We start from the raw sequence: 55,417 nt of genomic DNA on the forward strand, positions 1-55,417 counted from the left end.
AAATGACCTGCGCGAGGCGCGACGGCTTTTCTACGTCGGGTTCACGCGGGCGCGTCACGAGGTCCATCTTCTCTACGGAAAGAATACCCAGTCGCGGTTCGTGAGCGAGGTTGAGGAGCGGCTGGCAAATGAAGCGGAATGACGCATGCCGCTCACACTCATAGCTTCATGAACGGATGACAGGTTTCAGGATCGCGCCAGCGCCCTTCAAACGACCGAGATTGGGGCGCAAAGGGGTCGTCACCCGTCTTAATTCTGCTCGCCGCCCGCCCCCTCACCTCACCTCCCGGCTCACCACCTCGCCCTCGATCACCACGCCAATCGTGTGGCTCGTATATTCGAACGGGTCGCCGTCAAACAGTGCCACGTCGCCGTCCTTGCCCACTTCCAGCGAACCGATGCGCTCCTCCATGCCGATGATGCGGGCGGCGTCTATCGTGATGCTCGCCAGCGCGTCTTCGGGTGACAGGTCGTTCGCCACGGCGAAGCCTGCTTCCCACAACACCACGCGCACCTTGGGCACATAGGCCTCGTATCCCGATTGCAGCGCGAAGGGGATGCCTGCCTCGGCCAGCACGGCGGCGGTGGTGAAGGCGGCGTTTTGCAGCTCGCCTTCATTGCGCGCCATGGTCGGGTGGAGGATGACCGAACCGCCCCAGTCGCGCAGCTCGTCCAGCATCATATGCGCGTCCGCCGCACCGTCGAGGATCACGGTGATGCCGAACTCCTCGGCCAGCCGCAGCGCGCTTTGCATATCCTGCATCCGGTTGGCGGTGATGAGCAGCGGGACCTCGCCCTCGATCACGCGGATAAACGCCTCGTTGACGAGATCGCGGCTGCGGTCTTCATCGTCCATGCTCGCCTGCGCGCCGATCAGCGCCTGCCGGATCATCGCCATCTGCCGCCCGCGCGTGCCGGGCGTGCCCTCGCGGTCGAGCGCCCAAGCGCCGAGATTGGCGGCGATCATCGTGCCGTCTTCCACCAGCGCGGCCTCGACCGTGTTGCCGCGCGTCTTCACCACCATGGTTTGCCCGCTCACCAGCGCGCCGGGGCTGTGGCCGGTGTGGACGGTGGTGATGCCGAGCTCGCGCAGCCAGGTCACGAGCCGGTCATGCGGGTTGTAAGCGTCGATAGCGCGCAAATGCGGCTGCACGGGGGAGCTGTCGTCCAGCTGGTCCTGATCTTCGGACTGGTTGAGATAGCCGGTGAGGCCAACGGTCGAATGCGCGTCCACCAGTCCGGGCGTGACGACGGGCGCGGTGAGCACTTCCATGCCTTGCGGAATGGGCGTGCTGGCGGCGGGGCCGACCGCAGTGATGCGCCCGTCCTCGATCACGACGACGCCATCGGTGATGACGCCTTGCGGGCCCATCGTCCACACCTGCCCTCCACGCACGGCAACATCCTGCGCGGCGGCGGTTCCGGTGAAGGCGGCGAGCGCGAGGCCGGCGGCGAGTGCTTTGGCGAAAATGCTCATCGTGCGGCCTCCTGCATACGTGCCTCGCCTTCGAGGACATGGGTGTTCATCTGCGGATTGCCCGCGCCAAAGCCGCCGGTGGCATGGAGCAGATCGTCGGGATTATCACGGTCGAACAGCAATTCGCCCATCACCCACGTCTCCTCGATATCGGTGTAGACGCTCAAGGGGTCGCCGGTCAGGATCAGGAAATCGGCATATTTGCCGGGTTCAAGGCTGCCGACGCGGTCTTCGAGGCCCAATTGCACCGCGCCGTTGATGGTGAGCGCGCGCAAGGCGCCGTCGCGGCTCATCCCCCCGCGCACCGCAAGTCCTGCGTGGCGGAACATGAGGCGGCTGTCGATCACATTGTCGTCCGAATGCAGCGAGATGAACACGCCCGCCGCCTCCAGCTGGCCGGCGGTGGTGATGTCGGCATTGGCGGCTTCCAGCTTGCCGCCGGGGCTATCGACCAGAATGGCCGAGACGGGCACGCCCGCCGCGGCGATTTCCTGTGCGATCTGGCCGCTTTCGATCCCGTGTTGGAGCAGCATCCGGAAACCGAATTCGTCGCGCAGGCGGATCGCGGTCATGATGTCGTCGGTGCGGTGCGAGTGGAAATGGACGAGCCGCTCGCCCGAGAGGATTTCGCACATCGCTTCCATGCCGATATCGCGGGGGGAGCGTTCGCCCGCACAGTATTCCTGCGCCTCGACAAAGTGGCTGCGCACCATCGCCGCGCTGCGGGCGCGGGTGCTGGGGAAGGCAGGGTTCTCGCGGATGGGATTGGTGCCATTGGCCATTTTCATCCCGCCCATCATGTCGCCATCATCGTCGAGGAAGGCGAGATCGCGGATATTATAGCCGTCGCGCAGGTGCATATAGAAGGTCTGCCCGCCCATCAGATGGCCCGATCCGGGCATGACATTGGCGGTGGTCACCCCGCCCGAACGCGCCCGCGCAATCGAGCTGTCGCGCACATTGATCGCGTCAAGCGCACGCACATCGGGCTGGATCGCGGCGGAGCTGTCTGCGCCCGAAACCTCGCCAATATGCGAGTGGGTGTCGACAATGCCGGGCATGATGACCATGCCGGTGGCATCGCGCACATCCGCGCCTGCCGGGATGGCCGTCTCCGCCCCGCCAACCGCGACAATCCGGCCATTGTGGATCACCAGCGTGCCGCCTTCGATCGTGCCGAGACCGCTATCGGTGCCCATCGTGTGGATGGTCGCGCCGGTAAAGGCGATGGGCTGCTCCTGCGCGGCCGCCGGACTGGCGCAAAGCGCAATCACAGCCGCCGAGGCCGCAAGCGCGGGCTTGATGAATGGCATGGGGATGTCCTCTCCTGTTTGGCGGCGAGACTAGCGGGGCGCGGTGGCTTTGCAAGGTTCGATCACCGTCATTGCGAGTGGAGCGGGCGGCGCCAGCCTGCTATCGCCTCCGCCATGCCCATCGCCATCACCAGCAGCTTTGCCTTCCACCTCGAACGGGCGACCGATTGTCTGCTGCAATTCCAGGTGGCCGATTTGCCCGAGCAGCGGATTGTCGCCAGCGAGACGATGCTCACCAAAACGCTGCATCTTGCCACGGTGCCGGCGCAGGATGCGATTGGCGAGCGGCTTTGGGTGCGGGCGGCAGGGGATTTCCGCGTCGATTATTCCGCGACGGTGGAGGTGCAGCGCAAAGCCGCCGATATTGCCGCGCTCGCCGCGCGCGATCCGCATGATTTGCCGGGCGAGGTGGTCGAATATCTGTTCGATTCGCGCTACTGTCAGGCAGACAAGTTGCAAAACTTCGTCGCCGAGCATTTTGGCCAGCATTCGGGCGGCGCGAAAATCGCCGCGATGCGGACGTGGATTGCGGACAATTTCACTTATGATCCCGCTGCCTCCGATGCTTCCACCACGGCGGTGGACAGCTTTGCCCTGCGGCGGGGGGTGTGCCGCGATTATGCCCATGTGCTGATCGCCTTCGCCCGCGCTTCCACTATCCCCGCGCGCTATGTCAGCTGCTACGCCCCCGGCGTCGCCCCGCCCGATTTCCACGCGCTGGCCGAAATCTATCTCGACGATCCTGCCATGCCCGGCAGCGGCGCGTGGCATATGGTCGATGCGACCGGCATGGCCGACCCCGCCAACACCGCGATTATCGGCATCGGGCGCGATGCCGGCGATGTCAGTTTCCTGACCACATTCGGCCTCTGCCGCTTTGACAATTGCCGCGTCAGCGTGGTGGAAAGCGGCTGAGCACACGCATCCGGCAGTATCAAAGCGCGGGCATTCCTATGCGCTGCGCATTTATGTTGCTTTGCTGGTAAGGGATGCGCAGAAATTTGCGCGATGCATAAGGGAGTTTGACCGCGTCCATGGAAACCAAGGCTGAAACGCTCATCCTGTTCGGCGCGACCGGCGATCTGTCGCAGCGTATGCTGCTGCCTTCGCTCTGCGCGCTCGACGCCGAGGGGCTGCTGGCCGATGATCTGCGGATTGTCGGCACCGCGCGCTCGGATCTGGACGATGGTTCCTTCCGCAATTTTGCCCGCGCCGCGATCGAAAAATTCCTGCCCGATCACCGGCGGGGTTCGATGGCGCGGTTCCTCAACCGCCTGCATTACAGCCCGCTCGATGTAACCACGCCTGAAGGGTATGAGGAGCTGGCGAAGAAGGCCGGAAGCGACCGCGAGATTGCCATCTTCCTCTCCACCGCGCCCAGCCTGTTCAAGCCGACGATTGCGGGTCTTGCCGCGCACGGACTCGCGGACAACAATTCGCGCATCTGCCTCGAAAAGCCGCTCGGCACCGATCTGCAATCCTCCTGCGCCATCAATGATGCGGTGGCGGGCGCCTTCCCCGAAAACCATATTTTCCGCATCGACCATTATCTGGGCAAGGAGACGGTGCAGAACCTTATCGCGCTGCGCTTTGCCAATGCCTTTTTCGAGCCGCTTTGGAATTCGCAGCATATCGAACACGTGCAGATCACTGTCGGCGAGACGGTGGGGCTGGAAGGGCGCGCGGACTTTTACGAAAGCGCGGGCGCTTTGCGCGACATGGTGCAGAACCATATGCTGCAATTGCTCGCGCTGCTGGCGATGGAGCCGCCCAGCAGCTTCGATGCCAATTGCGTTCGCGACGAAAAGGTGAAGGTGCTTCGCGCGCTGCGCAAGGTCTCTCCCGATGAAAGCGTTACCGGCCAGTATCGCAAGGGCGCGGTCGAAGGCCAGCCGGTGGCAGGTTATGACGAGGAGCTGGGCCGCGAAAGCGATGTCGAGACCTTTGTCGCGCTGAAAGCCCATATCGACAATTGGCGCTGGCAGGGCGTGCCCTTCTACCTGCGCACCGGCAAGCGGATGCCCGAGCGGGTGACCGAGATCGTGGTGCAGTTCCGCTGCGTGCCGCACTCGATCTTCCCCGGCGCGAAGCTGAAGCAGAACCGCATGGTGATCGGCATCCAGCCCGAAGAGAACATCACCCTGTCGATGATGGCCAAGGTGCCCGGCATCGAGCAGGAGGGCATGGTACTGCGGCAAATGCCGCTCGACATCAAAATGCCCGATGCCTTCACCGGCAAATTCAAGCGGATCGCTTACGAACGGTTGCTGCTCGACCTGATCGAAGGCCGCCAGACGCTGTTCGTGCGGCGCGACGAGGTGGAGGCGCAATGGCGCTGGATCGATTCCATCCGCGCCACCTGGGCCGAAGAAGGCCGCATCCCCAAAACCTATGCCGCCGGTAGCTGGGGGCCGAGCAAGGCCATCGCGCTGGCAGAACGCGACGGAGTAAGCTGGCATGACTAATCTCCACCCCACTATCGCCCGCGTAACCGACCGGATTATCGCAAAGTCGAAGGCCAGCCGGACGGCCTATCTCGACCTCATCCAGCGGGAGGCGGATAACCGGCCCGATCGCAGCCAGGTCAGCTGTTCCAACCTTGCCCATGCTTTTGCGGGGGCGCTGGAGGATCAGGAAGCGCTCAAGACCAATGCCGGGCCGAATATCGGCATCGTCACCAGCTACAACGATATGCTGAGCGCGCATCAGCCCTATGGCCGCTATCCCGACCGGCTGAAAATCTACGCCCGCGAAGTCGGCGCAACCGCACAGGTCGCGGGCGGCACGCCTGCCATGTGCGACGGGGTGACGCAGGGCGAGACGGGAATGGAGCTGTCGCTTTTCAGCCGCGATGCGATTGCCATGGCGACGGGCGTCGCGCTCTCCCACGCCATGTATGACGGGATGCTGCTGCTCGGTATTTGCGACAAGATCGTGCCCGGCCTGCTGATCGGCGCGCTGCGCTTCGGCCATCTGCCCGGCATTTTCGTCCCCAGCGGCCCGATGCCGAGCGGCATTTCCAACAGCCAGAAGCAGAAGACCCGCCAGCTTTATGCCGAGGGCAAGGCGACGCGGCAGGAACTGCTCGAAAGCGAGCTTGGCAGTTATCATTCGCCCGGCACCTGCACCTTCTTCGGCACCGCCAATTCCAACCAGATGATGATGGAAATGATGGGGCTGCATATTCCGGGTGCAGCCTTTATCCAGCCGGGCACGCAGCTGCGGCAGGCGCTGGATCGCGCCGCTGTCCACCGCATTACGCAAATGACGCAGGACGGGAACGATTATCGTCCGCTTGGCCATTGCGTCGATGAAAAGGCGATTGTGAACGCGATGGTCGGCCTGCTGGCGACCGGCGGCAGCACCAATCACGCGATCCACATTCCCGCCTTCGCCCGCGCGGCAGGCGTTCAGGTCGACTGGACGGATCTGTCCGAACTTTCGAGCGCGGTGCCGCTGCTGGCGCGGGTCTATCCCAACGGCTCGGGCGACACCAACCACTTCCACGCAGCGGGCGGCATGGGCTATGTCATCCGCGAACTGGTGGGCGCAGGGCTCGCGCATGGCGATGTGCTCGGTGTCGGCCAGCAGCGCGGCATGGGCGAATATGCGCAGGAGCCGGGCTTGGACGAAGACCGCCTTGTGTGGCGCGATGTCGGGCCTTCGGGTGACGAGACGATGCTGCGGCCCGCCAGCGATCCGTTCCAACCCGATGGCGGGATGAAGCTCGTCACCGGCAATCTCGGCCGCGCCTGTTTCAAATCTTCCGCCGTCGCGCGCGAACGCTGGACGGTCGAAGCGCCGTGCCGCGTGTTCCAGACGCAGCATGATGTGGTGAAAGCCTTCAAGGCGGGCGAGCTGGACCGCGATGTCGTGGTCGTGGTGCGGTTCCAAGGGCCGAAGGCGAACGGAATGCCCGAACTCCACAGCCTGACCCCGCCGCTCGCGGTGTTGCAGGATCGCGGCTACCGCGTCGCGCTGGTCACCGATGGCCGGATGTCGGGCGCGAGCGGCAAAGTGCCCGCTGCGATCCACTGCTCGCCCGAGGCCTTGGGCGGCGGCCCGCTTAGCCTGTTGCAGGATGGCGATATCGTGAAGGTCTGCGCGGAGACCGGCGAACTTTCCACCAGCGCCGACCTGTCGAGCCGCACCCCCGCGCCCGATCCGGCGCCCGAAATGGGCACAGGCCGCGAACTGTTCACGATGTTCCGGATGCTGGCGGACGAAGCCGAAAAGGGCGGCAGCGCCATGCTGGCGAGCGCGGGGCTGTGATGGTTCTGGATAACGCGAAGACGCGGAATGAGGGAGACATCGCTTCCGCGCCAAAGGCGCAATGTGGTTTCGCGCAGAGAGCGCAGAGAACACAGAGATGCTGTACTTCTCGCTCGCCTCTGAACCCTCTGCGTCCTCTGCGCGAAAAAATCTATGCGCCTCCGGCGCGCATTGCTTTCGCAGTAACTCCCCATCTCCGCGTGATTGCCCGAAGGAGCAATGTATGACCCAGATCGTCGCAGTCGATATCGGCGGCACCCATGCCCGCTTTTCCATCGCCACACGCGATGATGCGGGCGCGATTACACTGGATGAACCGATCACCATCCACACCGTCGATCACGCCAGTTTCCAGACCGCGTGGGAAGATTACGCAGCACGCAAGGGCGGCACCTTGCCGCCGCGCGTTGCGATGGCGATTGCCGGGCCGGTGGGCGGTGAGGTTATCCGCTTCACCAACAATCCGTGGATCATCCGCCCCGCGCTGATCCCCGAAAAGCTGGGCTGCGAGAGCTACACGATCGTCAACGATTTCGAAGCGGTGGCCCATGCTGTCGCCCGCGCGCCGGAAGAACAGTTCCTGCATCTCGCCGGGCCGGACCAGCCACTCGCGCCGACCGGTCGCCTGTCGGTGCTCGGCCCCGGCACCGGCCTCGGCGTCGCGCATCTGTACCGCGAACCCGACGGTTCCTACCGCGTGTCGGCAACCGAGGGCGGGCATATCGACTTCGCCCCGCTCGATTCGGTGGAGGACGCGATCCTTGCCCGCTTGCGCAAGCGGCACACCCGCGTGTCGGTGGAACGGGTCGTGTCCGGCCCCGCGATTGTCGATATCCACGCGACGCTTGCAGCGCTCGAAGGCCGGGCGATTACCGAACAGACCGATATCGCCATCTGGACAGCGGCGATGGACGGCTCTGACAGCCTCGCCGCCGCGGCGATGGATCGCTTCTGCCTCTCGCTGGGCGCGGTGGCGGGCGATATCGCGCTGGCACAAGGCGGCTTTGGCGGCGTGGTGGTGGCGGGCGGCCTCGGCTACCGGCTGCGCGAGCATCTGCCGCATTCGGGCTTTGCCGAACGCTTCCGCGCCAAGGGGCGCTTCGAAGGCCTGATGGCTGCGATCCCGGTCAAACTCATCACCCATCCGCAGCCCGGCCTGTTCGGCGCGGCGGCAGCCTATTTCCAGAACCACGGAGCATCCTAATGAGCGACACCATCCCCTACGAATCCGGCGAAATCGAGCGGATCATGAAGTTGGGCCCGGTCGTGCCGGTGCTGGTGGTGGACGATATCGGCAAGGCACGCGAAACGGCAGAGGCGCTGGTGGAAGGCGGGCTGAAAGTGCTCGAAGTCACGCTGCGCACGACCCACGCGCTCGATGCGATCAAGCGGATGAACCTCGTTCCCGGCGCCATCGTCGGTGCAGGCACGGTAACGGGGGTCGAAACGTTGCAGCAGGCGCTCGATGCGGGCAGCGAATTCATCGTTTCCCCCGGCCTCACAACGAAGCTCGGCGAAGCGGCACTGAAGGCAGGCGTCCCCCTGCTTCCCGGCGTCGCCAATTCGGGCGACATCATGCGCGGCATGGAATTGGGGCTGGAGCATTTCAAATTCTTCCCTGCCATGGCCGCTGGCGGCATTCCCGCGCTGAAGGCGCTGTGCGGCCCGTTCAACAAGGCGAAATTCTGCCCCACCGGCGGCATTTCCGCGTCGAACGCGCCCGACTGGCTCGCCATGACGCAAGTGCTGTGCGTCGGCGGCAGCTGGGTTGCTCCCGCTGGTGCCTTACCCGAGGAGATCGTGGCGCTGGCCCGTGAAGCGAGCGGCCTGGGTCAAGGGCATACGGGCCAATGACCAGCGTCGCCGCGCTGACCGCCCGCCTGCAAGAACTGCACACCCGTACCGAGGAAACGCCCAACTTCAATCCGGTGTTCCAGCTGGCGCATGATACCAGCCGCCAGCTCGAAAGCGGGGAGCTGTCGCTCGATGATATCGAGGCGGCGATTGCCGAGCTGGAGGTCGACGCCTTGCAAGCCCGCGCGGACCGTCTGGCGGCAATGGTCGCCCCGCTCGATGCGGCAGGCAATGCCGAGGCGCTGGCGGCGGATCTTGCGGGCGACGATTTCGACGCTTTTGCCGCGCGCTGGGCCAGCCCCTGCCTGCACGCGGTCTTCACGGCGCACCCGACTTTCCTGCTGACGCCCGACCAGTCCGCAGCCGTCGCCGATGCCGCGTCAAACGGCAGCGCCATCGACTCCGCGGTCGTCAATAGCGAGCGTCCGCAGGTGACGCTGCAATATGAGCACGAACGCGCGATGCAGGCGATTGCCCATGCACAGGATGCGCGCAACGCCATCGTGCGGCAGGTGCTCGCTCATGCGCAGGCGATCTGGCCCGACCGCTGGCATGAAGCCAATCCACTGCCCTTCCGCTTTGCCAGCTGGGTCGGCTACGACATGGATGGCCGCACGGACATCACCTGGTCGAACTCGATCGGCTTCCGCTTGTCGGAAAAAGCGCAGCACCTCGAAAGCTATCTGGCGGAGCTGGAGGCGATTGACGCAGACCATCCGCTCCTCGGCGAATTGCGTCCCGCCGCCGCCTATGCCCGCGAACGGGCGAGCGATTTCGCCGCCGACCTCTCCGATCCCGCCGCGCTTTCGGTCGCCGCCAACCGCCTGACCGCCGCCGATCCGCGAAAGCTGCTCTCGCTTTCCCGCTATATCGACGCGCTGGAGGCCGAGGCGAAGGCAACCGATGATGCGGCCCGCGCCGTTAGCCTCAAAACACTCGCCGCCGCGATGCGCGCGGACGGGCTGGGAATGGGCTGGATCCATTTCCGCGTAAACGCCAAGCAGATGCACAATGCGATCCGCCGCCGGATCGACCCCGAAGGCAATCTCGACCTCGCCAGCAAGGGCGCGGTCAGCCATCTGCGCCGCGCAATTGCCGAGGTAAAACCGCGCAAGAGCAATTTCGGCGCGCTGGCGATAGAGGCCAGCTCCGCCATCCGCCAGTTCCTCGCCATGGCGCAAATCCTTGCCCATATCGACGCCGACGCGCCGATAAGGATGCTGATCGCCGAATGCGAGGAACCCGCTACCGTCCTCGCCGCGCTGTATTTCGCCAAGCTGTTCGGGATCGAGGACAAGGTCGATGTCTCGCCCCTGTTCGAAACCGAAAGCGCGCTCGAACATGGCGGGCGCTTTCTAGACGAGTTGCTCGCCGAGGACGTTTACAAAGACTACGCGAAGAAGCGCGGCCGCGTATGTATCCAGACGGGCTTCTCCGATGCGGGGCGCTTTGTCGGCCAAGTCCCCGCCAGCCTCGCCATCGAACGCCTCCAGGGTCGCTTGGCGCAGGCGATGGACGATAACGGCCTCACCGATGTCGCCGCACTGATATTCAACACGCATGGCGAAAGCATGGGCCGCGGCGCGCACCCGACCAAAATGGCCGACCGGCTCGACTGGGCGCTCTCGCCCTGGGCCAAGCGCCGCTTTGCCCGTGCCGGCATCACGCTGGAGCCCGAAGTCAGCTTCCAGGGCGGCGATGGCTATCTGTGGTTTGCCACCCCCGAACTCGCGCGCGCCACGCTCACCCGCATCGCTTGCCTGCGCCCGAGCGAGACCGACACCGATGCGCCGGTCGATACCTTCTATCGCCGCACCGATCTCAGCCTCGATTTCTACCGCGCGATCAAGGATCACCAGCGCGAGCATCTCGAAAGCCGGACCTACAGCCGCGCGATTACCGCATTCGGGCTGGGCCTGCTCAATTCGACCGGCAGCCGCGTCAGCCGCCGCCAGAGCGACCTTTCCGCCGACCGCGATATGAGCCTGCGGCAAATCCGCGCCATTCCGCACAATTCCATCCTGCAACAGCTCGGCTATCCGGTGAATGTCATCGCCGGGATCGGCCATGCCGCCGATGGCAATTACGAGGAAATCGCCGCGCTGCTCAATGAAAGCCCGCGCGGGCGCGAGCTGATCCGGCTGGTGCGCGCCGCCAATGCGCTCGCCAGCGTGAAGACGGTGGCCGCCTATGGCGAGCTTTTCAACTCCGCCTATTGGGCCAGCCGCCCCTATCGCGGCACCGAACAGCACCTCTCCGACGCCTGCGAGGCGCTGAGCGAATATCTGGTGAAGGATGACCGCATCGGCACCTTCCGCCGCCTCGCCAGCCGTCTGCGCGTCGATGCGATGAAGCTGCACCGTTTGCTCGAACACATCCCCAACGAGGCGCCGCTCGAAGGGCGCGAGGACAAGCGGCGGATGATCGGCGTGCTCCAGGCGCTGCGCCTCACGCTGATGCAGGCGATGTTTATCCGCGCGGTCAGCGTGCCGGTGTTCAGCCGCGCCAATGATGTGAGCCGGGAAGACGTGCTGGAGATGATCTTCACCCTGCGCGTGGACGAGGCGCTCGCGCAGCTGCGCCGCGCCTATCCGACCAGCTTCCCGCGCATCGACCGGTTTGACCTGACCGAGCCGACCGATTGGCCCGATGGCGCGGATGAAGGCTATGAGGCGATCAACCGCGACTTCATCGATCCCATCGAACGCGCGCATAAGCTCTCGCTGCGTATCACCACCGCAATCGCCAATATATTTGGCGCGCACGGGTAACCCTGCTAACGGCTCCGCCGATTAGCCCACCGGCAGGGATATCGGGTTTGCGCACACTGGGACATTACTGGGAATTCGCCGTGTTGCGGAACCTGCGCGTTGTGCGGGCGAAAGCGCAGGGCGTGGCGATGCACGCGCTGGAGAAGCGCGGCCTGCTAAAATCGCGCGCGCGCACCAGCGTGTATGGCGTAAAGCTGGCGGCGAATTACGGCGACAAGACGTTCCGATATTGCCTCTACGGCACTTACGGCACGCATCTTTCCAGCGTGTTGGAGGTGCAGGATACGCCCTTCGTCTTCGTCGATGTTGGCGCGAACCAGGGCCTGTTCTCCGCCATCGCAGCGACCAATCCCGCTTGCCAGGCGATCATCGCCTTCGAACCGGTGCCCGCTACCCACGCGCTATTGTCCGAAAACCTCGCTTTGAACGGAGCGAACGGCCGCGCCACACCGCTGATGGCGGCGCTATCCGACAACGAAGGCGAGCTGAGCATCGGCTATCAGGACGGGCATAGCGGCGTCGCCTCGCTCACCGCGCAACGGCGCGATGCATTGAACAGCCGCCTCACCATCCGCACGGTAACGGTCGCTGCGCTCGATGCAGTGCTGCCGCCCGACCTGCCGATCATCGTCAAGATCGATGTCGAAGGGCACGAGGAAACGGTGATCGCGCAATTGCTGCGATCCGCCCATGCCGACCGGATCGCGGCGGTGTTTTACGAGGCGGACGAGCGGTGGTCGGACGCTGCCGCGATGCGCGCGCGGCTGGAAGCGGCGGGTTTTGCCAGCTTCACCAAGCTCGGCATTCGGCGGCATTACGACATGCTGGCGCAAAGATAGCTGTCGGTTACTTTGCACCACCCAGCCGTCTCGCCTTGGGACGCGCGCCGATTGCATTGTGGGATTGGCAAGGATTGCGCGGTATATTCCCGCGCATGGCTAACGGCACCAAATGGTTCATCGCATTCGCACTCGGCATGGTCGCGCTGATCGGCGGGGTGACGTTTTTCGGCAATCCCTTCGCAGCAGCCCCTTCGCAGGCGGCGCTGTTGACAACCGAAGACGCCGCGCCCGCTGGCGCAACCGTCGCCGACCAGTCCGAACACGCCGACGACCAGTATTACGGCAACGATCCTGCCACTGCCGAGGAGCGCGCAGCTTACGAGGCGGCGGCGGAAAACCACCGCGCTGTCTCTTTCGACGAGAACGATCCCTTCGTGATCCGCCGAGTGCTGCCGATCGACGGGCCGATCCGTTACGGCGAATGGTATTGGGACGATGAAGGCGTGCCCGATGGCCCGCTGGTGATGACGGTGGATTTGCAGGCGCGCGTCATCAGCGTGTTCCGTGGCGGGTATGAAATCGGCGCGGCGGCGGCGCTGCTCGGCACCGAGGCGCACCCGACGCCCACCGGCGTGTTCCCGATCCTGACCAAGGAGCGGCACAACGTCTCCGAGAAATACAACAACGCGCCGATGCCGTGGACCTTGCGCCTGACCTGGGACGGCATCGCCATCCACGGCGGCAGCGAAGTCGAACTGGGCTATGCCAGCCACGGCTGCATCGGCGTGCCCGACGAATTCGTCTCCCGCCTGTTCGACATTGCCGAACTGGGCGATGTGGTGATTATTACGGATGGCGTGCGGACGGGCGTTGGTGGATCGCTGAATTACAGCGTGAATTGACGGTTATCCCCTCCTCTTCAGAGGAGGGGCAGCGAGACTTGGCGTTGCGCAGCAATGCCTAGTCGCAGCGGGGTGGTGCCTGCGGCACCAGCGCAACCTTGCGGTCGCGCAACCACCCCCAACCCCTCCTTTGAAAAGGAGGGGCAGTATCCTAACCCGTCCGCCGGGGCGGTTCGGGGCGGAAGACCCATTCATCGCCTTCTACGCTCGCCAAAACCCCGGCGAGATTGCCCTTGCCACCAGCCCTTAACGTCTCAATGAGCGAAATAAGCTCCGATCCACGCGGCTCACTGCCGAAATTTTGAAAAACTGCCTTCAGCAGGCGCAACTCCATTTCACTGCCTACATTCGGCTTCATCGTGTAGCTGCGCTGATCGAAAGCATCGTCATGATGAAGCGTGACACGCTCGTGCCACAAATGCCAAGCGTAAGCTTGGAGCGCCTCTTCCGCATCCGCGAGACAAGATGCCGAATGTGTAAGAGCGAGCGGGTCGATCCAGTCCGCCTCAGCCAAGGATTTGCGCAAACGCGCCCTGTCGTACCGGTCGTGTTTGTTGCTCGGGTCGTTTGCCACCTCAATGCCACCAGCAGCAATTACAGACAGCAATTCTTCGCGGCGAAATCGCAATAGAGGCCTGATTACCTCGATCGGCAGCCAATACTCGTTGAAACTGTCTTCACGAATTCCAGCGAGACCCGAAAGGCCGCTCCCGCGATTCAACCGCATCAGAAGAGTTTCCGCTTGATCGTCCGCGTGGTGTGCCGTCGCGATCACCTTGATACTGCGGCCCTCGGCCCACTCGCCAAGCGCCATATACCTGCCCATCCGCGCGGCAGTCTGGAGATTGCCGGGTCTGATGATAGTGGTTGAAAGCACCTCGCACGGCACACCGCGCTCCGCACACGCCGCCACAACCAGTGCGCATTCGTCTTTCGCTTCGGGGCGCAGGCCGTGATCGACCGTGGCGACTTCGAACCCGCCGGGGATCGCTTCCTGCGCCAGCAGCAGCATCGCCATCGAATCCGGCCCGCCGCTCACCGCGAGGCCGATTTTCCCGCCGCTCGGATTCAGCCGCTCGAGCGCGGCCGCAAAACGCGCGACGAGCGCCGGATCAATTGCAGGTGACGCGGCCACGCAGCGTATCGTATTGGCTCTGCAAACGCCCGATTGCCAGCGCCGGATAGGTGTCCCCGAATTCGGCGAGCGCGATGCAGGCGCGGTTGGTATCGTTGATCGCGATCATCGCTTCGGTGAGATAAAGCAGGCTGTCGCCCGCGCGCTCGCCGCCCGGATCGTTCTGGTAATTGGCGAAGAAGTAGGACGCCGCCGCGCTGGGCTGCCCGTCATCGAGGAAGGCGCGGCCCAGCAGATTGCGCCCGCGCGACACCAGCCGGTGATTGGGGTGCAAATCGAGGAAGCGCGCCAGCTGCTGCTGCGCCTCGGGATAGAAACCCGCTTCCCACAGGCGGAAGCCATAGGTGTATTCGTCATCGCCCGCGTCGGCCGTTGCCGGTTTGACGATGGCCTGCACCGCCGCCACCCGCTCCGGCGAAGGACGGGGCGTGGTCGTTGCAGGGGTGGGCGTCGGCGTTGGAGCAGGTACCGGAATGACACCGGTCGGACGCGTTGCGGGAGTGGGTGCAGGAGTCGGCGCGGGCGTCGCGCCTGCGAGGCTGGGCAAGGGAGCCGGAGTAGCCGTGGCCGCAGTCGCCTGCCCCGCTTCCAGCCGGATCACCCGCTCCTCCATCCTCGCCAGCGCGTTCTGGTTGACCTCGGTCGCCGCGGTCAGCCGCGCGAGCTGCGATTCGATGGCATCGAGCCGCGCCAACACATCGGTGATCGCGGAGGAGGATACGCCCGTGCCCGTTCCGGTGCCGGTTCCGGTGGGCCGCGTCTCGGGCGTGATTTCGGGCTCGAAAAACCGCTCGTCCCCGCCGGGAAACACCGCGCGTTGCAGCGCGCTGATCTGGCGTTCGATCCGGTCGATGCGGGGATCGGCCTGCGCCGCCGCAGGCATCGCTACCAGCATCAGGCCTGCGCCCAGCACGCCTGCAATGGCCTTTGGTGCGCCAAGCGCGCTCATCCGTGTCATCGCCGAAGATCCTCCATATCGGGCCAAATTGCTACCGGCAGCCACGCTGCCACAGTCAAGCAAGATAGAGGATTAACCACGGCGGGAAACAGGCAATCGCGCGTATTCCCCGCAAATTCCGGTCAGTTCGTGGCGGGTGCAGCCTCGCTTGGCGCAGCGTCGCGCGCCAGCAGAGCTTCGGCCGAAATCGGTTCGGCCTCCAGCGTCTGCATTACGTCAGACAGCTTGGGCACGCTCTGCCCGCCAACCGTGATGGCAAGCAGATCGGGCCGCGCGGTGGTGATCGTCGGCGCCTCGGCATCGGCGGGGATGGTGTAGCTTTCGCCTTCCTGCAAAATCTGTTCGGACAGCACGCGGCCCTGCGCAGCAGAGAAGCGCACCCACGCCTCGCCCTCGGCAGTCACCACGACCGCACCGCTGGCATCGGGAGCAGCAGCTTGGGCATCACCCGGCGCCTCTGCGCCATCCGCGACCACCGCTGCCTCTTCCTCGTCCGCAAGCAGCGAGGGCAATTCGGCAGCGGGCGAGAACAGCACCCGCGCGGCAAAGAACAGCCCCACCAGCAGCAGCACAACTGCAAACACCGAGAACCAGACCAGCTTGCTGCCCGGCGCGCGCGAGGGATCCCCCGGTTCGAACGTTGTGCCGGCACCTGTCGTCCGGCTTTGCCCGATGCCCCCCGCATCCAGTTCTGCCCGGACCATCGCAACCACATCGTTCTGGTCGAGCCCCACCGCCTTTGCCAGTGTTCGCGAGAAGCCCACGGCATAAGTGCGGCCGGGCAATTCCGCGAAATTGCCGTCCTCGATATGTTCGATATGGCGCGACGAGATACGCGTTTCGGCAGCGATCTGTTCGCGCGTCAGCCCCTTGGCCTCGCGCGCCGCACGCAATTGTGCGCCAATGCCCTGCGGCACGGCTTCGGCAGTAGTATCAGTATCCAGCGGCGTCTCTTCGGACATATGCGCTCCAGCTTGGGGGATGCTGGCTCGGCGGTGCGAACCCTTGGTTAATAGCAAAACGGTGATGGCGGGCGAGAGTCAAGCGATAGTACGCGATGTTACATCTTGGGGCGCATTTCGGCCATTTTCGCAAAGCGCCCTAATCGATCTCGATACCCTTCTCGCGCGCCCATTCCTGCATCGTCTGACGCATATTTTCCGGCGGGTTGAGCAACCAGCCGCGCATCGCCTGGCCGATTTCCTTGGTATCGACCTTGCGCACCAGTTCCTTGATTTGCCCGACAGCGGCAGGCGTGATCGACAGGCGACGGATGCCGAGGCCGATCAGCGCCAGCGCCTCCAGCCGCCGACCGCCCATTTCCCCGCACACGCCGAGGCTCACCGGTGTGCCGGCGCAGGTCTTTACCACCCGGTCAAGAAAGCGCAGGATCGACGGGCTGAGCCAGTCATAGCGTTCCGCCAGCGCCGGATTGGCGCGGTCAGCGGCGAACAGGAATTGCGTCAGATCATTGGTGCCGATGGACACAAAGGAAATGCGCGGCAGCAGCAGATCGAGCGTTTCCGCCAGCGACGGCACTTCCAGCATCACGCCGTAATTGATCGCGGTGGGCAGCTGGTGCTTCCTCGCCTTCAGCCATTCGCGCTGGGCTTCGAACACGGCCTTGGCAGCATCAAACTCCCACGGTTCGGACACCATCGGGAACATGACGTTCAGTTCGCGCCCTGCCGCGCCATCAAGCAGCGCGCGCGCCTGCGTTTTCATCAGCCCTTCGCGTTCCAGCGCGAGGCGCAATGCGCGCCAGCCCATCGCGGGGTTCTCGTCTTCCTGCGCGGTGGTGTTGGAAAGATAGGGCAGCGATTTGTCGCCGCCGATATCGACCGTGCGGAAAATCACCTTCTTGCCCTTCGCGCCTTCGAGCACGTCGCGGTAAAGCCGTTCCTGCCGCTCGCGCTGCGGCAGGGTGGCGGAAACGAGAAACTGGAACTCGGTGCGATAAAGACCGATCCCGTCGGCCCCCGTCATCGCCAGCATCGCCACATCGTCGCGCAGGCCGGCATTCATCATCACTTCGATCCGCTCGCCATCGCGGGTGAAGGGCTCGACATCGCGCAGCTTGGCGTAAGCGGCCTTCTTCTCGCGGCTCTGCGCGAAGCGGGCTTCGAAGGCGGAGAGCACGCCTTGCCCGGGGCGCAGCGTGACCGTCGCCTTGTCGCCATCGACCAGCACGGTATCGCCTTCACGCACCTGACCCCGCAGGTTGCGGAGGCGGCCGACCACCGGAATGCCCATCGCCCGCGCCACGATGACGACGTGCGCTGTGAGCGAGCCTTCTTCCAGCACCACGCCTTTCAAGCGGCGCTTGTCATATTCGAGCAGTTCCGCCGGGCCGAGGTTCTTGGCGACGAGGATCGTGTCTTTCGACAGGCCCTTCTGCGCCGCTGTTCCCAGCTGGCCGGAAACGATGCGGATCAGCCGGTTCGCGAGATCCTCCAGATCGTGCATCCGGTCTTGCAGCAGCGGATCGGAAATCTCGCGCATCCGCATCCGCGTGCGTTGCTGCACGCGCTCGATCGCGGCTTCGGCGGTGAGGCCGGAATCGATCGCTTCGTTGATGCGGCGGCTCCAGCCTTCATCGTAGGCGAACATCTTATAGGTTTCGAGCACCTGCACGTGTTCGCCGCCCATGCCGAACTCGGCCTGGCTGGTCATCGCGTCGATCTGTTCGCGCATCCGGTCAAACGCGAGATAGACGCGCTGGCGCTCGGCCTCGGTATCCTCGGCCACGGTCTGCTCGATCTGCACGCGCGGCTGGTGGAACACGGCTTCACCGATGGCGAGGCCTTTGACCAGCTGCATCCCCTCGCTCACCAGCTGGCCGGTGACCATCTCTGCAGTGCCGCCCAGCGTCTCGCCATCGACCAGCCCGGCATTGTTGATGAGTTCGGCCAGCACCATGGCCACCGTCTGCAAGGCCTCGATCTCGACCTCTTCATAGCGGCGCGGCTCGACGTGCTGGACGGTCAGCACCCCGATCGCGCGCTCGCGCCGGACGATGGGAACGCCGGCGAAGGAATGGAACTTCTCTTCGCCGGTTTCGGGGCGGTACTGGAATTCGGGATGGGTCGCGGCCTGATCGAGGTTCAGCGTTTCGATATTCTGCGCGATGGTGCCGGTCAGCCCCTCGCCCACGCCCAGCCGGGTGACGTGCACCGCCGCCTGGTTCAGCCCGCGCGTGGCGAACAGTTCCAGCATCCTGTCGCGCAGCAGGTAGATCGAGCAGACTTCACTATCGAGCGCGTCGCCGATCACGTCGACCACCTGGTTCAGCTTGGCCTGCGCGTGGGTACGCGCCGCCATCACTTCGTGCAGCGTGGTGAGGATCGAACGGGCGGCAGAGGCGGCAGACATTATCTACCGCCTAAACCACCAATCGTTTCTGGTAAATTGCCCTGGCACTGCCAGTGCATATTTTCCCGGATCAATGATGCGCGATTTCTTCCTTGATGCGCAGCTTTTGCTTCTTGAGCAGCTGGATTTTCGCGGCATCCGGGGCGGGACGGGACATTTCTTCCTTCAGTCGGCTTTCCAGACCCTGGTGTTTGGCCTGTAGTGCGCTGACGTGCGAAGATTCCATAGGTTCGTCTCCTTTGCCGTACAGGGCGGACCATCCGCCCTTTGGGGGGAACGGCCACGCAGGCATGACGACCGGCGAGGCCGCGTGCTGCGGACGACTCGCCAGGCGGCGAGCGCCGCAGAGTTGTCATCAAACCATAATATTCTTAATTGTCCAATGCCGCTGTCGATGAATCGCCCTTAACCTTCGCCATCCTGCGAACGGGCAAACGGGTAGCGGGGGCGAAGAGGGAATTGCACGCGTGACCGAAGACGAAATGCGCAAGCGGCTCGCCGCGCTCAAGACCGAGCACCGCGATCTCGATGTCGCCATCGCCGCGCTGGAGGCAACCGGCGGGCCGGACCAGTTGCAGGTCGCACGGTTGAAGAAGCGCAAGCTCGCGCTGCGTGACCAGATGATGCTCATCGAAGATTATCTGACGCCCGACATTATCGCCTGACGCGCCCCGCCCCTGCTGCACTGCAAATCGTCTTGCTCTGAAACAGTCCACAATTGGTGCGGACAAGTGTCCTTAACGCTCTGGCCTGCGCGCGCGCCGGGGAGTAGCCCTTGGTGCGAGAGGAACGTCATTCACGTATAACTGCGCCCTTATGTCACTGCCTGCCAACATCACCGCCGCGATTGTCGATGCCCTGTATGAGGACGCGCTTGCCCTGAGCGAGGAGGCGCGCGCGGTGTTTGACGAGCAGTATCAGGCGCCGAGCCGGTTCCAGCCGGAACCGGAACTCCGCATCGCCATGTCGTGCGAGGCCTTGCGCACGACGACGCGGCTGATGCACGCGCTGGCGTGGCTGCTGAACCAGAAGGCCTATTTGAATGGCGAGATGAGCGAGTTCCAGCTGCGCCGCCATGGCCGCCTGCCCCCCGCCGAACCCGCGAGCGATCCCGGGCAATTGGCGCTGCTCGATCCGCGCACCCGCGACCTGATCGACCGCAGCCGCGCTTTCTACGCCCGCGTCGCCCGCATCGACACCGCGTGGCGCAAACATTTCGCCATGCAGCCCGCCGCGATCCACCGTTTGAGAGACCGGCTGGGGCAAGCCTACGCGGTGCATTAGTTGGGAGTGAGTAGGCAGTAGGCAGTAGGCAGTAGTGGCTTTCACCCACAACCGTTCGTGCTGAGCCTGTCGAAGCACGCTGGCAAATTATCAGATGTCCGACTGCCCTGAGCCTGTCGGAAGCGCAGCTGGCCAAAGGCCTACGGCTGCACTTCCGACAGGCTCAGGACGAACGGCTTTCTGATCCTACTACCTACTACCTACTGCCTACCGCCTACTACCTACTGCCTACTGCCTACTCACTACTGCCTCAAAACAGCCCCTACCGCCGCGTCCCACCGCCGCAAGCGCTCTTCGCGCTCGCTTGCAGCCATTCCCGGCACAAACGCTTGCGCCTTGCCCGTCATCGCTGCGGCGGCATCCTGCAAAGAGCCGTGCCAGCCGCAGCCGACACTTGCTAGCATCGCTGCGCCCAGCGCGGTCGTCTCGACGAAATCGGGGCGGATCACGGTCACGCCGAGCAGATCGGCAATGTCCTGCGCCATCCAGCTGTTCGCGGCCATGCCGCCATCGATCTTGAGCGCGGTAGGCCGCGCCCCGTCAGCGGCAAAGGCTTTCGCAAGATCATAGGTCTGGTGCGCCATCGCTTCCAAGGCAGCGCGGGCGATATGCGCGCGGCCGGTGTCAAAGCCCAGCCCGCTGATACTGCCGCGCGCCTCGGGCTGCCAATGCGGTGCGCCAAGCCCGGAGAGAGCGGGCACGATCACCACGCCGCCATTGTCGGGGATCGAGCGCGCCAGCTCCTCCGACTGCGCCGCGTCGTCAAGCAAGCCCAGCGTATCGCGCAGATATTTGATAAGGCTGCCCGCCACAAACACCGCGCCTTCCACCGCGTAATGCCGCTCACCGTTTAGCTGGTAGAGCACTGTGCCCAGCAATCGATGCTGCGAAGAAGGCAGGTTCGTGCCGGTGTTCGACAAGACAAAAGCGCCGGTGCCATAGGTCGCCTTGGTCTCTCCGGGCGATAGACAGCCCTGCCCGATTGTTGCCGCCTGCTGGTCTCCCGCCATGCCGCAGATCGGGATCGGCGCGCCGAACAGGTCGGGATGCGTGGTGCCGAGCGCTCCGGCGCAATCGACGATTGCTGGCAAAGCGGATTGCGGCACGCCAATCAGCGCGCACAGATCATTGTCCCAGTCCGCGCCATCCAGCGCCATCAGCAGCGTGCGGCTGGCATTGCTGGCATCGGTGATATGCGTGTTGCCGCCGGTCAGTTTCCAGGTGAGCCAGCTTTCCACCGTCCCCAGCGCCAGCCGCCCGCCCTTTGCCGCCGCGGCCACGTCGGGCACATTATCGAGCAGCCAGCGCATTTTGGTGCCGGAGAAATAGGGATCGAGCAGCAGACCGGTTTTCGCCTGCACCGTTGCCTCATGCCCCGCCGCCTTCAACTCCGCACAAAATTCCGACGTGCGGCGATCCTGCCAGACGATCGCTTTGGCGAGCGGTTCGCCCCGTGCCTTGTCCCACGCCACCACGGTCTCGCGCTGGTTGGTGATGCCGATGGCGGCCACGTGCTCCGGCCCGCCCGCCTGCGCGACCATAGCGCGCGCGCAGGCCAGCGTCTTTTCCCAGATTTCGCCGGCATCATGCTCGACCCAGCCCGATTGCGGATAGAACTGCGTCAGCTCTTCCTGCGCCACACCGCGCAGGCTTCCATCCTGCGCAAACAGCATGGCGCGCGTGCTGGTGGTTCCCTCGTCAAGAACAAGGATCAACGGCTCGGTCATTGGCATTCCCCTCTTCGCCCGCCATATGGCCGAGATGGCAAGTCCAGAGCAAGACCCCAGAGACCCCGCGAGCTGGCCCACCGGCTTGTGCGAGCAGTTGGAGCCACTGGTGGCGCGCGTGCTTGCGCCCAATCCCTCGCCCTTCACCTATACCGGCACGCAGACCTATCTGGTGGGGACGGAGAGGCTCGCGGTGATCGATCCCGGCCCGGACGAGCCCGCGCATATCGACGCGCTGCTGGCGGGCATTGGCGGGCGCGAGGTCGTCGCCATCATGTGCACCCACACCCACCGCGACCATTCGCCCGCCGCCGCGCCGCTCGCCAAGGCCACCGGTGCGCCGGTAATCGGCTGCGCGTCATTGGTGATCGAGAGCAACGAGCCGCGCATGGATGCCGCCTTCGACCGCGACTATGCGCCCAACTGCGTACTGGAAGATGGCGAGGCAGTGGCAGGCCCGGACTGGACTTTGCGCGCCGTCGCCACGCCCGGGCACACTTCCAACCACCTCTGCTTTGCGCTCGAAGAAAGCGGCGCGCTGTTTACCGGCGATCATGTGATGGGCTGGTCGACCAGCGTGGTCGTTCCGCCCGATGGCGATATGGGCGATTACCTCGCCAGTCTGGCGCTGCTGTATGACCGGGCGGACAGCGTCTATTATCCGGCGCACGGCCCGGCGGTGGAGAAACCCCGCCAGCTGGTGCGCGGCATGATCGGCCACCGCCGCGCGCGCGAGCGGCAGATCGGCAAACTGCTGGGCGAGCAAGCGCAAGCCATCAGCGATCTGGTTCCGGTCATGTATAAGGGCGTGGACGAGCGCCTCTGGCCCGCTGCGGGCATGAGCGTGAAGGCGCATCTCATCGATATGGAACAGCGCGGGCTGGTCAGCCGTTCAGGGGATATATGGACAGCGATACACGAAACCGAACCGACAGCCTGATTGTGGAACCGCGCGCCGCCGGAACGCTGGCAGCGCGCCCGACGGGCATCACCCCATGGGTCGTCATCGCGCTGATGGCGGCCGCCTTGGCGTGGCTGGCATGGGAGAAATGGGGGCCGCAGGAACGGGGCGATATCGTCGCCACGTCGATGCTCGCCTTCGAAAAGCAGAATTCGCTTACTGTGTTTTCCAGCCGCTTTGATGTGGTGGCGGAAAGCACCTCCACCCCCAGCATCGGCCCCGTCGAGCTGGGCGTGCTCGAATCACGGCAGGCGATGATTGTGCCCGCGACGGTGGAATACCGGCTCGATCTGTCGGGCATGGATACGGGCGATTTCCGCTGGGACGAGGCCAGCCAAGTACTCGAAGTCGAGCTGCCCGAACTCACCGTCTCCACCCCTAATCTGAACGAGGCGCAGGCGCGCTTCTTCACCGATGGCGTATGGGTCAGCCGCGATGCATCTACACTGCTCATCCGCTCCAACTCGCAAATCGCCGAACGGCGCGCGCGCGAGTTTGCGAGCAACCCCGAAATCATGGGCCTCGCCCGAACCGCCGCGCGCGAGGCGGTGACACAGAACCTCGCCATTCCCTTGCAAGTTGCCGGCTTTGGCGATGTTACGGTGCGCGTGCGATTTGCCGATGAATAACCCCGTTTGGCAACAAGACTTGGAAAATCGCCACGAACGGGCATAGTCGCCGCCGGGGATCGCGCTGTTTGAGGGGGGAACGCACATGGCTTCATCGCCAGCACAGCAATTCGTCAAGGAAAACGGCTTCTACAGGCGCGTCGGCCTTGGGCTAGCGGGGTTTGCCATAGCCGCTTTCGCCATCGTCAACATCGGCGGATACACCAATATTTTCGCGATGCCGCGCGCCACCCATATTCACGCCTTTGTGATGGTTGCATGGGTCGCCTTGTTCGCGGTGCAGAACATTCTGGGGGCGGGCGCAAATATCGCCTTGCATCGCAAGCTCGGCTGGGCGGGGCTGGTATTGGCAACCGCCGTCGTCATCACCGGGCTCGGCACACAATTGGCGACCCTGTCGGCTGGGCGTGTGCCGCCGATCTTCGATCCGGGCTATTTCCTCGCGCTGGGATTTGTGAACATGACGCTGTTTGCCGCGTTCATCACGGCTGCGATCATCAATCGCAAGCGCACCGACTGGCACCGGCGGCTGATGCTGGGCAGTTTCGTCGTTTTCCTCGAACCCGTGCTGGGCCGCGCCATGCTGATTGTCACCTCGCTGGCCGGAATGGATAACAGCCCCGGCGCCACGCCGCCGCCGGTAGTCGTCGAAATGCTGCGCTTCGTGCCGCATCTGCTGATCGTCGGCGCGATTGTGCTGCGCGACCGCACCATTCGCGGAAGCGTGCATCCGGCGCTGTGGTGGGTGCTGGCGTCCGTGCTCGTCAGCTATGGCGCGACCAATCTCCTCGGCTATTCCGCACCGTTCCAGGAACTGGCGGCATCGCTGGTTCCATAACAACACGCGCAGAGAGCGGAACCCGCTCGCATCCTGCCCCGTTGTGATTATATGCTAGGCAAATCAAAATGAGACGGGGCCAGACATGACCAAACAGACCGCCATTCCCACAGGGATCGACCTGCGCGAAGAAATCGACCGCCTGCGCAAGGAGCGCAATGCGGTGATCCTTGCGCATTATTACCAGAAGCCCGAATTGCAGGATCTGGCCGATTTCGTCGGGGACTCGCTTGAACTTTCCAAAAAGGCGGCGGAGACGCAGGCCGATGTCATCGCCTTTTGCGGCGTCAAATTCATGGCCGAGACGGCGAAAATCCTCTCGCCCGAGAAGATCGTGGTGCTGCCCGACATGGATGCCGGATGTTCGCTGGAGGACTCCTGCCCGCCAGAGAAATTCGCCGCCTTCCGCGAACGCCATCCCGATCACATCGCGCTCACCTACATCAATTGCTCGACCGAGGTGAAGGCGCTGTCGGACATCATCGTCACCTCTTCCAGCGCGGAGACGATCCTGTCGCAAATTCCGGCAGACCAGAAGATCATTTTCGGGCCGGACCGGCACTTGGGCGGCTATCTCAACCGCAAATTCAACCGCGAAATGCTGCTTTGGCCGGGCGTGTGCATCGTGCACGAGGCGTTTAGCGAGCGCGAGCTTTTGAAGCTCAAAGCCGAGCATCCCGAAGCCCCCATCGCCGCGCACCCCGAATGTCCGCCGCACATTATCGACCACGCCGATTATGTCGGCTCGACCAGCGGCATTCTCAATTTCGCCAAGACCTTCGATGGCGACACGCTGATCGTCGCGACCGAGCCGCATATCATCCACCAGATGGAAAAGGCACTGCCGGAGAAAACCTTCCTTGGCGCACCGGGCGCAGACGGCAACTGCAACTGCAATATCTGCCCCTATATGGCGCTCAACAATCTGGAGAAGCTGTATCTGTGCCTGCGCGATCTGGAGCCACGCATCGAGATCGAGGAACAGCTGCGGCTCGACGCCAAGAAGAGCCTCGACAAGATGCTGGAGATGGCGGCGGGGACAATCGGCAAGGGTGATCTGGGGCGGGGTTGATGCTGCGCTTAGCTCTTGCGGCCTTGGCCTTCGCGCTTCCAGTGTCGGCTGCAGCGCAGGATCACACCTATGCCGTCGGACAAGTCTGGGAATACGAAGAAGCCCCCGGCGATGAGGGCTCGTTAATCAAGATCCAACAAATCGAGACAATCGGTCCGCCAGACGACCCCTTTCTCGTCTATCATATCTCAATCATCGGTCTTGATTTTTCCGACTTTGGTATCCCGGGCGAGGTGCAACATGTGCCCGTCTCTGTTGGTTCTCTGGACATGAGCGTGACACTGCAACACACTGGCGACGCAACGTTCCCGGATCATTCCGAAGGTGTTCGAATGTGGCGCGAAGCAAACGGCGGCGTATTTACAATCTCTCTCGCTGAGATCGTCGGCATCGTGAGAGAGCAAATCGGACCGCAAATGCAACGTCAGACGAAATCCATCAAATGACCACCAACCTCAAATTCGCACTGCGCCGCCTCACGGCCAATTACTGGTTCTACCCGGCGCTGTTTTCGCTCGGTGCGGCGGGGTTGGCGTTCGCTATGATCTATGTCGACCGCTCGGGGGCGGCTTCGGTGCTCAACGGGCTCGACTGGTTCACGCCCGCGCGGCCCAAGGGTGCGGCGGATATGTTGACGGTGATGGCGGGCAGCATGATCGGGGTGGCGGCGACCGTGTTCTCCATCACCATCGCGGCAGTCGCCTATGCCAGCGGCAATTACGGCCCGCGCCTGCTGACCAATTTCATGGAGGATCGCGGCAACCAGTTGAGCCTTGCCACCTTCATCGCCAGCTTCGTTTACGCGCTGATCGTACTGCGTGCGGTGCGGGCGGAGGATGAAACTCCTGCCGCCGCCGCTGCGACCGCGCTCCCCGGTTTCACCCCGCAGCTCTCGCTGCTGGTCGCCTACATCCTGATGGCGCTGTGCGTCGCGGTGCTCGTCTATTTCCTCAACCACATCCCCTCCTCGATCCGCATCAGCAAGGTGCTGGAGGACATTGGCGACCGGCTGCTCGGCGCGATTCGTGAAACCTATCCGGTGGAGGACGATCTGGGCGAAGCGCGCGAGCCTGTGGGCGGCACCGACGTGCTCTCCGAGGGCACCGGCTATGTGCAATTCATCGATTTCGAGGAATTGGAGAAATGCGCCCGCGCGCAGGGCTTTACCATTTCGCTGATGATCCGCACCGGCGATTTCGTTCACCGCGATTTGACGCTGATGCAGGTGGCGGGCGGTGATCCTGAGGATTTCGCGGACGGCTTGCGCGCCTGCTTCACGCTGGGTGCCAACCGCACGCCGAGCCAGGACCCGCAATTCCTGATCGACCAGCTGGTCGAAATCGGGCTGCGCGCGCTTTCGCCGGGGATCAACGATCCCTTCACCGCAATCACCGCCCTGCACTGGCTTGGCGCGGCGACGGCGGAAATCGGGCGGCGCGATTTGCACAAGGATATTTGCCGGAGCGATGCCGAGGATTGCCCCGTCATCCCGCGCGCCGATGACTTTTCGCATTATGTCGAGCGCGGCTTCGGCTCGATCCGCAGCGCTGTGGCGACCAGTCCCAACGCCGCGCGCATCATGCTCGAAGCGATCGAAAACGCCGCCTCGCCCATCCCCCACGCCAAGCGCAAGCAGGTGCTGCGCAAGGAAGGCGAGGCTTTGGTGGAGCAGGCACGGATCGCGCTGTCCGGCCCCGATCTCGAAAAGGTCGAAAGCCGCTACACCGAATTTGCCGCCAAATTCGACGCTAAGCCTGTGCGGGCGGCTTAGCATCAAGCACTTTCGGCTGCGCCATCCGCGCCAGTACAAGCGCGCTTCCGACCAGCGCAATGCCGAGGAAATCGAGCGGGACGAGCACTTCGCCAAAGCGCCACCAGCCAACCACCGCCGCGACCGCAGGCTGGGTGAGCAGGGCGATCCCGATAATCAGCGGCGAGAAGTGGCGCAGCGCGTAAACCAGCAATCCCTGCCCCACAATCTGGCTGGAGAAGGCCAGGATCACCACCGGCGTCCAGTCGGTCGGCATGATCGTCTCACCCAAAGCCAGCGCGGTGGCGAGCAGCACCAGCGCGCTCGTCATCCCCGCCCATGTGAGCACCGCCCAGCCGCCCATCACCTTGCGCGCATCCTGGGCGGTGAGGAGGTATCCGGCATAGAGCAACCCTGCGAGCAGGCAGAACAGATCGCCGATGAAATTGCTCTGCGATATCTCCAGCGAACGGCCGAGCAGGATCGCCGCGCCGGTCAGCGCGGCCAAGATCGCGGGCCATTCGCGACCATGCGGCAGGCGGCGCAGCGCGATGAAGGCCCAGCACATAAGCACAACGCTGCCTGCATTGCCGAACAAGACCGCGTTCGCCAGCCGCGTCTCGCCAATGCCGAGGTGCCAGCTGGCAATGTCGAAGCCGAAAAACACGCCCCCCGCCAGCGCGAGGCCGATTATGCGGGGGCTGTGGCCGCTAAGTGCTTGGCGGTTTGCCAGCGCGATCAGCGCCAGAAATGGCAGCGCCAGCGCCACCCGCCAGAATCCCGCCGCAACGGGCCCGGTATCCGCCAGCCGCACCAGCCAGGGGCCAAGCGCCAGCGCGGCATTGCCCGCCAGCAGCGCCAGCATGGGCAGGGCTTTTCCCCTATCTGTGTCATGCGCAGTCACCACGCCGCTCTAGCGCGTGTGCCGCCTTGGCTATAGAGCCGCCCACAAAACACTTGCGGAGAATGCGATGCCGATACGGTCGTGGTTGTTTGTGCCAGGGGATAGCGAGCGCAAGCTGGCGAAAGCACCCCATAGCGGCGCGGATGTGGTGATCGTCGATCTGGAAGATGCCGTCGCGCCCGACGCGAAAGAGGCCGCGCGCGGTCTCGCGTGTGAATGGCTAAGCGAACGCACTGCCGAAAGTAGCACCGCTGCGTCTCCGCAATACTGGGTGCGCATCAACCCGCTCGATACCCCGCTATGGCAGTTCGATGTCGAGGCGGTTCTGCCCGCCAAGCCCGCCGGGATTGTGGTGCCCAAGGCCGCCGGGCCGTTGCAATTGCAGCGACTGACGCAAATTCTCTACGAACTGGAGCCGCGCAACGGGATCGTGCCGGGTGCTACCAGAGTGTTGCCGCTGGTGAGCGAGACCGCGCAAGCCGCAAACGGCATTGCCGCCTATGGCCGACCCAAGAACCGGAGTGCACGGCTGCTGGGGCTGACCTGGGGCGCAGAGGACCTCTCCGCCGCCATCGGCGCGTCGCGCAAGCGCGATATGCACGGCCAGTGGACCGACCTTTTCCGCATGGTGCGCGCGCAGACCCTGCTGGCGGCACACGCGGCGGGGGTGGCTGCAATCGACACGCTGCACGCCGATTTCCGCGATATTGCCGGGCTGCGCCGCACCGCGCGCGACGGCTTTGCCGACGGTTTTGCCGGAATGCTGGCGATCCACCCGGCGCAGGTGCCGATCATCAACGAATGCTTCACCCCCACGTCCGAGCAGATCGCGGAAGCGCGGGCGATTGTCGAACTGTTCGAAAGCAATCCGGGTGTCGGTGCGTTGCAGCTGGACGGACGGATGGTCGACCAGCCGCATTTCGTGCAGGCGCAGAAGCTGCTGGCGAGTGTGGAGTAAGATTCTCCCCTCCCCTTGGGGAGGGGCTGGGGGTGGGGGTTCCACGCCAATTTGATTCCGAACCCCCATCCCAACCGTTGGCGCTGCGCGCCGTCTGCGACTCCCCCAAGGGGAAGGGCTTATTCGGTACCCTCACCCGCATCAGGCTCTGCAACTTCAGCATCGGGCACCGGCTCCACCGCCGGTTGCGAGGTCTGCGTGGGCGCTGGCGCGGCGCTCCCGGTCGCTGCACCCGCATCGCCGCTTGCCGGCTCGGGATCGGCTTGCGGCGCTTGTGATCGCACCTGGTCAAGCGGCAGCATCGCATCGCTGATCGTGCCTTCGAGCACTTCGCCGCTTTCTTCCGCCTCGCCCGTCTGCTCCGCGGGCGCGGTTTCGCCATTGCATCCGGCCAGCAGCAGCGCGGCAGGCAGCGCCAGCGAAACAATGGTGGCGGTTCTCGTCATGCTGCAAACCCTCTATGGCGTGTCGATCGCGGCGAGGAAATCGCCCGCGCGGGCGAGCAATGCCTCATCCCATGCCTCCGGCGCAACGGGTTTTCCCAAGGCTACCATGCTTGTCACGCCATATTCGGCAATGCCGCACGGCACGATACCCGAAAAATGCGCAAGGTCGGGCGAAAGGTTGACCGCGAAACCGTGCATCGTCACCCAGCGCCGCACACGCACGCCGATGGCGCCGATCTTTGCCTCCGCCCCGCTCGCATCGCGCGTCCAGATACCGATCCGTTCGGGCACGGCAAAGGCCTCCACGCCGAAATCGCCAAGCGTCGCGATCACCCAGTCTTCCAATGCATGGACAAAGCCGCGCACATCCTTCTGTCGCCGCGCGAGATCGAGCAGCACATAGCACACGCGCTGTCCCGGCCCGTGATAGGTGTAACGCCCGCCGCGCCCCGTCTCGACCACATCGAAACGCGGATCGACCAGTTCGGCCACATCCGCGCTGGTGCCTGCCGTGTAGACTGGCGGATGTTCGAGCAGCCAGACCAGTTCCGTCGCCTCGCCCGCCGCAATCGCGGTGTTGCGCGCCTCCTGTTCGGCCAGCGCCGTGCGATAGTCGGTCAGGCCGGAGGAACGCCGCCACTCTATGCCATCGGGCAGCAGCAGCGGGGGATCGGATAGCGGGGTCATCTTCGTCATGGGCCGATTAGCATTGCGTGGGCGGGGTCGCCGCGACTATCAGGGCCTATAGCCAATTTGCGAGGGAAAACCGAATGTCGAAATCGCTGGATCTGGGCAAGGCGTGGGAAAGCGCAGTCGCCATGCTGGGCGCGAACAAGGATGTGATCCTGATTGTCGCGGCGGTGTTCTTTTTCCTGCCCAACGCGATATCGGGCGTCGCCATCCCCGCACCGGCGGAAATCACTGCCATCATGGAGTCGGGCAATCCTGATCCGCAGGCGTTGACCAATGCGCTCTCGGCCTATCTCGGCGGCGTGTGGTGGATTTATGCGCTGGTAGCGGTGGTCTCGGGCATCGGCACGCTCAGCCTGCTCGCGCTGCTGACCAATAGCCGCCGCCCGACCGTGGGCGAAGCGATCGGCATCGGTCTCAACAGCGTGCTGACCTATATCGCGGCGCAATTGCTGGCGTTGCTGGCGGCTTTGACCGTGATATTCCTGCCCGCCGCGCTGGGCTTCATGATCGCGCCGGCGCTCGCCATCCTGTTCTATCTCGTCGGCCTGGTTGTGGCGGTGTATCTCTACATCAAGTTCTCGCTCGCCTCGCCGATTATCGCCATCGAAGGCGTGCGCAATCCGCTCACCGCACTGGGCCGCTCGTGGCGGCTGACCAAGGGCAATTCGTTCCGGATATTCGCGTTCTATCTGCTGCTCGGGCTAGCCATCGTAGTGCTGACGCTGCTGGTCAGTCTGGTGCTGGGCGTATTCTCGCTGTTCGGCAGTCAGATCGGCCTGTTTGCCGGAGCAATCGGCGGGGCATTGTTCGGAATGCTGACCACCAGCGTAATGGTAGCGGTTATGGCCGCCGTGCACCGCCAGTTGAGCGATGCACCTGCGGTGAGTGTGGGGGATACGTTTGAATAGAGGGAGGATCAGTCGGCCCGTTCAGGCCGTCTGCCAGCCCCAGGCAAGGATGCAGGGCGGGATGTTCCACCAGACATAACCGGTTTCCACCTTGGGGAAGACTTCTGCCGTCAGATCCCGCGCCGCGCCTTTGAACTGGTAGGTCATGAAGGCGCCGCCTTTGCGGATCACCCGTCCGGTGGCGGCGACAATCGCCTCGCCCACGCCTTCGGGCAGCGTGGAGAAGGGCAGGCCGGAGAGGACATAGTCGGCTTTCTCGTGGCCGATCATCCGGACGATGTCCTCCACATCCTCGGCGGAACCAAGCACGGCATGGAAGCGGCTGTCGCGGATTGTCTTTTTCAGATAGTCGATAAACAGCGGGTTGGTGTCGATCACCAGCAGCTCGCCATCACGAGGGAGCCGGTCGAGGATCGGCTGGCAGAAGGTACCGACGCCGGGGCCGTATTCGACAAACAGTTTGGTATTCGCCCAATCGACCGGTGCGAGCATCGCATTGATCGTCGCGCGCGAGGATGGAATGACCGATCCGACCATGCGCGGTTCGTCGATGAAGCCTTTGAGGAAGACACCGGCCGGGCCGAGAAACCGCTTGATCCGGGTGCCGAGGCCGACGCGCTGTTTGCGCGCGAAGTCATTGCTGCTCATCGCTAAAATCGAACCCTTTGCAATTTGTAACTCATGCGTTCGCATTGTGCCGCGACGAATGCAAGCCGCGAGGCGCGCGGTTAGAGGATTTCCTCGACCCGCTCCTTGGGACGGCACAGGCGCACACCCTTGGCGGTTTCCACCAGCGGGCGTTCGATAAGGATCGGCTCCGCCGCCATTGCGTCGAGCACGGTGTCGTCATCGGCGTCGGGCAGGCCGCGCGCCACCGCATCGGTGCCGCGCAGGCGCAGCCCTTGCGCTGGCGCCATCCCGGCATCGGCGAAGAGCTGGGCCAGCTTGTCGCGGCTTGGCGGGCTCTTGAGATATTCGATCACTTCGACCTCCACCCCTTCGCGTTCCTGCAGGATCGCCAGCGTGTTGCGCGAGGTGCCGCATTTCGGATTGTGCCAGATCGTTGCTTTCACGAGTTTTGCGCTCCTCTTCCGCGACCGGAGATGTAAACCGGATAGTGGCCCAAATACCTAGGTGCGAAAAATTCTGCCGCAAGGCCGTATTCCCTGTTGCCAGTGCAAATCATTCGCAATAAGAACCTTCTTGCAAATCACTCGCAATAGCGACTCAAGAGATAACTCGTAGGGGAAGTACCATTCGTTACACCGCCATCCGCCTCGCCCTGTTCGCCAGCGCCGCCGCCATCGCGCTGCCCGCCGCCGCGCAGGAAGGGCAAACCTCAGCGTCCATCACCGATTCCGCCACAAATGGCGGCGCGCCGGTCGCCACTACCGACACTGCCGTCGATCCCGACGATGTGATTATCGTCACCGGCGAAGTGCTTTATTCCGACCAGGTTACCGCTTTGCGCACCCCCACCCCGATCATCAATGTGCCGCAGAGCCTTTCCATCGTCACCGCCGACGAGATCGAGCAGCGCGGCTTCACCAGTATCGGCCAGATCGTCGATTACACGCCCGGCATCACCACCTCGCAAGGCGAAGGCCACCGCGATGCCGTGGTGTTCCGCGGCGTGCGTTCCACAGCCGATTTCTTCGTCGATGGCCAGCGCGACGATGTGCAATATTATCGCGGCCTGTATAATCTGGAGCAGGTAGAGGTGCTGCGCGGCCCCAATGCGCTGCTGTTCGGGCGCGGCGGCACTGGCGGGATCATCAACCGCGTCACCAAGAAGGGCGAAATCGGCGAAAACTTTGCCGCCGGGCAGATCGCGCTTGATACGTTCGGCGAATTCGCCATCCAGAGCGATCTCAACCTGTCGCTCAGCGACAATGCGGCTTTCCGCCTCAATGCCTCGTTTGAAAGCCTCGCCAACCATCGCGATTTCTACGAAGGCGAGCGGATCGGCATCAATCCCACCCTGCGCTTCCAGCCGGGCGCGGGCACGGTGATCGACCTGTCCTACGAATATATCGATCACAACCGCTTTATCGATCGCGGCATCCCCACCGGTGCCGATGGCCGTCCGGTCGAAGCATTCTCCGATATCGTCTTTGCCGATCCCGAGCAGAATTACCACGAGCTGGAAGCCCATGTGCTGCGCGCCAACCTGCAGCACCGCTTTTCGGACAATCTGAAAGGCGTGTTCAGCGCCTTCTACGGTGATTACGACAAGGTCTACGTCAACGTCTATCCCTCGGGCTATAACCCGCTGCGCACGCCCGATGTCGTCACGCTGGATGGCTATATCGACGCGACCCAACGGCAGAACCTGATCCTGTCAGGCAATCTTATCAGCGATTTCGACGTGGCAGGCACGCACCACACGCTGATTGTCGGCGGCGAATATATCAATACCGGCTCCGACCAGTTCCGCTTCAATACCTTCTGGGACCGGACGCAGGACGATAACGAGATTTTCACGATCGCCCGCCCCTTGGCGCTGCGCGACAATCTCGGCACCAACGCAGCAGGCCTTACCACGCGCAACGATTACACTGTCGATCTGAATGACGACACGCGCGTGACGCTGGATGTGGTTTCGCTCTACATCCAAGACGAGATCGAAGTGACCGACTGGCTGCACGTCATTCTGGGCGCGCGGTTCGACAGCTTTGCGATTGATGTCGACAATGTGGTGTCGGGCGAACAGCGCAGCCGCACCGACGAGGAAATCTCCCCGCGCGGCGGCATCATTCTGAAACCGGCAGAAAATATCTCCTTCTACGCCAGCTATTCCGAAAGCTTCCTGCCGCGTTCGGGCGAACAGTTCACCGATATCAATGGCAGCGCCAACGCGCTGGCGCCCGATATCTTCACCAATCTGGAAGCGGGGGTGAAATGGGATTTTGTCGACGGGCTGAGCCTCACCGCCGCCATCTTTGAAATCGAACAAAGCTCGCCGCAACCCGCTGACAATGATCCGGCCACGCTCGACGTGATCGATTCTGCGATCCACGGTTTCGAGCTGTCGCTGGTAGGCGAAGTAACGCCGGGCTGGTATGTCTCGGCAGGCTACAGCTATCTCGACGGGGCGCAGGTCGATGCCTTCGGCAATGAAGGGCTGCGTCCGCGCGAATTGCCCGAAAACACCTTCTCGATCTGGAACCAGGTCGAAGTAACCGACGGGTTGAGCCTCGGCCTTGGCCTCACGCATCAAGGCGACAGCTTCGCGAGTAACGGCAATGTCACCTATACCGGCCTCAATGGCGACAGCGTGACCACACGCCCGGTAATGCCCGCTTACACCCGTCTCGATGCCTCGATCAGCTATGATGTTTCGGAAAATCTGCGCCTGCAGGTGAATGTCGAGAACCTGACCGACACGCTCTACTTCCCCAATTCGCACAGCACGCATGAGGTGAGCGTGGGCGCACCGCTCAATGCGCGCTTTGCGATTAGCGGGCGGTTCTGACTATGCTCCCCTCCCCGTGGGGAGGGACTAGGGGTGGGGGTGCCACGCCAATTGAGCGTCGAACCCCCATCCCAACCCTTCCCCCAAGGGAAGGGCTTTAAAGGCTTTAGCCGGCAACACCGGCTTTTGCTTATGGAGAGCGGGGATAGTCCCCCTTTAGTCCCCGCTCTCTCCAACCTCGCCAGCGCCCTCTCCCCCCGAAGGGTCCATGGCGGGAACGGCACGCGCCGCGTCCGCCGGGTCAATTCCCGGAGCGGGCGCGGCGCTGATGCGTTCCTGGCGGCGGGTGACGCGGCCCGCGCGTTGCACAGCGGCAATCAAGCGCGGGTAAACCCCGCAGCGGCACAGATTGGGGATCGCCGCGCGGATATCGTCCTCGCTCGGGTCAGCATTCTTGGCAATCAGCGCGGCGGCGGCCATCGCTATACCCGGCGTGCAGAAGCCGCACTGGATTGCCTGTTCGGCCACCAGCGCCTGCTGCACCGGATGCGAGCGGTCGCGGCTCAGCCCTTCGATGGTGGTGATGAAACGCCCCTCGGCCTCGGCAATGGTGACAAGGCAGGAACGCAGCGCCTCCCCGTCGATCAGCACCATGCACGCACCGCAATCGCCCGCGCCGCAGCCATATTTGGTGCCGGTCAGATTGGCCGCATCGCGCAGCGCCCACAGCAGCGGCGTCTGCGGATCCATATCGAAGGACACCGGCCTGTCATTCACCGTCATTGCGGGCATGGGGAAATTCGCGCTCCGAAACCGTGGTTGAGACCGTTTTGCCGATCGTGCGGGCAATGTCGAGATGCGCGGGGCATATCTCCCCATTGCCAACCGTGCTGGGCCAGCTAGAGCATTGGCATGAGCGCGGCCACACCGAGCGACGTTGCAACGTCCGACCCAACTGCTCCCGAAACCTCCTCCCGCGCCAAGCTTGTTCAAGGCTCAATCGCCGGACATCTGCTCGGCCAGACCGCGCCCGCCATCATCGGCGTCGCCGCGATCATGTCGGTGAGCGTGATCGACGCCTATTTCATCGGCCAGTTGGGCGGCGCGGAACTGGCGGCGATCAGCTTTATCTTCCCCGTCATCACCGCGCTTTCCAGCCTGGGCGTCGGAGTGATGGTGGGCATCAACTCGGTGGTAGCGCGCGCGCTGGGCGAAGGTGACCACGACCGCGCGCTGGCCCGCGCCAATCTGGGAATGCTCCTTGGCCTGCTGGCCGGGCTGGCCATTGGCGTGGCGCTTTTCGCATTGCGCGAACCGCTCTTTGTGCTGATGCAGGCCGATGCCGCCATCCTGCCGCTGATCGACGAATTCATGGCGCCCTTTGCGCTCGGCTTTCCGCTGATGATGACGATGATGGGGATGACCGGCGTGATGCGCGGACAGGGCGCGGCGAAGAGCAATACAGCGGTGCTGATCGTCTATTCGGCGGCGAACTGGGTGCTCGACCCGCTGCTGATTACCGGCGCATTCGGCTTTGCCGGTTACGGAATCGCAGGCGCGGCCTATGCGACCATTGGCGGCTGGCTGGCGGCCATCGGCTTTGCCTATTGGCTGCTCGGCCGGCTCGATCTGCCCTTCGCGCCGGGATCGGTCCGCAATTGCCAGTGGAGCAAGCAGCTCGCTGCGATCACCCGCGTCGCGGCACCTGCCGCCTTCACCAATGCGATCAATCCTGCCGGTCTGGCAGTGCTGACAGCGTTATTGGCGGCGGAGGGGCAGGCAGCGGTGGCGGGGTTCGGCACAGGCGGACGGTTGCAAAGTTTCGCGGTGGTGCCCTTGCTCGCCCTTTCGGCCTCAATCGGCGCTATCGTCGGGCAGAACTGGGGAGCAGAAGCACATGCGCGGGCGCGCAGCGCGCTGTTGCAAGCCTGTGGCTGGGCGGTCGGCTATGCGCTGATCGCGGCAAGCGGCCTGTTCCTGTTTGCCGACTGGTTCGCGAGCCTGTTCAGCGATGACCGCCAGGTGACCGATGCTACGGTGCAATATCTGGCGATTTCGGTGTGGGGCTATGCCGGTTACGGCGTGCTGATTGTCGTCAACGGCGCGCTGAACGCCATCGACCGCGCGTCGAGCGCATTGGCGCTATCGCTGTCGCGCGTGCTGCTGGTGATGATCCCCATCGCATGGCTGGCCCGCGCGGCACTGGGTACCGAAGCGATCTTCTATGCCGAACTGGCCGCCAATCTGCTCGGCGGATTGGCGGCGGCGGCTATTGCGTGGTGGGCGCTGTGGCACAAGGTGCCTGCCACGCCCGAACGTTAGAGCGGGCGGGTGGACCCGAAAAACAGCGCCTGACTGATCGCGGCACGCACCGTATCTTCCTGAAACGGTTTGGTAATCAGATAGGTCGGTTCCGGCCGGTCGCCGGTGAGCAAGCGTTCGGGATAGGCGGTGATGAAGATCACCGGCACGCTCGCCAGCGCGAGAATATCGTCCACCGCATCAAGCCCGGACGAACCATCCGCCAGCTGGATATCGGCAAGCACCAGACCCGGTGTCTGCTGCGCCACAACTTCCTGTGCCTGCGTGCGAGTGGCCGCTGTGCCGCAAATATCGTGACCGAGCGCGCGCACCAGATCTTCCAACTGCATCGAGATAAGCGGTTCATCTTCGATGATGAGCACGCTGGTGCTTGTTTCGCGGTCGATCTCTTCAACGGCTTCGCGCACGAGCGTGTCTACCTCTGTGGGCGCAATCCCCATGATCGCAGCTGCATCGGCGGAGGAGAAATCCTCCACCGTCGTCAGCAGCAAAGCCTGACGGTTGAGCGGGGTGATGCGGCGCAACTGGCCCTGCGCAGCGATTTCGTGCACGCTCCCTGTTTGTTGGGGATCGGCGACTTCGAGATAGGCGCTCGACCACACGCGCGAAAAGGCGGCATACAGCGGCACGCGGCCGCCGCGCAGCGATCCGGCAAGCTCTTCGTCGGCTAGCGCCGCCTCGAGTGTTGCCTGGACGAAAGCATCGCCGGTTGACTGCGAGCCGGTGAGCGCGCGGGCGTAGCGGCGCAAGAACGGAAGATGAGCCGCAACTTCGGCACCGATGGACATAGGAAACCCTTCCCGGAATGGATGATGCAAGGGCAACGCCCGGTGCGCGCGGCGGTTCCACCCGGCGCCAATGGTTTTGCGGTCTTTGCGCGCGAAATGGGTGTTCCGGGAGTGCGCAAAAATATTTTTGCATCGCCGGGAACCGAGTCGAGGGGCGGGCATTTTCTTTTTGTCACCGCCGAAGACCCCCCCCTCCCGTCCAAATCGGCAGGTGACATGATCCCGAAAGGCCCTCGCTCTTAACCGGAGCGGGGGCCTTTTAATTTCCACGCGCCAGATTTGGCGGTTCAGCTTCTTGAGGGGCTTTGCAATCCAACGTTGCCGCAGCGGCAATCAGCCCAGCAGCCGCGCGATCAGGCCGCGCTTGCTGCGCTCCATCATGCAGCGCACCAGCGCGTCGGGTTCGTAGGGCTTTTCGAACACCGTGCCCAACGCCGCGATCTTGTCCGGGATTGCTTCCGGCGAACCGGTCGAGAAGGCAATGCGCGGCGGCTTGGGTCCGAGCATGGTAACGAGTTCGGCGAGCGCCCAGCCATCGTCGCGGTCTGCCAGATGCACATCGAGCACCATGGCATCGGGGCGCGGCCCATCGACCAGCGCATCCTTGCTGGCCTGCATGGAACCGCAGACAATAACTTCGCTTGTCCCAGCGCGCAGGAAGGCATCCTCCAGCGCGAGCGCCAGAACCGCATCATCCTCGGCCAGCAGAACGCGCCGGAATGGCCGAAGGCCGCCGTCCTCGGGCGTCTCTTCCTCTGATGCCTGAATTCGCTTTGGCGCAGCCATGGCAGTCGCTCCCGATGCGCCCACCGCACCCTTCAGCGCAACTGCTCGATAGGCTCCCGGTTCCCGCTAGCAAGCGCCCCGGTGCGCGGCCTTATAGCGTCTTTTCGTAAATCCGGTATTCGCGGTTGATCTTGGATTCGATCGCATCGGCGATGGCAACCATCCCCTGATTGTCTTCCAGAATCCAGCCGACCTCCGCCCGCTGCGCCCCGTGCTCGGCCACGGCATAGCGGCGGATATATTCGATCATCATAAAGGCCAGCTGGCTGGCGAGCCGCGTGTTCTGGTATTCGGGCACCACGCCCATCAGCGGCACGCGCCAGTTCTTCGAATCCGGATTGCGCAGCCACCACAGCAGCTTAGCCCAGTTGAAGGGGAAGAGCTTGCCGTCAAAATCCTTGAGCTTCAGATTGATATCGGGCCATGCGAGCATGAAGGCGGCCGGCTTGCCATCGACTTCGGCAATCATATTCGCGCCCGCTTGGATCAGCGGTTTCAGCTTCTTGCCGCCATAGGCCTTTTCACGTTCGGTAAAGGGCACAAAGCCCCAGTTTTTCGACCATGCGGAATTGAGAATATCGAGGATGATATCCGCCTCCTCGGCAAAGCGCGACGTGTCCACGGGCCGCACCTTGATCTTGCTGCTGCGTTCGCCCGATGCGACGATGCGGTTCACCAGCTCGGGAAAGCCGTCGCGCACATTGTGCAGATCATAGGTGTAAAGCCGCTTGGCCACGTCATAGCCTTGGCGCTCCACCCAGCCTTCATAGGCGGCGTTGTGGTGCCCCATCAGCAGCATGGGCGGGTGATCGTGGCCTTTCACCAGCAGCCCCGGCTCTTCCCACACCGAAAGGCTGATCGGCGCGAGCACGCGGGTCATCCCCTGTTCGCGCAGCCATTGCTCGGCGCGGGCGATCAGCGCGGCCATCACGGCCTCGTCCGTCGCTTCCATCAGCCCCCAATTGCCCGTTCCCGGTCCCATCCCCTGCTCGGGCGGCTGGGCGAGCGCCAGCTCGTCATAATGCGCGGAAATGCGCCCGACGACCTCTCTGCCGCGCCTAGCGAGGAACAATTGCACCTTGGCGTGATCGTGAAACGGGTTCTTCCCCGGCGTCAGCAGCTCAACCATATCGGCGTGCAAGGGCGGCACCCAATTGGGGTCATTCGCATTCAGTCGATAAGCGCAATCGATAAATGCATTGAGGTCGGACTTGCCCGCAACGGGCACAATCTCTATTTCAGCGGCCAATTCCGGCGTCCTTCGTTCAGCTGCGAGCAGCACGTTTTGTGTCATGGGCGTCATAACAAGCGTGCGCCGCGCCGCAACGGTTTGAAGCCAAGCGCTGTGGAACACTTGGAAAGCGTAAAGAGCAGACCATCGTCATGAACCCGGCGACATCACCCGATAATGTGCATACCGGCCCTTCCGTAGAGCGCCGCCGTGTGCACGCCGATATTCCCGATGACAAGGCGATGCTGAAAGCCGCCGCGCAGTTGACGCGCGACATCGACAAAGCCCGCCCCGAAATCTACTGGCCCGATATGCTGGTGAGCGCCTTTGCGGGATATGCTTTGCTCGCGGGTGCCATTCTGCTGGAGCCGACCTGGCTCGCCGTGCTGAGCGGTGTGCTGGCGATTTACCCGCTGTATCGTGCGCTGCTGTTCATCCACGAAATCAGCCATCTGCACCGCGACGCGCTGCCCGGTTTCCGTACGGCGTGGAATCTGGTGGTGGGCATTCCGATGCTCACGCCGAGCCTGATGTATGACAGCCCGCACCGCATCCACCATTCGCGCCAGCGTTATGGCACGGCGGAAGATCCCGAATATATGCCGCTCGCGCTGATGAAGCCGTGGAGCCTGCCCTTCTTCGTCCTCATCGCCGCGCTCGCGCCGATTGCGCTGGTGGTGCGCTGGGGCATTCTTGCGCCCATCGGCGTGATGATCCCCGCCGTGCGCCGTTTCGCGTGGGAGCGGTTCTCCACCCTCGCCATCAATCCCGAATTCCGCCGCCGTCCCGCTGACGAGAAAGACCGCAACTGGTTCCTGTTCCAGCAGGTCGGATGCAGCCTGTGGGCGCTGTTCCTTATGAGCACACCGTTCTGGCTCGGCTGGAAGCCACTGCTGGTCGCCATGGTGGTGACGGGCGCGGTGGCGACCTTCAACCAGCTGCGCACGCTGGTCGCGCATCTGTGGGAGAATGACGGCGAGGCGATGACGGTGACCGCGCAATATCTCGACAGCGTCAATGTCCCGCACTGGATTGCCGGCCTGTGGGCACCTGTCGGCCTGCGCTATCACGCGACGCACCATTTGATGCCCTCGCTCCCTTATCACTCGCTGCACGAAGCCCACAAACGCATCAGCGCGCATCTGGGCGCAGGCTCGACTTTCGACGAGGCGAGCCACAAGGGAATGTGGCCGCTGGTGGGCCGCATCGCGAAAAGCACGATGGGGCGGCGGGGTTAGTCCTCGCTCTCCACTCCCCTTGGGGAGGGGCCGGGGGTGGGGGTGCTACGCCAGTGAGGTCGAACCCCCATCCCAACCCTTCCCCAAGGGGAAGGGCTTTTTTGCGCGACCTTTTAAGGCGGGCCGCTACTCCTCCGTCCGCACCAGCACCGTCTCGCCGACGAACAGGAACAGGAAGAACGGCGCCCATGCCGCAAGCAGTGGCGGGTATCCGCCGAAGCTGCCCATAGCGAGCGCGGCATTGTCGACCACGAAATAGGCAAAGCCCAGAAACATCCCGATCACCGCGCGCAGAAAAAGATTGCCCGAGCGCGCGAGGCCGAAACCCGCCACCGCGCCCAGCAGCGGCATCAGGATCGCAGACAGCGGCCCTGCGATCTTGTGCCACCATTTGGCTTCGAGTTCGTCGGTGCGGCGGCCCGCTGATTGCAGTGCTTCGATGCTCTCGCCCAATTGCGCCAAAGTCTCGCCATCGGGATCGACGCGGCCCAGCTCGACCTGACCGATGGTGACGCCCTCGGCCATGACGACCGTGCCCAGATCGCTCGCTTCGGCGGTGGCGACGACAAAGCCTGTTGCGTCCTCCATCTGCCAGCCGGGATTGGCGAAGGTCGCGCGCTCGGCGCTCACCTGCCGCACGATCATGCCATTGCCATCGCGGCTGTAATAGGTGACGTCGCTCAGCACCGTTGCCTCGCCGCGCCCGCTCGCACTGCGTGCCATCAGCACGCTCGACCCGTCGCTGAAATAGACATTGCCGCGCGTGTCGGGCGTTGCAGGGATGGCGGCATATTCCACGTCCTCCCACGCTTTCAGAGTCGCGGTGGCACGGGTGACGATACGCTCGTTAAACGCGAAAGAGACGCCCGCAATCACCACGCCCAGCAGCAGCAGCGGTGCGAGGATCTGGTGCGCGGACAGCCCCGCCGCCTTCATCGCGATCACCTCGGAATTCTGGTTCAGCCCCGCCAGTGTGATGATCGTCGCCAGCAGCACCGAATAGGGCAGGAAACGCGCCACCAGCTGCGGCACGCGAAGCGAGACATACGTCCACAGCTCGGCATTGCCATTGCCTTCGACCGCAAGGATGTTACCCGTCTTGCCCAGCAGATCGAGCGACATCAACACCAGCACCAGCATTGCCAGCACGGCGATAATGCGCACCGCGAACATCTTGGTGAGGTATAGCGTCAGTCGCCGCGAAGGGAAGAAATCAAGCAGCACCCGCAGCTCCCTTCAAGGCACCGCTTTCGGCCAATTCGGCCTGCTGCATCGCCTGATCGTCCTCCGTGCCAAACTCGCCCTCGGGCACCACGCCTTTCAGCCGGTTGCGCCCGAACAGCTTGCTGAGCGCGCGGCCGATCTTCGAATAGGCCTTTTCAAGGAATCCGATGGGCCGCCCGCCCGGCACGAAGGCAACCTGATAATACATCCAGAAGATCAGCGCCGCGAGCACCGCAAACGGCCCCCACAGCGCGAGGAAGGGATCAAGCTGGCCAATGGCGGCGACTTCCGATCCGTACTGGTTGATCTTGTGATAACTCACCACAATGATGATCGACAGGAACACGCCCAGCGCGCTGGTAGAGCGTTTGGGTGGGATGGCGAGCGAGACCGCGAGCAGCGGCAGCATCAGCATCATCACCACTTCGACCATGCGATAATTGAACACCGCCTGGCTGGCGATGCGTGCCTCTGCACTGCTGTCCTCGCTCCAGCCGATCTCGAGCAGTTCGGGCAGCAGATATTCACGCTCGCTCTCACCCCGCTCGCGGAATTGTTCGAGCGCCGGCAGGTCGATCGGGAGGTCATGCTGGGTGAAGCTGAGCACGCGCGGCGGGCCTTCGGGCACTTCGTGGACAATCGTGCCATCCACCAGCCGCAGGATGATCGTGTTGCGATCCTCCCGATTGGCGAGGAAGCGCCCGTGGCGGGCCGAGATCGACAGCACCTGCCCGTCATCATCCGCCAGCCGCGCGAAGATGCCGTCAAGCTGGCGGCCCTCGTCCTGACTGCCCTCGATGCGCAAGGCCATCCGGTCCTGGATGACGTTGAATTCGCCGACCTTGATCGACGCACCCAAAGCGCCCGAGCGCAATTCGAACTGCAGCTCCTGGTAATCGAAATGCGCGCGCGGCTGGATATAGCCGACAATCGCGAAATTGAGCGCCACCAGCCCCAGCGTCAACAGATAGGGCACCCGCAGCAGCCGCGTGTAAGACCAGCCGACCGCGCGCATCACATCGAGCTCGCTCGACGTCGCCAGCTTGCGGAACGCCAGCAGCACGCCGAGCAGCAGCCCCAGCGGGATCGACAACCCGGCATATTCGGGAATGAGGTTCATCAGCATCCGGAAGACGACATTGATCGGGCCGCCTTCGGAACTGACAAATTCGAACAATCGCAGCATCTGCTCCAGCATCAGCAGGCTGGCCGCAAGAATGAACACGCCCACCATCGGCACAATCGTGAGCCGGAAAATGTAACGGTCAGCAGCGGTGATGAAGCGGGACAACAGGTTCACTCGATTATGCAGCGATTGCACCCTGCCCTAGCGGCATTTTTGCAGGAGGTCAGCCCCCGCTTGAAGCCTGTAGAATTCGCTGGGCTACGCTCACGCCTTTTCCAGCGTACATTGCAGCGGATGCTGGTTCTGGCGGGCGAAGTCCATCACCTGGTTCACTTTGGTTTCGGCGACTTCATAGGGGAAGATACCGCACACGCCGACACCGCGCTGGTGGACGTGCAGCATCACGCGGGTCGCCTGTTCCAGATCCATGCGGAAGAAGCGTTTCAGGACGAGCACGACAAATTCCATCGGCGTGTAATCGTCGTTGAGCATCAGCACCTTGTACTGGCTCGGCTTTTTGGACTTGGCGCGGGTTTTGGTGGCGACGCCGACCTGCCCTTCGCCTTCGCCCACACCCGCATCATCGCCATCCTCATCGGCGGCGGTCACGGCCCAGTTCTGGCCAAGCTTATGCGGGGGAGAAACTGTCATCGGAAAAGGCAAATATCGTATCGCGGGCACCGGCTGCAAGGGGGCTTAGGAACTATATTCCGTAACGCCCGAGAGATAGCGGTTGGCGCTTACGAAATTCCTACGCGGCATTGCGGCTTAACTGGGCGCGCCAAAGCAAACGGGCCGGACAGCTGCTGCTGCCCGGCCCGAAGCGTGCCGTCCGCCGAAGGGAGAGGAGGGTGGCGGAGCGGCGGGATTCGTTAGGTTATGCGACCTTCGAAAGCTTTTCAGCGGCAACGTTCACGCGGCCCGAGATCGGGGCGGCAACGTCGTTGGCCAGCTTCACGGCGGCGTCGGTGTTCTTCGAGGTGGTAGCAACCAGCGCATCGAAGTTGCGACGAAGGATCTTGCCCTGCAGCTGGAACAGCTCGGTCGGGCTCTTGATCGCAGCCATTTCCTTGAGGTCGGCGGTCATGGTTTCATAAACCGTCTTGGCTTCGTCGGCATAGGTCTTGCCCATGGTCTGCACACCTTCGGCCAGAATCTTGCCGCTTTCGACAACGGCTTCGACATTGCCCTTGGCGAATTCGGTCATTTCGGTGACTGCTTCGGTGCCCTTGTCGTAAGCAGACTGCGCACGATCCTGCATTTCCTTCATGGCGTCGGTCATCGTGTCGGTGACGACGGCGGTGTAATCGGTAGCTTTGGTAGCCATAATCTTTTCCTTGAGCTGGGTAACAGTGGGTTGGGTCTTGGCTGCGGGCGCCTTCTTTGCAGCAGGCGTTTTCTTCGCAGCAGTTTTCTTGGTTACGGTTTTCTTGGTCGCGGCTTTCGGGGCGACTGCCTTCTTGGGAGCAGCCTTGGCCTTTGCCGGAGCCTTCTTCGCGGGAGCCGGTTTGGCAGCCGGCGCCTTTGCCGGAGCCGCCTTTTCAGCCGTCACCGCCGCCGATGCATCGGCGTAAGCCTTCTCAGCATTCTCTTCGGTTTTCACCGGAGCTTTGGTGGTTGCCTTTTTGGTGGCCATACAATCCTCGCTTCCGGGACGCTCCATTGCGATCCCTTGTTGCACTGCACAATATATGTTTGTGCAGCTGCGAAGTCAAGAATTATTGTGCACTGCACAAAAGTCGTACAGGCTCTGATTTTACGGCATATTTCTACGCATACGCATGCCTAGCGCGATTTTACGTAGCGGCCGGGGGCATCCTCGATCACCGTGTCGCCGCGCCCGCCGGGCTTGCGCTTGCCAGCCGCTTTGACACGCTTCGGATCCTGGCTTTCGATCCACGTGAACCAGTCGGGCCACCAACTGCCGGGTGTCTCTTGCGCGCCTTCGATAAAGCTTTCGAGCGAGTCGAACTCCCCTTCATTGGTCCAATACTGGTATTTGCCCGCTGCCGGGGGATTGACCACGCCTGCAATATGCCCACTGCCCGCCAACACAAAGCGGATGGGGCCGGAGAAATGCTCGGTCAGCTTCCACACGCTGGAAGGCGGCGCGATGTGGTCCTCGCGGCCCGCCTGCACATAGCTGGGCGTTTGCACCTTGGTCAGATCAATCGGCGTTCCCGCCACGCCCACCGCATCGGGCTCGACCAGCAGATTGTCGCGGTAGAGATCGCGCAAATAGGCCGCGTGCCATTTGGCGGGCAGATTGGTGACGTCGCCGTTCCAGTAGAGCAGGTCGAAAGCCGGATAATCCTCGCCCAGCAAATAGTGGTTCACCACGTAATTCCAGATCAGGTCCGACCCGCGCAGCATATTGAACGTCGCCGCCAGATAGCGCCCGTCAAGATAGCCGCCCTTGCTCGCCTGCCGGATGAATTCGAGCTTCCCGTCATCGACAAACAGTTTCAAATCGCCCGCATGGGTGAAGTCGACCTGCGCAGTGAAGAACGTCGCGCTCTTCACCTTCTCCGCTTCACCCCGCCGCGCCAGCACGGCGAGCGTGCCAGCCAAAGTCGTGCCCGCCACGCAATAGCCGATCGTGTGGACGCTGGGCACTTTCAGCCGATCGCGCACCACGTCGATGGCTTCCATCTGCGCGAGGAAATAGTCGTCCCAATCCACATCGACCAGGCTTTCGTCAGCGCTTTTCCAGCTGACCATGAACACGGTCAGACCCTGATCGACCGCCCATTTGACGAAGCTCTTCTTCGCATTGAGGTCGAGAATGTAGAAGCGGTTGATCCATGGCGGGAAGATCACCAGCGGGGTTTCGATCGCCGTGTCGGTGCTGGGCGCATACTGGATCAGCTGGAACAGCGGCGTTTCATACACCACCTTGCCCGGCGTCGTGGCTATATTGCCGCCGACTTCGAACTGGCTGGTGTCGGTATGCGTCAGCTGGCCCTTTTCGAGATCACCCGTCAGCCGCTCCAGCCCGCGCACGATATTCTCGCCGCCCGTCTCCATCGTGCGTTCGAGCACGACGGGGTTCATCATCGGGAAATTGGCAGGGCTCATCGCGTCGAGCACGTTCTGCGTGGCGAAGCGGAGGTTCTTGCGATCCTCCTCGCTCAGCCCCTCGGCGCTTTCGATCCCGGCATTGAGCTTCTCGGCAATGAGCAGATAGGTCTGGTGGATAAGTGCGAACACCGGTTGCTCGCGCCACGCCTTGTCCGAAAAGCGCCGGTCGCGGCGCGGCAGCTGCGGGTCTGCCTCTTCCCCGTCCGCAGAATATTGCGCCAGCACGTTCTGCCACAGCTCGAAGCTTTCGGACCACAATTGCTGCTGCGCTGTCGGGCTCAATGCAGGCATGGCGGCGGTCCATTTGCGCATCGCCTCCATCCAGTTCGCCGGGCTAGAAAGCATCGGCGCAGGCTGCTGGTCTTTGGGCAGCCAGAATTGCAGCCAGGTCGCCTGAAACTCCATCATCGCCGCGCCCATGGCATCGATAGCGGCATGGTCGGGCAAGCGGTCTTCCGCGCCCGGAGCGACCGTCTGCATCAGCTGCCTCGCCGCCTCACCCTGGATGCGCAGCATTTCGGTGAAGATATCGGCAGCATCCTGTCCGTCGCCCGTTCCGGATGTGGTCTTGTCGCTCATGGCCCTGCCTATAGCCCAATTTCGTGCGAAGTGCAGATAGACAAAGCGCGCATAGCATTGCGAGGCCGCCGAATGCGCGCAGACACAAAGGTTCCGTTGCGCCGAACGAAACTTTCGTTCATTTGAGCCCGCATTCGCGCCATTTTTATCGCACCAACCAAGGACTGCCTCCCCGATGATGGACCAAGAGTTCTACCGCATCAAACGCCTGCCCCCCTATGTCATCGCCGAAGTGAACGCGATGCGGGCGGCCGCGCGGGCGGAAGGGCGCGACATTATCGACCTTGGCATGGGCAATCCCGACCAGCCCCCTCCCCAGCACGTGATCGACAAGCTGTGCGAAGTTGCAGCGAAACCCGATGCGCATGGATACTCGCAGTCGAAAGGCATTCCCGGCCTGCGCCGTGCGCAGTCGGACTACTACGCCCGCCGCTTTGGCGTTGATCTCGATCCCGAAAGCGAAGTGATCGTGACGCTGGGTTCGAAGGAGGGCCTCGCCAGCCTCGCCACTGCGATCACCGCGCCGGGGGACACGATCCTTGCGCCCAATCCCAGCTATCCGATCCACACCTTCGGCTTCATCATTGCCGGCGCCTCGATCCGCAGCGTGCCGACCACGCCCGACGAGAATTACTGGAAGGCGCTGGAACAGGCGATGACCTTCACCGTCCCGCGCCCCACGATTCTGGTGGTCAATTTCCCGTCGAACCCTACCGCCGAAACGGTGGATCTCGAATTCTACGAGCGGCTGGTCGACTGGGCCAAGTTCCACAAGATCTGGGTGCTGTCCGACCTCGCCTATTCGGAGCTGTATTACGACGGCAAGCCCACCGTCTCCATTCTGCAGGCCAAGGGCGCGAAGGATGTGGCGATCGAGTTTACCAGCCTCTCCAAAACCTTCGGCATGGCTGGCTGGCGCATGGGCTTTGCGGTGGGTAACCGCACGCTCATTTCCGCGCTCACCCGCGTCAAAAGCTATATCGATTACGGGGCGTTCACACCCATCCAGGCCGCCGCCTGCGCCGCGCTCAATGGCCCGCAGGATTATGTCGAACAGAACAGGCTGATGTATCACCGGCGGCGCGATGTGATGGTGGAGGCGTTTGGCCGCGCCGGTTGGGATATCCCGCCGCCGCCCGCCAGTATGTTCGCCTGGGCACCCTTGCCGCCGGCGCTGAAAGACATGGGCAGCCTCGAATTCTCCAAGCAATTGCTCACCGAAGCGCAGGTCGCGGTCGCCCCCGGCGTTGGGTATGGCGAGGATGGCGAAGGCTATGTCCGCATCGCCATGGTCGAAAACGAACAGCGGCTCCGGCAGGCGGCGCGCAACGTGAAGCGCTATCTGCAAAGCAAGGGCGTCAACACGCCTAGCGGGTGATGCCGGGCGGTCGGATGCAGCCGGACTGCCGCTACGCAGCTTTGCGCAGCAGGTGACTTGCCCATGGGCACGGCGCGTTCCCGATGGCATGGATAGGCCATGGTCACTCGCAAGCCTGCCCCGCAATTCTTCGGCTGGATCGCCCCGCATGCGCAACCGCCCGCGCGCTGGGATCTGGCGGCGCTAGATTGGGAATTGTGCGGCGGCAAGGGCGGATGCCGCGCCGAATGCCGCCATGTGCTGATCTGCGACACGCGCGCGCTCACTCCGGCAGAGCGGTTGGCGTTGGCCGAATCGGACCGTCCGGCATGGCGGCTCATCCTGCTTGGCGTAGAGGACCCGAAGGAACGCGCAGAGCTCATCAATCGCGGCTGCGCCGAGGCGCTACCGGCGACAACCGGCCTCCACGAATTGCAGGCCCGCGCCCGCCGTGTCGCCGATATGTTCGGGATGCTGCCGCGATGGCGCGATACCGGGCCGCTCACGCTCGACCTGTTTCACCGCGACGCGCGGCTCGGCGCACGCTGGCTCAGCCTCCATCCGCGCGAATTCGGCGTGCTGTGGCGGCTCGCCGATGTTCCAGGCGAACGGGTGACGCGCAAGCAATTGCTCGAAGATGTCTGGCGCTTGAGCCACGAGCCCGAGACCAACAGCGTTGAAGTGCATATTTCGCGGCTGCGTTCAAAGCTCGCATTGGCAGGCTGCGAAGGGTTGGTGGAGACGGTGCCGCAAGGCGGCTATCGTTTGGCCGAACCGAGCGGCTTTATGCGCGCCAGCCGCCCGGCGGAGGGCGACGCGCTCGACCGCTACTTGCGCGAACTCGGCTGGACACGGATCGATTCGGAATAGCGTTAGTCAAAGGGACGGCGCACGGCAGTGCAACAGCGTCAGCCTGCGCGCAGCATCCCTGCAAACCGGTCAAACACCGTTTCGTGGAGCGGCTGCTCGAAAGCGAGCCCTGCGCGCCCGTCCTCGCGCCACACCAGCTCCGCCGGTTGCGCGCTTAGACCGGGCAGCGTCACCAGCACGCGGTCTCCCGGTTCCACGGTCCAGCCCTGCGCTTCGACCATGGCCCCGCCAATCGACAGGTCGAGCACTTGCAGATCGGCGCTCATCCCGCGCCGCGTGCGGCACCGGACGCGCAAGGTCTGCTTTTCCCCGACTGCGAGCGAAACCATGGACTGCCTTTCGATTACCGCCCCGCTGTGGCGGGAGGTGACGGGAAGAATATGCCTCGCACAGGTTGCAAAGCCGTTTACCCGCTCTTCACCAGAAGCGCTAAGCCATTGCTCAAAAGATGCGTTAAGGCGGTGCTAGGGATGTTTCTGCGCTGCGGCGCACGAAGGGCATTGCACCTTCGCCCCGCCTGCGTTAGGTGGCGCGCCTTCTGGCCCGATGGCGGAATGGTGACGCAGCGGATTGCAAATCCGAAGACGCCGGTTCGATTCCGGCTCGGGCCTCCAAACTTCCCGGCAATGGGAATGTGCCGCTTTAGCTCAGTTGGTAGAGCACATCATTCGTAATGATGGGGTCACGTGTTCGAGTCACGTAAGCGGCACCACCACCCGAACCGCCAAGCGCGTGCCTTCGCGCCTAGAGCCAGCGCCTGACGCGGGCCTTATAGGCAGTGTATTGCGCGCCGAAGATCTCCTCCAGCCGCGCCTCTTCGGGCTTGATCTGGAATGTCGTGATATAGGCGACGAAAGCGACCAGCACGAACAGGTTTAGCGGAGAGCCGAACCACACCGCTATGCCGGTCAGCACCAATAGCATTCCCAGATACATCGGATTGCGCGTGATGCGGTATAGCCCGCCTGTCACAAGGCTTGAGGCCTTCTCGGGCGCGAGCGGGGTCACAGTGGTGCGCGCTTTCACGAAGGCTGCGACCGAGACGAGATCGATCGCCAGCCCTGCCCCACCCAGCACGTAAGCAAGCGGCCGACGGAAGGGGAAGTCGAACACGAGCTGCGGGAACCATGATGCAATGCCCCACATCAGCAGGGCGCAAGTCAGCGCAACCAGCGGCGGGGGCACAAGCAGTTTCATCTCACGCCTTCAACCAGAAGCGGATCACCATCGCAACCGCTCCCAGAAACGTGACACTCGCCAGCCAGATCGCCGCCATCCATGCGAGGCGCTGCCACAGCGGCTTCTCTGGCTCTTTTTCCGGTGGAGCGAGCATTTTATCGCGCTACCGCTTCGCTGCTTGAGCGCAGAGTGCCTTTTCGCGCTACCGCTTCGCTGCTTGAGCGCATTAGTGATACCCCTCGTCGCCAACCTTGCCGCGAAACACCCAATAGGCCCAGGCGGTGTAGCCTATAATCAGCGGCATGGTGATCGCCACGCCCACCAGCATGAAAATCTGGCTGCGCTCGGGCGCGGCTGCGTCCCAGATCGTCAGGCCCGGCGGCACCACATAGGGCCACATCGTCACACCCAGCCCCGCCATACCGAGGAAGAACAGCGCCAAGGCGAGCCAGAACGGCTTGCTGTTGCGCTCCTTGCGGATCGCACCGATCATCGAGAATGCGATAATGCCGGTCAACACCGGCACTGGAGCGGCGAAATAGATTTCGGGAGCAGTCAGCCAGCGCGCAGCGTATTCGGCATTGAGGGCGATATTGTAGAGGCTGACCGCGCCCATCAGCACAATCGTCGCCAGTGCCGCGCGAAAGGCGAGGCTGCGGGCGTGCGCCTGCCCTTCCCCGTCGAGCTTCCAGATCAGCCACGTGCTGCCCAGCAGCGCATATCCGGCGACCACACCCAGCCCGCATAGCAGCGTGTAAGGCGTCAACCAGTCGAACCAGCTTCCGGCATAGGCGCGATCGACCACCTCTATCCCCTGCAGCAGCGCGCCCAGAATCATCCCCTGCGCCATCGCTGCCACCAGCGATCCGCCACTGAACGCCGCATCCCAAAAGCGCCGGTGTGCCGGATCGCGCCAACGGTATTCGAAAGCCACGCCGCGAAAGACGAGGCCGAGCAGCATGGCGATAATGAGCGGATAGGTGGCGGGCAGGATCACCGCATAGGCCAGCGGAAAGGCCGCGAACAGGCCGCCGCCGCCCAGCACCAGCCAGGTCTCGTTCCCGTCCCACACAGGCGCGATGGAGTTCATCGCCCGGTCCCGCTCGCGCCCTACCTCGAAAGTGGGGAAGAGAATGCCGATGCCCAGATCGAACCCGTCCATCACCACATAGGCGAACACGGCAAAGGCGATGATGAAAGCCCAGATGACGGTGAGATCCATCACACATCCTCCTTTTGCGTGGGCAGGGTTTCGGCATGGCCCGGATTTTGTGTCGGCCCCGGTGTAATCCCGGCGGTGCGGATCGGCCCGGTATCGCCGCGCTTCGCGCCCAGCTCTCCGCTATGCGGAGCTTTGCTCATCAGCCGCAATATATACCACACGCCGATGCCGAAGACGGTAAAATAGACGAGGACGAACGCCAGCAGCGATGCCGCCACGGCAGGCGCCGCAAGCGGACTGGCAGCATCGGCGGTGCGCAGTAGGCCATAGATCACGTAAGGCTGGCGCCCCACTTCGGTGGTGATCCATCCCGCAAGCACGGCGACAAAGCCCGATGGTGCCATCAGCACGGAAGCGCGGTGCAGCCATGGCATATCATAGAGGCGTTTGCGGAACCGGCCATATAGGCTCCACAGCCCGATACCGAGCATGGCGAACCCTATCCCGACCATGATGCGGAACGACCAGAAGACCATGCCGACAGGCGGCTCCTCGTCATCGGGAATGGTGTCTAGCCCGGCGAGCGGGGCGTCGAGATCATGCTTGAGGATCAGCGAGGAGAGCTTGGGAATCTCCACCGCGTAATGCACCGTCTTTTCCTCGCTGTCGGGAATGCCGAACAGGATCAGCGGCGCGCCATCGGGGTGGCTTTCGAAATGGCCTTCCATCGCCATCACCTTGGCAGGTTGGTGCTCCAGCGTATTGAGGCCGTGCAGATCGCCCGCGAAGATTTGCAGCGGGGTGACGATAGCGGCCATCCACATCGCCATGGAAAACATTTTGCGCGCGTGCGGGTTCGCCTTGTTCTTCAGCAAATGCCACGCACCCACCCCGCCAACCACAAAGGCCGTGGTGAGATACGCCGCCATTACCGTATGGACGAGGCGGTAGGGGAAGCTGGGATTGAAGACGATGTCCCACCAGCTGTCGCCCGGCAGGAATTGCCCGTTCGCCCCCATTTCAAAGCCCGTGGGCGTTTGCATCCAGCTGTTCACCGAGAGGATCCAGAAGGCCGAAACGAATGTGCCGAAGGCGACCATGCAGGTGGCGAAGAAGTGCAGCTTCTTGCCCACCTTGTTCATCCCGAACAGCATCACCCCAAGGAATCCGGCCTCGAGGAAAAAGGCGGTGAGCACTTCATAGGCCATCAGCGGCCCGATCACCGGCCCCGCGACATCGGAGAACACCGACCAGTTGGTGCCGAACTGGTAACTCATCACGATGCCGGAGACGACGCCCATGGCAAAGGCGATGGCGAAGATTTTGAGCCAGTATTTGAACAGGTCGAGATAGACTGCCTTGCCGGTCTTCAGCCAAAGCCCTTCCAGCACAGCGAGATAGCTGGCGAGCCCGATAGAGAAGGCGGGAAAGAAGAAGTGGAAGCTCACCGTAAAGGCGAACTGGATGCGCGCGAGCAGCAAAGCGTCGAAATGTTCGAACATGGCGAACCTCTTACCAGATTAGCGGATCAACCGGCTTGCATTTCCTGCATCAACTGTGCCGAAAATTTCAGATCATCCCGCGCGCCATATAATGGTCCACGGGGTCGGGCGGCTCACCCGTATCGAGCGACAATTCGGCAAAGGCGCGGTCTTGCGATAGGTAGACCTTGCCATTCAGCTCTTCGACGAAATGGGTGCGTTGCAGGCGGTCCATCACCGGGCCTTTGACTTCGGACAGGTGCAGCCCGATCCCGCCATCGCCGAGGCGATGGTTGATCGCTTCAAGGCTTTCCAGACCCGACGCATCCACCTCGTTCACCGCGCTGCACATCAGGATCACGTGGCGCACGGCGGGACGGTCGGCGACCTGTTCCAGCACATATTCCTCCAGCCAGCGCGCATTGAGATAGGTCAGCGCCTCGTCAATGCGGATCGAGAGGACGTGCGGGACGGTGAGCACCTTGTGCCGCTCGACATTGCGGAAATGTTCGGTCTCCGGCACGCGCCCGACAATCGCCGCGTGCGGGCGGCTGGCACGCCAGAGATAAAGCAGCAGGCCGACCGCAACCCCGGCGATTACGCCCATTTCGACACCCGCCAGCAGGGTGATGCCGATGGTCGCTATATGCGCGGCAAAGTCGGCCTTGGAATATCGCCATAGCCGCCCCGGCGTCTTCAGATCGACAAGGCTCAGCACAGCAACGATGATCGTCGCCGCCAGCGTTGCAATCGGCAGGCTGTATAGCAGCGGAGTAAGGAACAGCGTGGCGAGCGCGATGCCGACGGCGGTGTAGGCTCCGGCAGCAGGCGTCTGCGCGCCCGCATCGAAATTCACCGCCGAACGGGCAAAGCCGCCGGTCACCGGATAGCCGCCCGAAAAGGCGCTGGCGATGTTCGCCGCGCCAAGGCCGATCAGTTCCTGATCGGGCGAAATGCGCTGGCGGCGTTTGGCGGCGAGCGTCTGCGCGACCGAAACGCTCTCAACAAAACCGATAATCGAAATAAGCAGCGCGGGCACCCACAGCTTTTCGATCAGCGACAGGTCGGTACTGGGTAGAGCGAAGGGCGGCAGACCTTGCGGGATAGCGCCCACCAAATTGACGCCCTTTTCCTCCAGGCCGAAGGCGAGCACGGCAAGGATCGTCAGCGCGACAGCGACCACCGGCCCCGCCTTGGCGGTCATATCCGCCGCGCGCTCTTTCAGGCCCAGCCTCTGCAAGGCAGGCTTGCCGCCCTTGCGCACCCAGAACAGGAACAGTGTCGCTGGAATGCCGATGGCGAGCGTCACGAGATTGGTCTCGCCAATCGCGCTCGCCAGCGAGCCGAGCATTGCGGGCCAATTGTCGCCGCCCGCCTGGATGCCGAGAATGTGCTTCACCTGGCTCGTCGCGATCAGCACGCCCGATGCGGTGATGAAACCGCTGATGACGGGGTGCGAGAGCAGATTGGCGAGGAAGCCAGCCCGCAGCAGGCCCAGCACCGCGAGCATCACACCCGAGAGCATTGCCAGCGTAATCGCCGCTTCGAGATATTCCGCGGTGCCCTGCGCCGCGACGCTACCGGCAGCCGAGGCGGTCATCAGCGAGATCACGGCCACCGGCCCCACCGCCAGTGTGCGGCTCGTCCCGAACACGGCGTAGAGCACCAGCGGCAGGATCGAGGCATAGAGGCCCACCACCGGCGGCAATCCCGCCAGCAAGGCATAGGCAAGGCTTTGCGGGATGAGCATGATGGTGACGATCACCGCCGCCATCAGATCGTCGGTCAGGACGCCGCGATTATATGTCCGGCCCCATTCAAGAATGGGAAAGAAGCGCGAAAGCATCCTGCCTGCCCCGTTCCAGCGCCTATTGCGCGATCATATTGCCCGGCCCTGCCAGCCACTCGCGGCCCTTGAGCATACCGTTCCAGTAAATCCACGGCAGCGCATCGGCCTTGAGCATCCATGACAGGCGCTGCGGCTTGGTGCCATCGATAATCCATTCGGGGAAACTCGGCATCAGCTTGCCGCCATAGCCGAATTCTGCGAGCACGATCTTGCCGCGCTCTACGGTGAGCGGGCACGAGCCATAGCCGTCATAGCCCGCCTTGGGGCCGCGCCCGCCAAGCTGCTGCAGCACATTCACCGCGACCACCGGCGCCTGCTTGCGCGCGGCGGCGGCGGTTTTCGCATTGGGCATCGCGCCGCCATCGCCCAGCCCGAAGACATTGGGATAGCGCACGTGCTGCAAAGTATGCTGGTCGACATCGGTAAAGCCGCTTTCGGCGGCAAGCGGGCTGTCGGCGAGGAATTGCGGCGCGACCTGCGGCGGGACGACATGGATCATGTCGAAACTGCGGGCGACTTCGCCATCGGCAGTCTTGAAGACTGCGCTCTTCGCCGCGCCATCCACGGCCACCAGCGTGTTCTCCAGCTGCAGATTGATGCCGTATTTCTCGACATAGGACATCAGCGCTGGGACATAATCGGCAACGCCGAACAGCACCGCGCCCGCATTGGCAAATTCCACCTCGATATCGCCGAGCACGCCCGCGCGGTTCCAATGGTCGC

54 protein-coding genes and 2 tRNA genes (2 of these 56 running past the window's edge) are annotated in these 55,417 nt (G+C 63.3%); 26 read left to right on the forward strand and 30 right to left on the reverse strand.

What is annotated here, in order from left to right; genetic code table 11:
* Positions 1-142 carry the final stretch of an ATP-dependent helicase gene (locus ACS0VV_RS11290; RefSeq protein WP_483532798.1) on the forward strand. 1,649 nt of this gene lie to the left of the window's left edge, so only the last 142 of its 1,791 coding nucleotides appear in the window; its start codon lies beyond the left edge, outside the window; the stop codon is at positions 140-142.
* 132 nt (positions 143-274) lie between these two features.
* On the opposite strand, the gene ACS0VV_RS11295 is transcribed toward ACS0VV_RS11290, so the two are convergent.
* Both ACS0VV_RS11295 and ACS0VV_RS11300 read right to left on the reverse strand, forming a co-directional pair.
* Positions 275-1,477, reverse strand: a complete 1,203-nt coding sequence (locus tag ACS0VV_RS11295) for an amidohydrolase family protein (RefSeq protein ID WP_483532799.1) — start codon at positions 1,475-1,477, stop codon at positions 275-277.
* Positions 1,474-2,790 carry an amidohydrolase family protein gene (locus ACS0VV_RS11300; protein WP_483532800.1) on the reverse strand — a complete coding sequence of 439 codons (1,317 nt, stop codon included), beginning with the start codon at positions 2,788-2,790 and terminating at the stop codon, positions 1,474-1,476. Before ACS0VV_RS11300 ends, ACS0VV_RS11295 begins: the two co-directional genes overlap by 4 nt.
* Before the next feature lie 114 nt (positions 2,791-2,904).
* On the opposite strand from ACS0VV_RS11300, the gene ACS0VV_RS11305 reads away from it, so the two are divergent.
* The 8 genes from ACS0VV_RS11305 (at position 2,905) to ACS0VV_RS11340 (ending at position 13,371) form a co-directional block, all read left to right on the forward strand.
* Positions 2,905-3,705, forward strand: coding sequence for a transglutaminase-like domain-containing protein (locus ACS0VV_RS11305; RefSeq protein WP_483532801.1), 801 nt, complete (start codon positions 2,905-2,907; stop codon positions 3,703-3,705).
* Between the two features lie 119 nt (positions 3,706-3,824).
* The gene (zwf, locus tag ACS0VV_RS11310) at positions 3,825-5,255 is read left to right on the forward strand and encodes a glucose-6-phosphate dehydrogenase (protein WP_483532802.1); all 1,431 of its coding nucleotides are present in this window, start codon (positions 3,825-3,827) and stop codon (positions 5,253-5,255) included.
* Positions 5,248-7,062 carry a phosphogluconate dehydratase gene (gene edd, locus ACS0VV_RS11315; RefSeq protein ID WP_483532803.1) on the forward strand — a complete coding sequence of 605 codons (1,815 nt, stop codon included), beginning with the start codon at positions 5,248-5,250 and terminating at the stop codon, positions 7,060-7,062. The genes zwf and edd overlap by 8 nt, the downstream gene beginning before the upstream one ends.
* A 223-nt stretch (positions 7,063-7,285) precedes the next feature.
* Positions 7,286-8,266, forward strand: a complete 981-nt coding sequence (gene glk, locus ACS0VV_RS11320) for a glucokinase (RefSeq protein WP_483532804.1) — start codon at positions 7,286-7,288, stop codon at positions 8,264-8,266.
* Positions 8,266-8,916 (forward strand): bifunctional 4-hydroxy-2-oxoglutarate aldolase/2-dehydro-3-deoxy-phosphogluconate aldolase, encoded by a 651-nt coding sequence (eda, locus tag ACS0VV_RS11325; RefSeq protein WP_483532805.1) that lies wholly within the window; start codon positions 8,266-8,268, stop codon positions 8,914-8,916. The genes glk and eda overlap by 1 nt, the downstream gene beginning before the upstream one ends.
* Positions 8,913-11,687, forward strand: a complete 2,775-nt coding sequence (locus ACS0VV_RS11330; RefSeq protein WP_483532806.1) for a phosphoenolpyruvate carboxylase — start codon at positions 8,913-8,915, stop codon at positions 11,685-11,687. Before eda ends, ACS0VV_RS11330 begins: the two co-directional genes overlap by 4 nt.
* Positions 11,688-11,734: 47 nt before the next feature.
* Positions 11,735-12,526 (forward strand): FkbM family methyltransferase, encoded by a 792-nt coding sequence (locus tag ACS0VV_RS11335; protein ID WP_483532807.1) that lies wholly within the window; start codon positions 11,735-11,737, stop codon positions 12,524-12,526.
* Positions 12,527-12,621: 95 nt separating this feature from the next.
* Positions 12,622-13,371, forward strand: coding sequence for a L,D-transpeptidase family protein (locus tag ACS0VV_RS11340; RefSeq protein WP_483532808.1), 750 nt, complete (start codon positions 12,622-12,624; stop codon positions 13,369-13,371).
* Between the two features lie 151 nt (positions 13,372-13,522).
* Here ACS0VV_RS11340 and tilS read toward each other — a convergent pair whose 3' ends face one another.
* The 5 genes from tilS to ACS0VV_RS11365 all read right to left on the reverse strand — a co-directional run bounded on the left by tilS (position 13,523) and on the right by ACS0VV_RS11365 (position 19,062).
* Positions 13,523-14,506: a tRNA lysidine(34) synthetase TilS gene (tilS, locus tag ACS0VV_RS11345; protein WP_483532809.1), complete on the reverse strand. Its 984-nt coding sequence runs from the start codon at positions 14,504-14,506 to the stop codon at positions 13,523-13,525.
* Entirely contained in the window at positions 14,484-15,464 is a 981-nt protein-coding gene (locus ACS0VV_RS11350; RefSeq protein ID WP_483532810.1) for a tetratricopeptide repeat protein, read from the reverse strand. Before ACS0VV_RS11350 ends, tilS begins: the two co-directional genes overlap by 23 nt.
* Before the next feature lie 122 nt (positions 15,465-15,586).
* Positions 15,587-16,426 (reverse strand): helix-turn-helix domain-containing protein, encoded by an 840-nt coding sequence (locus ACS0VV_RS11355; protein WP_483532811.1) that lies wholly within the window; start codon positions 16,424-16,426, stop codon positions 15,587-15,589.
* 139 nt (positions 16,427-16,565) lie between these two features.
* Complete coding sequence (gene ptsP / locus ACS0VV_RS11360; protein WP_483532812.1) at positions 16,566-18,836, reverse strand: phosphoenolpyruvate--protein phosphotransferase; 2,271 nt, start codon at positions 18,834-18,836, stop codon at positions 16,566-16,568.
* A gap of 70 nt (positions 18,837-18,906) precedes the next feature.
* Positions 18,907-19,062 carry a YdcH family protein gene (locus tag ACS0VV_RS11365; protein ID WP_483532813.1) on the reverse strand — a complete coding sequence of 52 codons (156 nt, stop codon included), beginning with the start codon at positions 19,060-19,062 and terminating at the stop codon, positions 18,907-18,909.
* 241 nt (positions 19,063-19,303) lie between these two features.
* On the opposite strand from ACS0VV_RS11365, the gene ACS0VV_RS11370 reads away from it, so the two are divergent.
* Both ACS0VV_RS11370 and ACS0VV_RS11375 read left to right on the forward strand, forming a co-directional pair.
* Positions 19,304-19,501, forward strand: a complete 198-nt coding sequence (locus ACS0VV_RS11370) for a YdcH family protein (RefSeq protein ID WP_483532814.1) — start codon at positions 19,304-19,306, stop codon at positions 19,499-19,501.
* 151 nt (positions 19,502-19,652) lie between these two features.
* Entirely contained in the window at positions 19,653-20,120 is a 468-nt protein-coding gene (locus ACS0VV_RS11375; protein WP_483532815.1) for a DUF1465 family protein, read from the forward strand.
* A 242-nt stretch (positions 20,121-20,362) separates the two neighbouring features.
* Here the strand turns inward: ACS0VV_RS11375 and glpK are convergent, their stop codons facing one another.
* Positions 20,363-21,847, reverse strand: coding sequence for a glycerol kinase GlpK (gene glpK / locus ACS0VV_RS11380; protein WP_483532816.1), 1,485 nt, complete (start codon positions 21,845-21,847; stop codon positions 20,363-20,365).
* Positions 21,848-21,881: 34 nt separating this feature from the next.
* Here glpK and ACS0VV_RS11385 point away from each other — a divergent pair, with 34 nt between their 5' ends.
* From ACS0VV_RS11385 to ACS0VV_RS11410, 6 genes are all read left to right on the forward strand, one after another.
* A complete protein-coding gene (locus ACS0VV_RS11385) occupies positions 21,882-22,787 on the forward strand; it encodes an MBL fold metallo-hydrolase (protein WP_483532817.1) in 906 nt (301 codons plus the stop codon).
* A 2-nt stretch (positions 22,788-22,789) separates the two neighbouring features.
* Positions 22,790-23,437, forward strand: coding sequence for a DUF4230 domain-containing protein (locus ACS0VV_RS11390; protein WP_483532818.1), 648 nt, complete (start codon positions 22,790-22,792; stop codon positions 23,435-23,437).
* A gap of 85 nt (positions 23,438-23,522) precedes the next feature.
* Entirely contained in the window at positions 23,523-24,275 is a 753-nt protein-coding gene (locus ACS0VV_RS11395) for a hypothetical protein (protein WP_483532819.1), read from the forward strand.
* Between the two features lie 85 nt (positions 24,276-24,360).
* Entirely contained in the window at positions 24,361-25,347 is a 987-nt protein-coding gene (nadA, locus tag ACS0VV_RS11400; protein WP_483532820.1) for a quinolinate synthase NadA, read from the forward strand.
* The gene (locus ACS0VV_RS11405) at positions 25,347-25,793 is read left to right on the forward strand and encodes a hypothetical protein (RefSeq protein ID WP_483532821.1); all 447 of its coding nucleotides are present in this window, start codon (positions 25,347-25,349) and stop codon (positions 25,791-25,793) included. Before nadA ends, ACS0VV_RS11405 begins: the two co-directional genes overlap by 1 nt.
* Complete coding sequence (locus ACS0VV_RS11410; RefSeq protein WP_483532822.1) at positions 25,790-27,118, forward strand: DUF2254 domain-containing protein; 1,329 nt, start codon at positions 25,790-25,792, stop codon at positions 27,116-27,118. Before ACS0VV_RS11405 ends, ACS0VV_RS11410 begins: the two co-directional genes overlap by 4 nt.
* Here ACS0VV_RS11410 and ACS0VV_RS11415 read toward each other — a convergent pair.
* Positions 27,096-27,962 carry a DMT family transporter gene (locus ACS0VV_RS11415; RefSeq protein WP_483532823.1) on the reverse strand — a complete coding sequence of 289 codons (867 nt, stop codon included), beginning with the start codon at positions 27,960-27,962 and terminating at the stop codon, positions 27,096-27,098. The genes ACS0VV_RS11410 and ACS0VV_RS11415 overlap by 23 nt on opposite strands.
* Before the next feature lie 106 nt (positions 27,963-28,068).
* On the opposite strand from ACS0VV_RS11415, the gene ACS0VV_RS11420 reads away from it, so the two are divergent.
* On the forward strand, positions 28,069-28,959 hold the full coding sequence (locus ACS0VV_RS11420; protein ID WP_483532824.1) for an HpcH/HpaI aldolase/citrate lyase family protein: 891 nt from the start codon (positions 28,069-28,071) through the stop codon (positions 28,957-28,959).
* A gap of 119 nt (positions 28,960-29,078) precedes the next feature.
* Here ACS0VV_RS11420 and ACS0VV_RS11425 read toward each other — a convergent pair whose 3' ends face one another.
* Positions 29,079-29,405, reverse strand: a complete 327-nt coding sequence (locus ACS0VV_RS11425; protein ID WP_483532825.1) for a hypothetical protein — start codon at positions 29,403-29,405, stop codon at positions 29,079-29,081.
* Positions 29,406-29,417: 12 nt separating this feature from the next.
* Positions 29,418-30,101 carry a lipoyl(octanoyl) transferase LipB gene (gene lipB / locus ACS0VV_RS11430; RefSeq protein WP_483532826.1) on the reverse strand — a complete coding sequence of 228 codons (684 nt, stop codon included), beginning with the start codon at positions 30,099-30,101 and terminating at the stop codon, positions 29,418-29,420.
* 74 nt (positions 30,102-30,175) lie between these two features.
* On the opposite strand from lipB, the gene ACS0VV_RS11435 reads away from it, so the two are divergent.
* The gene (locus ACS0VV_RS11435; RefSeq protein WP_483532827.1) at positions 30,176-31,006 is read left to right on the forward strand and encodes a glycerophosphoryl diester phosphodiesterase membrane domain-containing protein; all 831 of its coding nucleotides are present in this window, start codon (positions 30,176-30,178) and stop codon (positions 31,004-31,006) included.
* A gap of 21 nt (positions 31,007-31,027) precedes the next feature.
* Here the strand turns inward: ACS0VV_RS11435 and ACS0VV_RS11440 are convergent, their stop codons facing one another.
* The 3 genes from ACS0VV_RS11440 to ACS0VV_RS11450 form a co-directional block, all read right to left on the reverse strand.
* Complete coding sequence (locus ACS0VV_RS11440; protein WP_483532828.1) at positions 31,028-31,654, reverse strand: class I SAM-dependent methyltransferase; 627 nt, start codon at positions 31,652-31,654, stop codon at positions 31,028-31,030.
* Between the two features lie 80 nt (positions 31,655-31,734).
* Positions 31,735-32,079, reverse strand: coding sequence for an arsenate reductase (glutaredoxin) (arsC, locus tag ACS0VV_RS11445; RefSeq protein ID WP_483532829.1), 345 nt, complete (start codon positions 32,077-32,079; stop codon positions 31,735-31,737).
* A 187-nt stretch (positions 32,080-32,266) separates the two neighbouring features.
* Positions 32,267-32,437: a hypothetical protein gene (locus ACS0VV_RS11450; RefSeq protein WP_483532830.1), complete on the reverse strand. Its 171-nt coding sequence runs from the start codon at positions 32,435-32,437 to the stop codon at positions 32,267-32,269.
* Between ACS0VV_RS11450 and ACS0VV_RS11455 the strand changes: the two genes are divergently transcribed.
* Positions 32,424-34,481, forward strand: a complete 2,058-nt coding sequence (locus ACS0VV_RS11455; RefSeq protein WP_483532831.1) for a TonB-dependent receptor — start codon at positions 32,424-32,426, stop codon at positions 34,479-34,481. The genes ACS0VV_RS11450 and ACS0VV_RS11455 overlap by 14 nt on opposite strands.
* 156 nt (positions 34,482-34,637) lie before the next feature.
* Here ACS0VV_RS11455 and ACS0VV_RS11460 read toward each other — a convergent pair whose 3' ends face one another.
* Positions 34,638-35,213, reverse strand: a complete 576-nt coding sequence (locus ACS0VV_RS11460; RefSeq protein ID WP_483532832.1) for a (2Fe-2S)-binding protein — start codon at positions 35,211-35,213, stop codon at positions 34,638-34,640.
* A 120-nt stretch (positions 35,214-35,333) separates the two neighbouring features.
* Here ACS0VV_RS11460 and ACS0VV_RS11465 point away from each other — a divergent pair, with 120 nt between their 5' ends.
* The gene (locus ACS0VV_RS11465; protein ID WP_483532833.1) at positions 35,334-36,743 is read left to right on the forward strand and encodes an MATE family efflux transporter; all 1,410 of its coding nucleotides are present in this window, start codon (positions 35,334-35,336) and stop codon (positions 36,741-36,743) included.
* On the opposite strand, the gene ACS0VV_RS11470 is transcribed toward ACS0VV_RS11465, so the two are convergent.
* From ACS0VV_RS11470 to ACS0VV_RS11480, 3 genes are all read right to left on the reverse strand, one after another.
* Positions 36,740-37,531, reverse strand: coding sequence for a response regulator (locus ACS0VV_RS11470; protein ID WP_483532834.1), 792 nt, complete (start codon positions 37,529-37,531; stop codon positions 36,740-36,742). The two genes, ACS0VV_RS11465 and ACS0VV_RS11470, sit on opposite strands and share 4 nt — an antisense overlap.
* Before the next feature lie 333 nt (positions 37,532-37,864).
* Complete coding sequence (locus tag ACS0VV_RS11475; protein WP_483532835.1) at positions 37,865-38,317, reverse strand: response regulator; 453 nt, start codon at positions 38,315-38,317, stop codon at positions 37,865-37,867.
* Between the two features lie 91 nt (positions 38,318-38,408).
* Complete coding sequence (locus ACS0VV_RS11480; RefSeq protein WP_483533539.1) at positions 38,409-39,611, reverse strand: N-acetyltransferase; 1,203 nt, start codon at positions 39,609-39,611, stop codon at positions 38,409-38,411.
* Positions 39,612-39,700: 89 nt separating this feature from the next.
* Here ACS0VV_RS11480 and ACS0VV_RS11485 point away from each other — a divergent pair, with 89 nt between their 5' ends.
* A complete protein-coding gene (locus tag ACS0VV_RS11485; protein ID WP_483532836.1) occupies positions 39,701-40,786 on the forward strand; it encodes a fatty acid desaturase family protein in 1,086 nt (361 codons plus the stop codon).
* A 126-nt stretch (positions 40,787-40,912) separates the two neighbouring features.
* Here the strand turns inward: ACS0VV_RS11485 and lptG are convergent, their stop codons facing one another.
* The 5 genes from lptG to ACS0VV_RS11510 all read right to left on the reverse strand — a co-directional run bounded on the left by lptG (position 40,913) and on the right by ACS0VV_RS11510 (position 46,796).
* Positions 40,913-42,010: an LPS export ABC transporter permease LptG gene (gene lptG / locus ACS0VV_RS11490; protein ID WP_483532837.1), complete on the reverse strand. Its 1,098-nt coding sequence runs from the start codon at positions 42,008-42,010 to the stop codon at positions 40,913-40,915.
* Positions 42,000-43,301, reverse strand: coding sequence for an LptF/LptG family permease (locus ACS0VV_RS11495; RefSeq protein WP_483533540.1), 1,302 nt, complete (start codon positions 43,299-43,301; stop codon positions 42,000-42,002). Before ACS0VV_RS11495 ends, lptG begins: the two co-directional genes overlap by 11 nt.
* 99 nt (positions 43,302-43,400) lie before the next feature.
* Positions 43,401-43,787, reverse strand: coding sequence for an ATP-dependent Clp protease adapter ClpS (gene clpS, locus ACS0VV_RS11500; protein ID WP_483532838.1), 387 nt, complete (start codon positions 43,785-43,787; stop codon positions 43,401-43,403).
* Between the two features lie 226 nt (positions 43,788-44,013).
* Positions 44,014-44,772 (reverse strand): phasin family protein, encoded by a 759-nt coding sequence (locus ACS0VV_RS11505; RefSeq protein WP_483532839.1) that lies wholly within the window; start codon positions 44,770-44,772, stop codon positions 44,014-44,016.
* A gap of 149 nt (positions 44,773-44,921) precedes the next feature.
* A complete protein-coding gene (locus ACS0VV_RS11510; RefSeq protein ID WP_483532840.1) occupies positions 44,922-46,796 on the reverse strand; it encodes a PHA/PHB synthase family protein in 1,875 nt (624 codons plus the stop codon).
* A gap of 178 nt (positions 46,797-46,974) precedes the next feature.
* On the opposite strand from ACS0VV_RS11510, the gene ACS0VV_RS11515 reads away from it, so the two are divergent.
* Positions 46,975-48,174, forward strand: a complete 1,200-nt coding sequence (locus ACS0VV_RS11515; RefSeq protein ID WP_483533541.1) for an LL-diaminopimelate aminotransferase — start codon at positions 46,975-46,977, stop codon at positions 48,172-48,174.
* A 99-nt stretch (positions 48,175-48,273) separates the two neighbouring features.
* The gene (locus tag ACS0VV_RS11520; RefSeq protein ID WP_483532841.1) at positions 48,274-49,023 is read left to right on the forward strand and encodes a winged helix-turn-helix transcriptional regulator; all 750 of its coding nucleotides are present in this window, start codon (positions 48,274-48,276) and stop codon (positions 49,021-49,023) included.
* Positions 49,024-49,061: 38 nt separating this feature from the next.
* On the opposite strand, the gene ACS0VV_RS11525 is transcribed toward ACS0VV_RS11520, so the two are convergent.
* Positions 49,062-49,352: a PilZ domain-containing protein gene (locus ACS0VV_RS11525; protein WP_483532842.1), complete on the reverse strand. Its 291-nt coding sequence runs from the start codon at positions 49,350-49,352 to the stop codon at positions 49,062-49,064.
* A gap of 211 nt (positions 49,353-49,563) precedes the next feature.
* Between ACS0VV_RS11525 and ACS0VV_RS11530 the strand changes: the two genes are divergently transcribed.
* Positions 49,564-49,637 (forward strand) — tRNA-Cys (locus ACS0VV_RS11530).
* A gap of 22 nt (positions 49,638-49,659) precedes the next feature.
* Positions 49,660-49,735 (forward strand) — tRNA-Thr (locus ACS0VV_RS11535).
* A 32-nt stretch (positions 49,736-49,767) separates the two neighbouring features.
* Here ACS0VV_RS11535 and ACS0VV_RS11540 read toward each other — a convergent pair.
* The 6 genes from ACS0VV_RS11540 to ACS0VV_RS11565 all read right to left on the reverse strand — a co-directional run.
* On the reverse strand, positions 49,768-50,220 hold the full coding sequence (locus ACS0VV_RS11540; RefSeq protein WP_483532843.1) for a methyltransferase family protein: 453 nt from the start codon (positions 50,218-50,220) through the stop codon (positions 49,768-49,770).
* Between the two features lies 1 nt (position 50,221).
* Positions 50,222-50,356, reverse strand: a complete 135-nt coding sequence (locus ACS0VV_RS11545; RefSeq protein WP_483532844.1) for a DUF2474 domain-containing protein — start codon at positions 50,354-50,356, stop codon at positions 50,222-50,224.
* A gap of 72 nt (positions 50,357-50,428) precedes the next feature.
* On the reverse strand, positions 50,429-51,424 hold the full coding sequence (gene cydB / locus ACS0VV_RS11550; protein WP_483532845.1) for a cytochrome d ubiquinol oxidase subunit II: 996 nt from the start codon (positions 51,422-51,424) through the stop codon (positions 50,429-50,431).
* A complete protein-coding gene (locus tag ACS0VV_RS11555; protein WP_483532846.1) occupies positions 51,424-52,866 on the reverse strand; it encodes a cytochrome ubiquinol oxidase subunit I in 1,443 nt (480 codons plus the stop codon). The genes cydB and ACS0VV_RS11555 overlap by 1 nt, the downstream gene beginning before the upstream one ends.
* 67 nt (positions 52,867-52,933) lie before the next feature.
* Positions 52,934-54,691 (reverse strand): SulP family inorganic anion transporter, encoded by a 1,758-nt coding sequence (locus ACS0VV_RS11560; RefSeq protein WP_483532847.1) that lies wholly within the window; start codon positions 54,689-54,691, stop codon positions 52,934-52,936.
* Between the two features lie 22 nt (positions 54,692-54,713).
* A protein-coding gene (locus ACS0VV_RS11565; protein WP_483532848.1) for an NAD(P)/FAD-dependent oxidoreductase crosses the window boundary here: on the reverse strand, positions 54,714-55,417 show its 3' portion. 520 nt of this gene lie beyond the right edge of the window; 704 of the gene's 1,224 nt are visible here — the last part of the coding sequence; its start codon lies off the right edge, out of view; it ends in the stop codon at positions 54,714-54,716.

The organism is Aurantiacibacter sp. KMU-128 (genome assembly GCF_056933515.1).

Coding starts and splice junctions, on each gene's coding strand:
- cydB (WP_483532845.1), bottom strand. CDS start 51,424: ATGGATCTCACCGTCATCTGGGCTTTCATCATCGCCTTTGCCGTGTTC.
- ACS0VV_RS11425 (WP_483532825.1), bottom strand. CDS start 29,405: ATGACGAGAACCGCCACCATTGTTTCGCTGGCGCTGCCTGCCGCGCTG.
- glk (WP_483532804.1), top strand. CDS start 7,286: ATGACCCAGATCGTCGCAGTCGATATCGGCGGCACCCATGCCCGCTTT.
- ptsP (WP_483532812.1), bottom strand. CDS start 18,836: ATGTCTGCCGCCTCTGCCGCCCGTTCGATCCTCACCACGCTGCACGAA.
- ACS0VV_RS11485 (WP_483532836.1), top strand. CDS start 39,701: ATGAACCCGGCGACATCACCCGATAATGTGCATACCGGCCCTTCCGTA.
- ACS0VV_RS11435 (WP_483532827.1), top strand. CDS start 30,176: ATGTCGAAATCGCTGGATCTGGGCAAGGCGTGGGAAAGCGCAGTCGCC.
- ACS0VV_RS11350 (WP_483532810.1), bottom strand. CDS start 15,464: ATGACACGGATGAGCGCGCTTGGCGCACCAAAGGCCATTGCAGGCGTG.
- ACS0VV_RS11520 (WP_483532841.1), top strand. CDS start 48,274: ATGGTCACTCGCAAGCCTGCCCCGCAATTCTTCGGCTGGATCGCCCCG.
- ACS0VV_RS11440 (WP_483532828.1), bottom strand. CDS start 31,654: ATGAGCAGCAATGACTTCGCGCGCAAACAGCGCGTCGGCCTCGGCACC.
- ACS0VV_RS11385 (WP_483532817.1), top strand. CDS start 21,882: ATGGCAAGTCCAGAGCAAGACCCCAGAGACCCCGCGAGCTGGCCCACC.
- glpK (WP_483532816.1), bottom strand. CDS start 21,847: ATGACCGAGCCGTTGATCCTTGTTCTTGACGAGGGAACCACCAGCACG.
- nadA (WP_483532820.1), top strand. CDS start 24,361: ATGACCAAACAGACCGCCATTCCCACAGGGATCGACCTGCGCGAAGAA.
- ACS0VV_RS11465 (WP_483532833.1), top strand. CDS start 35,334: ATGAGCGCGGCCACACCGAGCGACGTTGCAACGTCCGACCCAACTGCT.
- ACS0VV_RS11395 (WP_483532819.1), top strand. CDS start 23,523: ATGGCTTCATCGCCAGCACAGCAATTCGTCAAGGAAAACGGCTTCTAC.
- ACS0VV_RS11470 (WP_483532834.1), bottom strand. CDS start 37,531: ATGTCCATCGGTGCCGAAGTTGCGGCTCATCTTCCGTTCTTGCGCCGC.
- ACS0VV_RS11475 (WP_483532835.1), bottom strand. CDS start 38,317: ATGGCTGCGCCAAAGCGAATTCAGGCATCAGAGGAAGAGACGCCCGAG.
- ACS0VV_RS11295 (WP_483532799.1), bottom strand. CDS start 1,477: ATGAGCATTTTCGCCAAAGCACTCGCCGCCGGCCTCGCGCTCGCCGCC.
- ACS0VV_RS11545 (WP_483532844.1), bottom strand. CDS start 50,356: ATGCTCGCTCCACCGGAAAAAGAGCCAGAGAAGCCGCTGTGGCAGCGC.
- ACS0VV_RS11300 (WP_483532800.1), bottom strand. CDS start 2,790: ATGCCATTCATCAAGCCCGCGCTTGCGGCCTCGGCGGCTGTGATTGCG.
- ACS0VV_RS11305 (WP_483532801.1), top strand. CDS start 2,905: ATGCCCATCGCCATCACCAGCAGCTTTGCCTTCCACCTCGAACGGGCG.
- ACS0VV_RS11505 (WP_483532839.1), bottom strand. CDS start 44,772: ATGGCCACCAAAAAGGCAACCACCAAAGCTCCGGTGAAAACCGAAGAG.
- ACS0VV_RS11510 (WP_483532840.1), bottom strand. CDS start 46,796: ATGAGCGACAAGACCACATCCGGAACGGGCGACGGACAGGATGCTGCC.
- ACS0VV_RS11560 (WP_483532847.1), bottom strand. CDS start 54,691: ATGCTTTCGCGCTTCTTTCCCATTCTTGAATGGGGCCGGACATATAAT.
- ACS0VV_RS11515 (WP_483533541.1), top strand. CDS start 46,975: ATGGACCAAGAGTTCTACCGCATCAAACGCCTGCCCCCCTATGTCATC.
- lipB (WP_483532826.1), bottom strand. CDS start 30,101: ATGACGAAGATGACCCCGCTATCCGATCCCCCGCTGCTGCTGCCCGAT.
- edd (WP_483532803.1), top strand. CDS start 5,248: ATGACTAATCTCCACCCCACTATCGCCCGCGTAACCGACCGGATTATC.
- ACS0VV_RS11365 (WP_483532813.1), bottom strand. CDS start 19,062: ATGGAATCTTCGCACGTCAGCGCACTACAGGCCAAACACCAGGGTCTG.
- zwf (WP_483532802.1), top strand. CDS start 3,825: ATGGAAACCAAGGCTGAAACGCTCATCCTGTTCGGCGCGACCGGCGAT.
- ACS0VV_RS11415 (WP_483532823.1), bottom strand. CDS start 27,962: ATGCTGGCGCTGCTGGCGGGCAATGCCGCGCTGGCGCTTGGCCCCTGG.
- ACS0VV_RS11480 (WP_483533539.1), bottom strand. CDS start 39,611: ATGACACAAAACGTGCTGCTCGCAGCTGAACGAAGGACGCCGGAATTG.
- ACS0VV_RS11330 (WP_483532806.1), top strand. CDS start 8,913: ATGACCAGCGTCGCCGCGCTGACCGCCCGCCTGCAAGAACTGCACACC.
- ACS0VV_RS11375 (WP_483532815.1), top strand. CDS start 19,653: ATGTCACTGCCTGCCAACATCACCGCCGCGATTGTCGATGCCCTGTAT.
- ACS0VV_RS11460 (WP_483532832.1), bottom strand. CDS start 35,213: ATGCCCGCAATGACGGTGAATGACAGGCCGGTGTCCTTCGATATGGAT.
- ACS0VV_RS11405 (WP_483532821.1), top strand. CDS start 25,347: ATGCTGCGCTTAGCTCTTGCGGCCTTGGCCTTCGCGCTTCCAGTGTCG.
- ACS0VV_RS11420 (WP_483532824.1), top strand. CDS start 28,069: ATGCCGATACGGTCGTGGTTGTTTGTGCCAGGGGATAGCGAGCGCAAG.
- ACS0VV_RS11410 (WP_483532822.1), top strand. CDS start 25,790: ATGACCACCAACCTCAAATTCGCACTGCGCCGCCTCACGGCCAATTAC.
- clpS (WP_483532838.1), bottom strand. CDS start 43,787: ATGACAGTTTCTCCCCCGCATAAGCTTGGCCAGAACTGGGCCGTGACC.
- ACS0VV_RS11340 (WP_483532808.1), top strand. CDS start 12,622: ATGGCTAACGGCACCAAATGGTTCATCGCATTCGCACTCGGCATGGTC.
- eda (WP_483532805.1), top strand. CDS start 8,266: ATGAGCGACACCATCCCCTACGAATCCGGCGAAATCGAGCGGATCATG.
- ACS0VV_RS11525 (WP_483532842.1), bottom strand. CDS start 49,352: ATGGTTTCGCTCGCAGTCGGGGAAAAGCAGACCTTGCGCGTCCGGTGC.
- ACS0VV_RS11355 (WP_483532811.1), bottom strand. CDS start 16,426: ATGTCCGAAGAGACGCCGCTGGATACTGATACTACTGCCGAAGCCGTG.
- ACS0VV_RS11540 (WP_483532843.1), bottom strand. CDS start 50,220: ATGAAACTGCTTGTGCCCCCGCCGCTGGTTGCGCTGACTTGCGCCCTG.
- ACS0VV_RS11555 (WP_483532846.1), bottom strand. CDS start 52,866: ATGTTCGAACATTTCGACGCTTTGCTGCTCGCGCGCATCCAGTTCGCC.